General features: G+C 28.1%; 33 protein-coding genes (2 of these 33 cut by a window edge). 24 read left to right on the forward strand and 9 right to left on the reverse strand.

The features are described from left to right. From era to U3G01_RS00590, 5 genes are all read left to right on the forward strand, one after another. Positions 1 to 859: the 3' portion of a GTPase Era gene (gene era / locus U3G01_RS00570; protein WP_010321283.1), read on the forward strand. The gene continues 26 nt to the left of window position 1, outside the view; 859 of the gene's 885 nt are visible here — the last part of the coding sequence; its start codon lies off the left edge, out of view; the stop codon is at positions 857 to 859. A 253-nt stretch (positions 860 to 1,112) separates the two neighbouring features. Further along, on the forward strand, positions 1,113 to 2,474 hold the full coding sequence (locus U3G01_RS00575) for a dihydrolipoyl dehydrogenase (RefSeq protein WP_255030896.1): 1,362 nt from the start codon (positions 1,113 to 1,115) through the stop codon (positions 2,472 to 2,474). Positions 2,475 to 3,579: 1,105 nt separating this feature from the next. Continuing rightward, a complete protein-coding gene (locus U3G01_RS00580) occupies positions 3,580 to 5,379 on the forward strand; it encodes a GDSL-type esterase/lipase family protein (protein WP_255030898.1) in 1,800 nt (599 codons plus the stop codon). A 281-nt stretch (positions 5,380 to 5,660) separates the two neighbouring features. Next, positions 5,661 to 7,097: an MFS transporter gene (locus U3G01_RS00585; RefSeq protein WP_318034400.1), complete on the forward strand. Its 1,437-nt coding sequence runs from the start codon at positions 5,661 to 5,663 to the stop codon at positions 7,095 to 7,097. Further along, positions 7,090 to 7,824: a glycerophosphodiester phosphodiesterase family protein gene (locus U3G01_RS00590; RefSeq protein ID WP_069097627.1), complete on the forward strand. Its 735-nt coding sequence runs from the start codon at positions 7,090 to 7,092 to the stop codon at positions 7,822 to 7,824. The genes U3G01_RS00585 and U3G01_RS00590 overlap by 8 nt, the downstream gene beginning before the upstream one ends. A gap of 724 nt (positions 7,825 to 8,548) precedes the next feature. On the opposite strand, the gene glyA is transcribed toward U3G01_RS00590, so the two are convergent. After that, positions 8,549 to 9,805, reverse strand: coding sequence for a serine hydroxymethyltransferase (glyA, locus tag U3G01_RS00595; RefSeq protein ID WP_255030900.1), 1,257 nt, complete (start codon positions 9,803 to 9,805; stop codon positions 8,549 to 8,551). Positions 9,806 to 9,938: 133 nt separating this feature from the next. Between glyA and secDF the strand changes: the two genes are divergently transcribed. The 3 genes from secDF to aspS all read left to right on the forward strand — a co-directional run bounded on the left by secDF (position 9,939) and on the right by aspS (position 15,620). Continuing rightward, entirely contained in the window at positions 9,939 to 12,533 is a 2,595-nt protein-coding gene (secDF, locus tag U3G01_RS00600) for a protein translocase subunit SecDF (protein ID WP_255030901.1), read from the forward strand. A 95-nt stretch (positions 12,534 to 12,628) separates the two neighbouring features. After that, positions 12,629 to 13,915, forward strand: coding sequence for a histidine--tRNA ligase (gene hisS, locus U3G01_RS00605; protein WP_255030903.1), 1,287 nt, complete (start codon positions 12,629 to 12,631; stop codon positions 13,913 to 13,915). Further along, entirely contained in the window at positions 13,908 to 15,620 is a 1,713-nt protein-coding gene (aspS, locus tag U3G01_RS00610; protein WP_255030905.1) for an aspartate--tRNA ligase, read from the forward strand. Before hisS ends, aspS begins: the two co-directional genes overlap by 8 nt. A gap of 158 nt (positions 15,621 to 15,778) precedes the next feature. Here the strand turns inward: aspS and U3G01_RS00615 are convergent, their stop codons facing one another. Next, a complete protein-coding gene (locus U3G01_RS00615; RefSeq protein WP_326564828.1) occupies positions 15,779 to 16,960 on the reverse strand; it encodes an IS3 family transposase in 1,182 nt (393 codons plus the stop codon). Between the two features lie 1,043 nt (positions 16,961 to 18,003). Then, positions 18,004 to 19,956, reverse strand: coding sequence for an ABC transporter ATP-binding protein (locus U3G01_RS00620; protein WP_255031318.1), 1,953 nt, complete (start codon positions 19,954 to 19,956; stop codon positions 18,004 to 18,006). Positions 19,957 to 20,652: 696 nt separating this feature from the next. Between U3G01_RS00620 and U3G01_RS00625 the strand changes: the two genes are divergently transcribed. Then, positions 20,653 to 26,580 carry an MGA_1079 family surface serine endopeptidase gene (locus U3G01_RS00625; RefSeq protein WP_255031319.1) on the forward strand — a complete coding sequence of 1,976 codons (5,928 nt, stop codon included), beginning with the start codon at positions 20,653 to 20,655 and terminating at the stop codon, positions 26,578 to 26,580. A gap of 416 nt (positions 26,581 to 26,996) precedes the next feature. Here the strand turns inward: U3G01_RS00625 and U3G01_RS00630 are convergent, their stop codons facing one another. Beyond that, the gene (locus U3G01_RS00630) at positions 26,997 to 28,655 is read right to left on the reverse strand and encodes an IS1634 family transposase (protein WP_326564847.1); all 1,659 of its coding nucleotides are present in this window, start codon (positions 28,653 to 28,655) and stop codon (positions 26,997 to 26,999) included. A gap of 1,094 nt (positions 28,656 to 29,749) precedes the next feature. On the opposite strand from U3G01_RS00630, the gene U3G01_RS00635 reads away from it, so the two are divergent. The 6 genes from U3G01_RS00635 to nrdE all read left to right on the forward strand — a co-directional run bounded on the left by U3G01_RS00635 (position 29,750) and on the right by nrdE (position 41,188). Further along, positions 29,750 to 33,283 carry a P97 family adhesin gene (locus U3G01_RS00635; protein WP_255030734.1) on the forward strand — a complete coding sequence of 1,178 codons (3,534 nt, stop codon included), beginning with the start codon at positions 29,750 to 29,752 and terminating at the stop codon, positions 33,281 to 33,283. A gap of 27 nt (positions 33,284 to 33,310) precedes the next feature. Further along, positions 33,311 to 36,799: a P110/LppT family adhesin N-terminal domain gene (locus U3G01_RS00640; RefSeq protein WP_255030736.1), complete on the forward strand. Its 3,489-nt coding sequence runs from the start codon at positions 33,311 to 33,313 to the stop codon at positions 36,797 to 36,799. A gap of 122 nt (positions 36,800 to 36,921) precedes the next feature. Beyond that, positions 36,922 to 37,251, forward strand: a complete 330-nt coding sequence (locus tag U3G01_RS00645; RefSeq protein WP_010321297.1) for a hypothetical protein — start codon at positions 36,922 to 36,924, stop codon at positions 37,249 to 37,251. 265 nt (positions 37,252 to 37,516) lie between these two features. Continuing rightward, on the forward strand, positions 37,517 to 38,569 hold the full coding sequence (nrdF, locus tag U3G01_RS00650) for a class 1b ribonucleoside-diphosphate reductase subunit beta (protein WP_010321298.1): 1,053 nt from the start codon (positions 37,517 to 37,519) through the stop codon (positions 38,567 to 38,569). A 1-nt stretch (position 38,570) separates the two neighbouring features. Beyond that, a complete protein-coding gene (gene nrdI / locus U3G01_RS00655) occupies positions 38,571 to 39,026 on the forward strand; it encodes a class Ib ribonucleoside-diphosphate reductase assembly flavoprotein NrdI (protein WP_069096934.1) in 456 nt (151 codons plus the stop codon). Continuing rightward, positions 39,026 to 41,188 carry a class 1b ribonucleoside-diphosphate reductase subunit alpha gene (gene nrdE, locus U3G01_RS00660; protein ID WP_255030738.1) on the forward strand — a complete coding sequence of 721 codons (2,163 nt, stop codon included), beginning with the start codon at positions 39,026 to 39,028 and terminating at the stop codon, positions 41,186 to 41,188. Before nrdI ends, nrdE begins: the two co-directional genes overlap by 1 nt. Positions 41,189 to 41,222: 34 nt before the next feature. Here nrdE and U3G01_RS00665 read toward each other — a convergent pair whose 3' ends face one another. From U3G01_RS00665 to U3G01_RS00685, 5 genes are all read right to left on the reverse strand, one after another. Continuing rightward, positions 41,223 to 41,732 (reverse strand): dUTP diphosphatase, encoded by a 510-nt coding sequence (locus tag U3G01_RS00665; protein WP_240535858.1) that lies wholly within the window; start codon positions 41,730 to 41,732, stop codon positions 41,223 to 41,225. Between the two features lie 676 nt (positions 41,733 to 42,408). Beyond that, positions 42,409 to 43,581, reverse strand: coding sequence for an NADH-dependent flavin oxidoreductase (locus tag U3G01_RS00670; protein WP_255030740.1), 1,173 nt, complete (start codon positions 43,579 to 43,581; stop codon positions 42,409 to 42,411). A 2-nt stretch (positions 43,582 to 43,583) separates the two neighbouring features. Next, entirely contained in the window at positions 43,584 to 44,615 is a 1,032-nt protein-coding gene (locus U3G01_RS00675) for a lipoate--protein ligase (protein WP_255030742.1), read from the reverse strand. Between the two features lie 2 nt (positions 44,616 to 44,617). Next, entirely contained in the window at positions 44,618 to 45,481 is an 864-nt protein-coding gene (locus tag U3G01_RS00680; RefSeq protein ID WP_255030744.1) for a deacetylase SIR2, read from the reverse strand. After that, positions 45,462 to 45,794, reverse strand: coding sequence for a glycine cleavage system protein H (locus tag U3G01_RS00685; RefSeq protein ID WP_255030745.1), 333 nt, complete (start codon positions 45,792 to 45,794; stop codon positions 45,462 to 45,464). Before U3G01_RS00685 ends, U3G01_RS00680 begins: the two co-directional genes overlap by 20 nt. 423 nt (positions 45,795 to 46,217) lie before the next feature. Here U3G01_RS00685 and U3G01_RS00690 point away from each other — a divergent pair, with 423 nt between their 5' ends. From U3G01_RS00690 to U3G01_RS00730, 9 genes are all read left to right on the forward strand, one after another. Continuing rightward, positions 46,218 to 47,045 (forward strand): hypothetical protein, encoded by an 828-nt coding sequence (locus tag U3G01_RS00690; protein ID WP_255030752.1) that lies wholly within the window; start codon positions 46,218 to 46,220, stop codon positions 47,043 to 47,045. Positions 47,046 to 47,047: 2 nt separating this feature from the next. Next, on the forward strand, positions 47,048 to 49,369 hold the full coding sequence (locus U3G01_RS00695) for an ATP-binding cassette domain-containing protein (protein ID WP_255030754.1): 2,322 nt from the start codon (positions 47,048 to 47,050) through the stop codon (positions 49,367 to 49,369). An 88-nt stretch (positions 49,370 to 49,457) separates the two neighbouring features. After that, the gene (locus tag U3G01_RS00700) at positions 49,458 to 51,410 is read left to right on the forward strand and encodes an ATP-binding cassette domain-containing protein (protein WP_255030756.1); all 1,953 of its coding nucleotides are present in this window, start codon (positions 49,458 to 49,460) and stop codon (positions 51,408 to 51,410) included. Between the two features lie 280 nt (positions 51,411 to 51,690). Continuing rightward, positions 51,691 to 52,071 (forward strand): type III restriction endonuclease subunit M, encoded by a 381-nt coding sequence (locus tag U3G01_RS00705; RefSeq protein ID WP_255030758.1) that lies wholly within the window; start codon positions 51,691 to 51,693, stop codon positions 52,069 to 52,071. A gap of 53 nt (positions 52,072 to 52,124) precedes the next feature. Next, complete coding sequence (locus U3G01_RS00710) at positions 52,125 to 53,411, forward strand: site-specific DNA-methyltransferase (RefSeq protein ID WP_255030821.1); 1,287 nt, start codon at positions 52,125 to 52,127, stop codon at positions 53,409 to 53,411. A 315-nt stretch (positions 53,412 to 53,726) separates the two neighbouring features. Continuing rightward, positions 53,727 to 55,403 carry a site-specific DNA-methyltransferase gene (locus U3G01_RS00715; RefSeq protein WP_326564848.1) on the forward strand — a complete coding sequence of 559 codons (1,677 nt, stop codon included), beginning with the start codon at positions 53,727 to 53,729 and terminating at the stop codon, positions 55,401 to 55,403. A gap of 273 nt (positions 55,404 to 55,676) precedes the next feature. Next, complete coding sequence (locus U3G01_RS00720; protein ID WP_326564849.1) at positions 55,677 to 56,069, forward strand: type III restriction endonuclease subunit M; 393 nt, start codon at positions 55,677 to 55,679, stop codon at positions 56,067 to 56,069. A gap of 53 nt (positions 56,070 to 56,122) precedes the next feature. Beyond that, positions 56,123 to 57,460 (forward strand): site-specific DNA-methyltransferase, encoded by a 1,338-nt coding sequence (locus U3G01_RS00725; RefSeq protein WP_255030824.1) that lies wholly within the window; start codon positions 56,123 to 56,125, stop codon positions 57,458 to 57,460. A gap of 4 nt (positions 57,461 to 57,464) precedes the next feature. Beyond that, positions 57,465 to 57,671 carry the beginning of a DEAD/DEAH box helicase family protein gene (locus U3G01_RS00730; protein WP_255030761.1) on the forward strand. Its footprint extends 2,208 nt past the window's final position, so 207 of the gene's 2,415 nt are visible here — the first part of the coding sequence; it begins with the start codon at positions 57,465 to 57,467; its stop codon lies beyond the right edge, outside the window.

The following is a 57,671-nucleotide window of genomic DNA, read 5'->3' on the forward strand; positions in this document are numbered from 1 at the left end:
AGTTATTGGCCGACCTAATTCAGGTAAATCTTCATTAATAAACTCGATTGTTCAATTTCCGGTTTCAATCGTTAGTCTAAAAGCCCAAACTACCAGAGATGCTATTAACGCAATTTATAATAAAGATAATCTTCAAATAGTTTTTGTTGACACTCCCGGTTTTCATAATAAAATTAATAATTTAAGTAATTCCCTAAATTTGGCGATAAATTCGACACTTGAGGGAATAGATCTTGTTCTTTTTTTGCACCCAGTCAACGAACCAATTGATGAAAACACACAAGCATTTGCTAAAAAACTTTCAGATATTAAAAATAAAATCGCAATAATTACTAAAACTGATATTGAAGATGATGAATTTAATTTCGAAAGTCAGTCACAAAAAATGAAGGAATTTGAATTTGAATTCGATAGCATTTTACCTTTTTCAACTAATTTTGATGATTTAAGAACCAATTTATTAGCCCAAATTGAAAAATATGCCTATCCCTCAAATCATTTTTTCAATAATTTAGATGTTACCGATCAAAGTTCACGTTTTTTTGCAAAAGAAATAATAAGAAAACAAATACTTTTGAATGTTGATGATGAAATTCCACACCAAACCGCTGTTGTCATTGACAATTTTGACGAATCAGAAAAAAATTGTATTCGAATTGATGCAACAATTTATGTTGGTAGAAAATCACACTTACCAATAATTATTGGTAAAGCTGGCGCGGTTCTTGGACAAATTGGCACTAACGCTCGCAAAGAACTCGAAGAGATTTTTGGCAAAAAAGTTGTTTTAAAAAACAGAGTAGCTGTTGCCAAAAAATGGTTTAACGACCCTAAAATGATTAAGAAATTTGGCTATTAAAAATTTAAATTTAGTATAAATTTTCTTTTAAATAATTAATTTGGCGACTATGCTAAAAAAGTATTTTTTGTTGCCTAAAATTACTAAAAAAAATTAAAAAATTTATTAAAAATAGACTTTAATTTGAATAAATTAAATATTTTACAATTTTGCTGTAAAATATTTAAATAAGCAAGCATGCTTTTTGAAAAAATATTTAAAAAGTTTGCTACTCATAATTTATTAATTTTAATTTGAAAAAAAGGAGTAATATATGGAAAAATTTGATATTGCAATAATTGGGGGTGGCCCAGGTGGATACTCTTTGGCAGTTATTTTAGCTAAAAACGGCAAAAATGTTGCACTTTTTGAATCAAATTCTTTAGGTGGAACTTGTGTAAATAGGGGCTGCATCCCAACTAAAACAATTTTAAAATCTGCAAAAATAAGACAATTAATGTCTAATTCACATAAATACGGTTTTGAATCTAGTCACACATTTAATTTAGAAAAAGTCTTTGAAAATGCACGCAATAATAGTAAAAAATTGCAACAAGCAATTAAAGGTGCGCTAGAAGGAGCTGGTGTTTCTATTTTTCACCAAGAAGCAAAATTACTTTCTAAAAACATAATTAAAGCTGAGAACAACGAAATTTATGCTGATAAAATAGTTCTTGCAACCGGAAGTAGACCAAGAAAAATACAAATTGAAGGCATTGAAAATGCAAATGTTTATACTTCTGATGATTTAATTTTAGATTATCACGATTTTGATGAATTAACAATAATTGGTGGCGGAGTTATTGCTCTTGAGTTTGCTAGTTTCTATGCCAACTTTGACAAAAAAATAACTATAATTGAATCAAATAAACAATTATTTGGCAATTTTGATGAGTCAATAAAAGACGCTGTTAATTCAATTATCCAAAGAGATAAAATAAATATCATAACAAATGCAAAAGTTTTAAAATACGAAACTGATGGTCTACTTATTCAGCAAGGTGAAACTATTTCTAAACATAAAACTCAAAATATTTTACTTGCAGTTGGTAGAATTGTTAATAATGATTCATTTTCTGAGTTAAATTTAGAAAAATATGACAATGGTGTTTTAAAAGTAAACGAATTTTTTCAAACTTCTGAAGAAAACATTTATGGAATTGGTGATTTAAACGCAATTATGATGTTATCAACGAGTGCATATAAACAAGGAGATGTTGTCGCAAAACATATTTTGCACCAAAAATCTGATGAAAAATTTGTAAAATCCAATGTTCCGTTTGCAATTTATACAAATCCAGAAATTTCATTTGTTGGAAAAAGTGAAAAAGAGTTAGAAAGTGCAAAAATTGAATTTGAATCAGCGCAAATTTTTGCAAAAAATTTGCCAAGAGCGCATGCTAACTTAGATTTTGAAATTGGTTTTGTCAAAATTAATTACGAAAAAAACACTTATAAAATTCTATCAGCAACTATTTTCCTTGAAGATTCAGCGACCTTGATTAACCAAATTGCATTAGCAATAAGCAAAAATATGACAATTTTTGACCTTCAAAATTCAGCTTTTACCCACCCTACACTTGCTGAATCTGTTTATTATATTTCAAGAAATATCGCTTTTAGTAAAAAATCCTAATAATTACTGTTTTTCAGACTAAAATTTCAGTTGAAATTTTAGGAAATTAGTTTCTTTTTTAAATTGGTTAATTCTAAAACCGTTGTTTTTTGCTAAAATCAATTATAATTTAGTTTCCTTTAATTAAAGATCTAGCAAAATAAGGTAAATTAGCATATTCCCGAGTTTCCCAGTTTGATGAGATAGTCTTAAACAAGTGCCCTGGTTTAGTTTTGGGCACTTTTTTAACTTTTTTGGCAAACTCAAGAAAAATAACTATCAAGGCAAAAACTCTAAATTTTAAATCTAACACTCATGAATGCAAAATCTACTTATTAATTAAATAAAGCAAACTAAAAAAGCTAAAATTTTAACTTAAAAAGCAAAATTATAAAATATTTAAACTACTTTTTTTAGTTTAAAATACTGGCAAAATCAATTTAAATCAATTTATGATGAAACAACAAAAATCATAAAAAAATACAACTACTATTTAAACTCAATGCAAATAGAAAACTCGTTTTTATTTAAATTGAGCCTAAAAAAACATATGAAGTTTTGAAAGAACAATAATTAAAAGCCATAAATTTATAGATTTCTAAACGGTCAAATTTAAGGCACTCCATCATATTTAAAAATATAATGGGAAATTCGCATTTTCTGATTTTTTTATGACAAAAACATAACTAATTCCTCCTTAATTCAATATAAAATTCATTAATTCATTCTTAGTGAGGTTTATTATAACATAATTTTATTTTAGACCAAACATTTTTTTTTTTTTTTTTACAAAAGGTTAGTTTAAAATAATAAAAATTAAGATTTTAGCGGTCAAAAAACACAGATTTACGGCTATTTTTGCGTATTTATATTTACTAGAAAGTGAATTTTTGCCATCAAACTGGCAAACTCAGGAAAAACTTATTTTTGGGCAACCTTTGCTAGAAATTAAGTTTGGTATTCTAATAAAGCTAAGAATAATTTTGACTATAAAAATTACATGCAAAAATAAAAAATAATCTTCTTTTTGATAAGTTAATATACTAATTTACATTTTTTTGTTTCTTATCTTTTCTTTTTTTTAGTATAATTTTAAATTTATTAAACTAAAATCGAAAGGAACAGTATGAAATACAAAAATCTTCAAAACTATCCCGTTAGAAAAAGATTAAAATTTATATCATTAGGTTTATTACCAATAGCTACTACAGTAACGTTTGTTGCATGTATCTCATCACAAGAATCAACACAACTTTCAAGATTTAACTATTTAGCAATTGGTGATTCTGTTACCGCCGGATTTAATCAAGATACATATCGCGATTTTCAAGGTAAACTTAGCTCAGGCAACGTAAGTGGTCTTTCGTATCCTTCCTTTTTTGCACACTTTTTGCAAAAATTAAACAAAGATTCGCTTGTTTCATACGATAATTTGGCCTTTTCTGGTGCAACAGTAAAAAATTGACTTAATTTAATTAATCCTACAAAATACCCAACTGGAAAAGTCGCTGATAATCCTTTTGTGCCTAAAAATAACGATCAAAATACAAAATACAATGATTTATCTACCGTTTTTGGCAATTTTAATAAATCAAGTTACCCTGAACTAACTCAAAAAATTAAAAGCGCTAATCTTTTAACAATGACTCTTGGCGCTAATGATATTTTCTTAGCCGCAACTAAATTTGGCCCACTTTTATCACCTGAAACATCTGGAATTAAAGAGGAATTGGATAAAATTACTGTAGAAACTGCTCAAGAAACAACTTCCCCTGATCCTAAGAAAAAACCCGATTTAAAACCAAAAATAGCCAAATATATTCAAAACGAAATTTCAGCCAAAATAACAGAATTAAAATCAGATTTAGAAAATCTTTTAAAAGAATTAAAGACAATTAATCCTAATTTACATATAAATCTACTTCCATATAAATTGCCAAACTCACTTTTAGTGCAAATTTTAAGCAACCTTTTTGCTAATGATTTTGGTTTAGAAAAAGATTATTTCCAAAAAGTTACAACAGAAATTAATACCGCAATTCGTGAAACAGCCCAAAAAGTTAATGTAAATTATGTTGATCCATTTGATGCAGAAGTTTGAAATGATTCTGATACACAATTAGGAGCGACAAAATATGATATTCACCCTCAAATTAAGGGATACAAAAAAATAGCTGAACAATTATTGCTAAAATTAGCAACCGATCAATCTCAAGCTGGCGCTGTTGTTGATAATATTAAAAAATCTACGAAATTCAGCGATAATGCTTCAGGAAATTTAACATATAAACGTGTTATTGATCTATCAAGTGTTGCAAAAACTAATGAAGAATTATTGAAAAAAATAAACGATAATAAATCCGAAACTGATTTCATTAGTGAAGAATCTGAATTTGAAAAAACCCAAAGTACACTAATGAATGCCGATAAAATAGATTTGACTGATTCAATGTTATCAATTTTGAGTTCAAATATTTTTGGAAAATTAGATTTTAAAGACTTAGTTAAAAAATCACGAAACCTTCTAGCTGGTTCTTTTGTTAGTTTTATTCCTGAATCAGTATCAGAAAAACCTCTAGCAGAAATTTTAACATCACTTGGAGAGTTTGCTAAACCTTATCTAAATAAGCCAGATACTGATATAGTTAAGGTTGCTCTTAATAAAGTAATAGCTGATCTAGAAAAAAATGTAAAAAATCCTAAAAACCATTCAAGAATCACATTTCCTTCAATAATTAATAGCATTATTTCTAGCTTTGTTTCAAATCTTAATCTTGCAAAAGTTTTAGAGGATTTACCGAAGTTAACAGGTAGACAATCATCATCCTCATCATCAACAACACCTTCTCCATCATCTCCATCTTCAACATCATCATCTTCAACTCCATCAACCTCAGCTTCAGCAGGTTCAACCTCCAGTTCTTAATCACACCCCTTAAAAGCGTTATTAAAAATTAATACTTAAAAAACATGGCATTTTTTAATGTCATGTTCCTAAACCGAAAATAAAAATGCAACAAATAGTAAAACAATATTATCGTTGCATTTTTTTATTTCCATTTATGAAATAATTTAGTAAATTTGTGTTTTTTGAATAAAAATTACGAATATATTTCATATTTGCTTTTTTGGCCGGAATTTTAAAACTTTCTTGCAAATTTATTATATGATTATTAATATAGTAAATTTAATTTTTTGAAAGGAGAAATCATAGTTAAAACAAGATTTTTTAGTAAATTTAAAGATTTTACTTGATCACAAATTTTTGCCTTAATAATATTAGCGGCTGCTGATGTTTTTGTTATCGCTGCCCCTTATTATTTAAAAAATATTGTGCCGAATTTGCATACATATTTAGGAATTCGTGAAGACCAAGTAGCTTCTTTGACAGCCATTATTGGTTGAGTTACACTTGCAACTCAACTACCGGGCGGATTTTTATCTAACAGGATTAGTTCGCGTTGACTCTTATTTATTGCTGTTTTATCAACAGGAATTATTACATTTTGATTTGGTATAACCATCAAAAATGCTCAACAATTAGGTGAAGAAAGTGCTTTGACTCAATATAAAATTATTTGAGGTCTTTGAGGAATCACATCAACCCTAATCTTTTGAACCCCGCTTTGAAAACTGGTTTCACAGCAAACCGACCAAAAAAATCAAGGTCTTGCTTACGGAATTCAAGGTAGTGCAAATGGTATAGTTGGATTTTTCCTAGTTTTTGTTATTGGTTTAATTATTACTTCAATTTATTATCCAGACAATCAAAATACTAGAGAAATCAATTCTACACCTTTTGCTGCTTATACTTTTACAATTGGTAGTTTTTTAGTAATTACTTCATTTTTGGTTCTCTTTTTTGTTAAAGAGAAAAAAATTGAACGTTATACTAACAAAATTAGTCTTGAATCTATCAAGAAAAATATTAACCAAATTTTTGTCTCACTTAAAAATTGAAAACTATGAATGCTTTCAATTTTTGTAATGGGAATGTATACTTTCCAATCAGTTTTTGCCTATTATTTAGTTCAAGTGTTAAATAATGTCTTTTTAGCACCTACAATTTTAGTTACAATTCTTGGTGGAATTAGAACTTATGGACTTCGAGGTTTAATTAGCTCTTATGTTGGTTACTATGCTGACAAATTTAGAAGCTACATTCTCATTTTAGTCTTAACAGCAGTGACAGGAATGTTTGTTATTTTAACTATTTTACTTCTTACCTTAGCAGGAATTCAAGAGCCTGGAACTCCACTGTTTATCTTCTTTATAATATTGGTTACAATTTTATTCTTAATTGCAGGTTCTCTATCATGAGTAATGGTAACTCTTAGATTTACTCAAGTTGCTGAAATTGAAATTGGTAAAAATAACTATGCAAGTTCAGTTGGAATTCTTTCATTTATTGCATTTTCGCCAGATGCTTGATTTTATGAATTATCAGGATATGTTGGAAAAGTCTATACAATTGAAGGACAAACAAATACTTCGCCTTTAGGTTACCAATTAATTTTAACAATCGCATTAGGTGTTGCCTTATTTGGAACAATTTGTGGTCTAATAGTCTTTTTACACAATCGCGCTGAACTTAAAAAGCTAGGCAAAACAAATTATCGCTGAAGGGAATTAGATAATGCCTAAAAAACAATTGTTAATAGCGCACCGTGGTTATTCAGGAATCGCACCTGAAAATACCAAACTAGCTTTTGATTTAGCATATGAATTTAATTTTGATGGAATCGAATTAGATGTTCATTTAACTAAAGATAATAGAATAGTTGTCATTCATGACGAGGATACTAAAAGAACAGCTGGTGTTGATAAAATAATTGCAAATAGCACTTTATCTGAATTATATAATGATGACCATAGTTTACATTTTCAACTTGAGACTCGTAAGCAAAGGATTTTAACACTTGAGGACTTTTTAGATCTTTATCTTGATAAGTTTGAAGTAATTAATGTTGAACTTAAAACTGACCAAACTGAATACATTGGAATTGAAAGAGTTATTGATGACTTATCAGTTAGATATGGGGAGGACTTTTTTGACAAAATAATTTTTTCTTCCTTTAATTTTTCTACACTTGAACGTATGTTTAAATTAAATTCTAAATATCAACTTGGTTTTTTATTTTGAACTAAAACCCAACTAACAAGTGTAAGTCAGAAAGAAATCAAACAAATTTGCAAGTACCTCCATCCTTGAATAGATTTATATGACGAAGAACCAGCGATGATTGAAGCTTTTGGTCTACCACTAAACTTATGAACTCTCAAATCAAAAGCCCGCTACCAAAAATATTTAAATAACAAACATGTATATAGCCAAATAAGTAATTACAAATATAGCAAAGATATTAATTAAAACTCAAGCCAATAAAAAATCATCTTCTTAAAAATGGAGATGATTTTTGCTAAATAGGAAAAATAACTATCAAGGCAAAAACACTGAATTTTAAATCTAACACTCACGAATGCAAAATCTACTTATTAATCAAATAAAGCAAACTAAAAAAGCTAAAATTTTAACTAAAAACCAAAATATGAAATATTTAAACTACTTTTTTAGTTTAAAACACTGTCAAAAATCATAAAAAAATACAACTACTATTTAAACTCAATGTAAATATAAAACTCGTTTTTACTTACATTGAGCCTAAAAAAATATATGAAGTTTTGAAAGAACAATAATTAAAAGCCATAAATTTGTAGATTTCTAAACGGTCAAATTTAAGACATTCCATCATATTTAAAAATATAATGGATAATTCGCATTTTCTGATTTTTTTTATGACAAAAACATAACTAATTCCTCCTTAATTCAATATCAAAAATTTATTAATTCATTCTTAGTGAGGTTATTATAGCATAATTTTATTTTAGACCAAACATTTTTTTTTTTTTTTGCAAAATGTTAATTTTAAAATAATAAAAATTAAGACTTTAGCACCAAAAAAGACGGATTTACCGGTATTTTTGCATATTTCTATTTACTAAAAAGTAAATTTTGGCCATCAAACTGCCAAACTCAAGAAAAATATGACATTTTTTAACGTCATGTTTTTTATTAAAAAAATAATTTATTCTTTTTAAATTCAATAGCTAGACTTAACTGGAAATTTTTTTGTTAATTCCTGAATTTTTAGCTTAATTTCCTCAATTTCACTAGGATTTAAATTTTTCTTTCTTAAGACAAAATCAATAATTTCAGCAAGAATAGCAAATTCTTTTTCCTTAAAACCGCGCGAAGTCATTGCTGGAGTGCCAAAACGAATTCCTGAAGTTACAAAAGGACTTAGAGTATCATTTGGAATTGTATTTTTATTTGTAATAATATTTACTGATTCAAGTAAAATTTGTGCTTGTTTACCTGTTAGATCATAGGTTTTTTTAACATCAACAATAAAAAGGTGATTTTGGGTTTTTCCTGAGACAATTCTTGCGCCTTTTTTTGCAAATTCGTTTGCAAAAAAAGCGGCATTTTTAACAATTTGCTCACAATAATCTTTAAATCAAGGTTGCAGTGCTTCGTTAAATGCAACAGCTTTTGCGGCAATTGTATTAAAAAGTGGGCCACCTTGAATTCCAGGAAAAACAATTTTGTCGATTTTATTTGCAATTTCCTCAATATCTGTTAAAATCAAACCACCTCGAGGTCCGCGCAGTGTTTTTTGGGTTGTTGATGTTATTATATGAGCAATTCCAACTGGCGAAGGATGGACGCCTGTTGCAACAAGACCGGCAATATGAGCAATGTCAGCCAGCAAATAGGCTCCGACTTTGTCGGCAATTTGTCGAAAACGGGCAAAATCAATCAAACCTGAATAAGCTGAATAGCCACAAATTATTAAATTTGGTCTTGTCTCAAGAGCTATTTTTTCAATCTCATCATAATCCAGCATTTCATTTTTGTCAAGAAAATAGCTAATTCCCGTGTAAAAAATTCCTGAAAAATTAACTTTATATCCGTGAGTTAAATGTCCGCCTGAGCTTAAATCAAGACCGAGAATTTTGTCTCCAGGTTTTAAAAGCGCAGCAAAAACGGCTGAATTTGCACTTGAACCAGAATAGGGTTGAACATTTGCAAATTTTGTCCCAAAAAGTTGCTTTGCACGTTCAATTGCAATTAATTCAATTTTGTCAATGAACTCACAGCCACCATAATAGCGTTTTCCGGGATAGCCTTCGCCATATTTATTGCTCAAACTTGTTCCATTTGCGCTTAGAACATCTTGAGAAGCATAATTTTCACTGGCAATTAGCTCAATTTGGTCATTTTGCCTTTGACTTTCTAAATTAATTAGCTCAGAAATTTGTTGATCTTTAATATTAATTTTCTTGTACATTTTTCAAAAAACATAAAAATTATACAATAAAAATAAAGAAAACTCTAAAAACGAGCTGATTTTTTGCAAAAAATTTTTTTGCTTTTGCTAAGCAAAACATGGTATAATTTTTAATTTATTAGAAGGGAAAGCCATGAAAATACGCAATTTTTTTGTTAGGTTGTTTTCGCTTAATAGTTGAAAGCGTTTTTTTCTTGCTTTTTTAACATTTTCTTTTCTTGGAAGTGGTGTTTTTCTCGTTTCAAATTACTATATTTCTCAGAACATTAATCGCTCAATTGAATATGGTGGTGGCGCTGAGGTTTTAGTTCAAGTTAAAACTTTAGACGGGAAAATTCCATCTTCAAAAGTTGTTCAGGAGGCAGATTCGGCTATTTTTCAGCGCTTAACCGGCGGGGCTAATTTGAATGGTACCAACGTTTTTACCGAAGGTGAAGGTAGAATAAGAATTTCACGTAATAAAATTTCTAATAACCGTGAATTAGATCAATTTATTGAAGAAATAGTCAATAAACCAACGCTTACAATTACAGATATTAACACAAATCCCCTTTTTTTTGACGGTAAATTCGAAACAAACCTTAGTCTTGAAAATGGTGATGAGTCAAATTGGCTAGTTCCATTTGCTCCTGGTTCTGCCCTTTCACAACCAAATCCCCAAAATCCATCAAGTAATCAAGTATTAATCGAATTAAAAGACAACAATGCTCAATTAGAGTGAACTAAAGCCACTGAATATATTTCAAAATTACCTCAGGGTCAAAACAGAATTTTAATTTGATCTAATATTTCTGAACTTAAAAAAATTGCCCAAGAAAAATTCCCGCTTCAGTGGGAAAATGCTAATAAAAATATATATAATTTTTTGCATGTTGGTGAAAAAACTACCCCTGATTTTTTGCCAGACCAAAAAATTTTGCAACCTTCACTTAAAAAATTTCAGATTGATGCAAAAAGGTATTTAATTTCCGATGCAACAGTTAGTCAAGCTTTAAACGGGCAATCCTTTGTAATTACAGGTAATTTTTCTCCTCAAGAGGCAAAACAATTAGCACTGGATATTAATTATGGTACTGCTGATTATAAATTAGATTTTTTGTCAGCTTCGTTTGTTAGCAAAACTAAATCTGATTCGGCCTTTATTGCTGGATGAATCGCAATTGGGCTAGCCATTGGGATCATTTCGTTATTTTTGATTATAAATTACGGTATTTTAGGAATTGTTGCAACAATTTCACTTTCACTTTATGTCTTTTTGACATTACTTTTTTTCACAATTGTTCGAGGTGAATATTCTCCAATAACCATTTCAGCGCTTGTTGTTGGAATTGGGATGAATATTGATGCAAATGTGATTAGTTTTGAATTATTTAAGTCGAGAATTTATGCTGGTAATTCAGTAATAAAAGCAAATTCGCAGGCTAATCGCACCTCTTTTAATGCAATTATTGACTCAAATGTTACAACACTGATAGCTGCACTTGTTTTGTTCTTTTTTGGAACCAAAAATGTAAAAAGTTTCTCAATTACTCTTATTTTTTCAATTGTCTTTACACTAATAGTGACAATTGGATTTACAAAATTTTTCACAAGCTTTATTCTTAAAGCTGATTTTTTACAAAAAAAGAATAGATTTTGACTCTTAGGTATAAAAAACTTTTACTTCAAAAAATATGAACGTGGTTACCAATCGGTTTATTCACGAATTAATTATGAAAAAATTTATAAATATTCTAGATGAACCCCGCTTGTTTTGTTTTTAGGTTCCTTAGTAGTTTTTGCAACGTTTGCCGGAATTTACAAATCTTTTGGCTCAGGCTTTAATTTAGCTATTGACTTTAGTGGTGGGACAAACTTGCTAATTGAAACATCAAATTCAAGTTTTGATTTGATAAACCAAGAAAAAGCCAATAAAATAATTGATTTTTTAAATTCACATAATATTAATAGCGCAAATTCACTAATAACTTTAAATCCTTTAAACGAATCATCTTCTGTTTTTAATATTGAAGTTAAAACCCAACTAGACTTAGCTTCCAAACTTTCGAGTCTTAATTCGGAAATTCAAAGCAATTTCTCAAATATTCGAATGACAAACTATTCAATTTCAAATGAAGAAGCACAAAAATTAATTTTTAATGCAATACTCTCAGTTGGTTTAGCGCTTGTTTTTGTAAGTATTTTTACACTGATTAGATTTAAATGAACTTTTTCATTTGCAATTATTCTTTCTCAATTATTTAATGTTTTAATGGTCTTTTGTGCGATTATTATTACTCGAATTCAAATATCTCAAAATTTGGTTGTTGCAATTTTAACTCTAATTGGTTATACTGTAAATGATACAATTGTTGTCTTTGATCGTATTAAGACAAAATTTAGCGAAACAAATCACGTTGATGTTTACAAAAGTGAAAAAATTAACCAAATTTCATTAGAAGCAATTAAAGATACAGCTAAAAGATCTATTTTTACATCTCTAACAACAATTTTTACAATCATAGTTTTGATGATTTTCTATGAATCAATTGACGTAGTTTTCAGTTTAACAATGCTTATAGGTGTTATAATCGGAACATATTCTTCATTATTTGTCGCAACTAGAATATGAAATAAATTAGAAGCATATCGAAACTATAAAAAACAAAAAAGAATTAACGCTAAATATTGAAATGTTCAGAAGGTTCATGAACAAACATTTGCAAGCATTAATGACTATGAGAAATAAATAACCAAAAATTAAAATAATTACTAAAAAATATCTATTTTAATTTTTGGTTTTTATTTTGTTAAAATTTTCTATGTTTAAAATTAAAGGTAAAAATGAAAACATTCTTAAATTCAAGTCCTAAGGGTACTTATGATATTGTCGAGCAAGAAAGTGAAATATTCCTAAAAATCCGTAATATTTTTTTTGAATATGCTAGAAAATTTAATTTCTCATATATTGAAACACCAATTTTTGAACATGCAGAAATTTTCGAAAAAACTAGTCAAATTTCAGATATTGTAACCAAGGAACTCTATAAATTTTTAGATAAATCAAATCGACAATTAGCTTTGAGACCCGAGGGAACTGCGCCAATCATGCGGGCAATTTGACAGCATAAATTACACCAAGTTGAAAAAAAATTTTTTTATTTTGGTCCAATGTTTCGCTATGAAAAACCACAAAAAGGACGTTTTCGTCAGTTTTACCAAGCCGGATTTGAAATTACTAATTATAAACCAGATTCATTTTTTCTACAGATTTTAGAAGTTATTCTTTTAGTTACTAAAATTCTTGAAAATCTTAAAATTCAAAACTACCAACTTAAAATTAATTACCTTTCAAACTCACAAACAAGACAAGAATATTGCAAAGCTTTAACTCAATATTTTGAAAAATATATTGATAAACTTGAACCTATTTCTAAATCACGTCTTAAAAATAACCCTTTGAGAATTCTTGATGACAAAGTAGAATCCTCTAAAGATTTTGTTAAATCATCCCCAAAAATAAACGATTTTTGATCAGTTGAAGACAAAAAAAATTTCAATTCAATAATTTCAATTTTTGAAAAATTTAAAATTAATTACGTGATTGATTATTCTTTAGTTCGAGGACTTGATTATTATGATGAATTTGTTTTTGAATTTATTGATAATGGCAAAATTCTAGGTTCAAAATTAACTTTTGCTGGTGGAGGTTGTTATAATAATTTACCACAAAAATTTGGTATGCCTAATTTTAAAAGTATCGGGGTTGCCTTTGGAATTGAGCGTCTAATAGAAATTTTCAAATCTAATTGCCCCATTAAATTAACAAATTTAGATTTTTATTTAATCGGGTTTAGTCAAGATGAAATCCTTAAAAACTTTGAACTCGCAATTTTACTTCGCGAGCAAAATTTTCAAGTTGATTTAAATAAATCGCCCCTATCAATTAAAGATGGATTCCAAAAAGCAAAAAAATCAGGCGCAAAATTTGCTTTTTTCTTTGAAAAAGATGAACAACCTGGCCAAATATCAATTAAAAATCTGCAAACATCTATTAATAAAGTCATTTCACTTTTAAATATTGATTTTAAATTTTTAAGAACAATTATAGACGGAGAAACTCATGTATAATTCAAAAAATTTATCCAAAGATCAAATTGGTAATATAGTTTCAATTCAAGGTTGAGTCCAAAATATTCGTAAAATTAAAAATAAAACCTTTGTGGTAATCCGTGACTATCACGGAATTTTTCAAGTAATTATTGACCAAAATACCAAAAAAACTGATAAATACTCAAAAGAATCTGTTGTTCGTGTTGAGGGTATTTTATCCTTAAGAAGCAATCCAAATACAAAAATTCATAATGGTGATCTTGAAATAAATGCAATAAATTTTGAAACACTTTCATTTTCACAGCCAATTCCGTTTGAAATTCATAACGAGGCTCATGCTAATGAAGATTTACGTTTGGAATACCGATTTTTAGATTTACGCCGAGAAGTAATGCAGAAAAATTTGACTTTTCGTTATAGAGTTTTTCACTATATTCGCTCTTTCCTTTTTGAGAATAATTTTATCGAAATTGAAACCCCGATTTTGTCAAAATCAACACCTGAAGGAGCGAGATCTTTTTTAGTTCCTACTCGACAAAAAGGAAAATTCTTTGCCTTACCGCAGTCACCTCAAATTTATAAGCAACTTTTAATGGTTTCTGGATTTGAAAAATACTTCCAATTTGCCCGTGTTTTTCGTGATGAGGATTTAAGAAAAGACCGCCAATTTGAATTTTGTCAACTAGATCTAGAATTTGGCTTTAGTAATTTTGAGCAAATCTCCAATCAAATTGAAAACCTTATAAAATATTTGTGAGAAAAAATTTACTCTAATTCAGAAATTGAATTTCCACAGCTTGATTATGATTTTGTAATTGACAAATATGGAACCGATAAGCCTGATTTGCGATTTGAAAATAAATTATTTTCTCTTGATTTTCTTGATGGTCAAGACCCACTTTTCCAAGGCAAAACGCGCGGTATTTTTCTTGAAAATGTTTTAATTTCAAAAGTAGATTACCGAATTTTTTCTGAAAAAATAAGACAACATAACGCAAACAGACTTTTGTATATTCACATTGAATCTGGAAAAATTTCGTATTTTTCTTTTAAAACTGATGAATCCGCCTTGAAATCTAAGCTTGAAAGTTGACTATTAGACAATAATTATCAAAATGGAACTTTATTTTTAATTTCTGATAATTATCAAGAAACATCATTAGCTCTTGGGGCTCTACGAAATTTATTAGCACAAAAATACAACCTTATTATTAATAAAAATGAATTTAAATTTGCCTGAATTATTAACTGACCGCTTTTTGAGCTTGATTCAAATCAGCAAATAACTTCCGCTCACCACCCATTTACGGCACCTGTTGCTGAAAATATTGAATTTTTAGATATTGATCCTATAAAAGTTCGTGCTCAATCTTATGATCTTGTGCTTAATGGTTTTGAACTTGGCTCAGGTTCAATAAGAATTAATAATTCTGAATTACAAAGCAAAATTTTTAGAATTTTAGGTCTTAATCAAGATCAAATCAACCTTCAATTTGGCAGTCTTTTAAAAGCTTTTAATTTTGGAGTTCCACCTCATGGAGGCTTTGCTTTTGGTCTTGACCGTCTAATTATGATTTTATTACAAACGAACTCAATTCGTGATGTTATTGCTTTCCCAGTAAATTCAAAAGGTTTGGACTTATTACTAAATTCACCTTCATCAATAAATCCTGAATTATTATCTGAATACAATATCAAAATTAGCGACACAGATAAAGAATAATTTCTAAAAAGTTGACAAATTTTGAATAAATAGTACAAATTAGAATATTAATTTAAGCAAAAAGAAACTAATTTTTGCGGAGTTTCCCAGTTTGATGAGGTAATTTAAAAAAGTATCGGGTTTAAACTAGGACAAAAAAAATTAACAGTTTAATATTATTATAACATCATAGCATATTGCTGTGGTGTTTTTCAATTTAAAATCGATTGAATTCTATCGTTGTTGTATCAAAATATATAATCTGCAATTATTTTTTTCAGATCTTCAAAAGTTATTTTACTGTAGTTTAACTCGTTTAAGCATTCACTTTTTATAATCGAAAATCAGTATTCAGCCTCCCTATTATCCAAAGAATTTCCTATGCGAGACAATGAAACAGTTCCTCCCATTTTATTTATTTTGTCAATATAGGTTTTTGAAGTGTATTGAAATCCATGGTCTGAATGAATAACAAAATTTTTATCAATAGACCTAAATGTCTTTATATTATCCATAACTAAATTAAGATCATTGCTTACAGATAATTTAAAATCTCTGATTTTTTTAGTTTTATGCTCAATTATTACAGACAAAAATACATGGTTTTCCTTAACATCTCTGGGAGCTTTTATATATGTAATATCAGTAGCAAAAATATTTCTATTTAATTTATCATTGTAATCGCGTTTAACAATATCCGGCAGTGCGAATTTGGTGTTCTTAATTTCGCTCTTTCTTCTTTTTTTCCTAATTTTGCATACTAAATTCAATCTTTTTAAATGTCTTCCAAGACTTCGAGCGTTAATGTCAATATTATATTTCATAGAAATATAAGCACTCAACCTTATGCGACCATATCTACCTTTGTTATCAAGAAAGGATTTTTTAATTATTGCATCATTTTTGTGTTCCCTTACTTTTATAACTTTAGTTTTAGATTTTGCCACTGATTGTCTGCATACATTAAAAATTTTTGCAGATTTGCTATAGGGAATACTTAGCGTTTTGGCTTCACTAATTTTTCCTGATTTTAATTTATTTTTATTGATTTCGTAATATCTCTTAGCTATTACTATTAATTCTTCTTTTGTAAATTCGTTTCAATCAGGTTCAATTGGTTTTTTAGGTTTTTTGCCACTCCCTGGCTTTCTGTTCGCACCTTTTTTATCTAATAATTGATCTTGCATACCATTATTATAATACCGAATAATTTTTTTGATTCTTCGAAGTAGTTGTGTTCTGGTTATAAAATTTGTTTCTGGCGAAATATCATTTATATAATTTATTGTTTTTTTTAATCCAAATTCATTGTAAATTTTATAAATCATATCAAACTCGTCTTTTTTAAAGTGTCTTGACATTAGTATTCTCCTTTTTATCGCATTTGAAAATTTAAAAAAAGCTAACACTTTGGGTGTTAGCTTTCTCCTTAAACTCGAACAAAAAAGCCAACACCTTAGTGTTAATTTTTTTTGTCCTAGTTTAGTTTTCCGTGCTTTTTTAACTTTTTTGGCAAAAGTTAATTACAATTTTTATTAGTGATTTATTAAGATATCAAAGTAAAAATCATACCTATTTCAAATATTCGGGTCACTAGGAATACCATCAAAGTGCCAAACTCAAGAAAAATAACAATCAAAGCAAAAACACTAAATTTTAAATCTAACACTCAGAAAAGAGAAATCTACTTATTAATCAAATAAAACAAACTAAAAAAGCTAAAATTTTGACTTAAAAAGCAAAATTATGAAATTTTTAAACTACTTTTTTAGTTTAAAACACTAACAAAAATCATAAAAAAATAAAACTACTATTTAAACTCAATGCAAATAGAAAACTCATTTTTATTTAAATTGAGCCTAAAAAAACATGTGAAGTTTTGAAAGAACAATAATCAAAAGCCATAAATTTGTAGATTTCTAAACCGGTAAATTTAAGGCATTCCATCATATTTAAAAATATAATGGATAATTCGCACTATCTTATTTTAGTATGACAAAAAACATAACTAATTCCTCCTTAATTCAATATCAAAATTTATTAATTATTCTTAAGTGAGGTTTATTATAACATAATTTTTTCTTGGACCAAGCATTTTTTTTTTTTTTTTTTGGAGAAGGTTAATTTTAAAATAATAAAAATTAAGATTTTAGTCGAAAAAACCCGGATTTCCGGGTATTTTTTTAATATTTAGATTCACTAAAAAGTGAATTTTTGGCATCAAACTGGGAAACTCAGGATTTAAGCAAAAAGTAACTAATTTTTACCTTTAAAATAGCACAAAAATTCCTAAAAAATTAAGCCTTGAACAGCTTTAAATCTTTAGGAATTTATAATAAATAACAAAGAGATTTTGCAAATTTAGATAAAATTTAGTCTTAACTATAAAGGTAAAATCCAAAAATTAGAATTGCTCAAATTTTAGCAATTTAATTACCGGTTTACGATAGCTTAGTCAAGAAATTATTAGGTAAATTACCGAAATAGACGCGAACATTATCAGTCATATTATTATAAGTAAAGTCCCAACTTGGTTTAGTGAGGGCAGCAAAATATCTTGACCAATTATTGCGGTATAAATTTTTCCCATTGACGGAAGAAAAACAACTGAATTAATAAACAAAATAAAGAGTGAAATTATAATAATATTTAGCCAATGGTAAAAGAAAATTTGTCAGGTTTTAGCGCTTAATGCCTTAAGAATTCCAATTAATTTCATTTTTGAATCGCTCAGATTTTTAGCATAAAAGACTGTCTGAATTAGCAAAATTATAATAAATAAAACTAAAATAGCACCAATAACTATATTTGTAAATGATTGTGTATTTAATATTGATTTTGATATACCACCTAGAGACGATTGGATTTCAAATTCTTTGTTGTTTTTAGTAAAGTTTTCAATATTATTAGCTAAATCATCATCAATATTAAAATACAGTTTCAATATTCATGGGTCAATTTTTTCTGGCTTATTGTTGTCAAGATTTTCATTTGGCCCGTTGTTTTTTTGCATAGGTTTTGCTAGTTCAAAAAATTTATGATGTAAAAAGCTAAAATTTAATCTATCTAAAGTAGCCAAACTACTTATACCAACTACTTTTAGATCTACGGCTGTGTTTCGAAAAATAGGAACACTAATTTTTTGATTGTTTGGTTCTTCTATATTAAATTTTGTTGCCAGCGATTTTGAAATTATTATTTCATCTTTGTTTTGAATATTTCTGCCTACTAAATTTTTGTTGTCAAAAATAAATCTGTTTTTAAAAAAATCACTTTCATCAATATAGTCAACAGAAGAATCAAACTCTGTCTTATCGCCATAAGTGAAAGTAACCTTAGGAAAACTAAAAAAAGGAACAATTTTTACAATTTTTGGGTTATCTTCTTGAAGTTTTGTGATTTCATCAGTAGAAAATGTGCTTATTTCTCCATTTGGTTTTTTGGTTATTACAACCGAATCTAATTGATATTCAATCGTGTTTTGCAAATTAGTGCTGCTAATATTTAAATTTAAGACGCCAAATAATAATGTCCCAAAAAAACTGGTTAAAAAAAGCAATATAAATAAAATACTTGAAGTAAGTTTTGATTTAAAATCTGTAATTGTTAATAAAAAACCTGTTTTAAATTCCTGTTTAATTTTCGAAAGTTTTGAATTTTTAGCAGTTTTTTGATATTTTAAATCACTGTTTTTAGCAATTAAGGACTGATTTTGGCTATTTTTGTCAAAAATTTCCTCAGTAATTTTGTTTTTTTCAATATAAACAATTTTGTCGGCATATTTTTTTGCTAAATCAAGGTTATGACTAACTACTAAAATAGTTTTATTCTTGGAAATATTAGCTAAATTTTCAAATACAATTTTTGCATTTTCAATATCTAAATTTCTTGTTGGTTCATCAAGTAATATAAAACTACTATCGCGTGAAAGTGAGCGTAAAATTGCAATTCTTTGCCTTTCGCCGCCAGATAAATTATTTACTTTTTGTTCAAGTTGTTCAGTTTTTATCGACATTAAATTTGCATTTTGATTTAATGCATTTTTGTCTAAAAGTTTATTTATTACATTATTTCCTATCAAAATATTGTCATTAGATGTAATTTTTTCAATTAAATTAAAATCTTGAAAAACAACATCAACTAACGGTTTTTTAATTTCAGAACCATTTTCATCAAAAAAAGAAATGTTTCCACTATCTTTTTTTGTAAAACCGGCAATTAAATTAATAAGAGTTGTTTTACCGATTCCTGATTCACCAACTACAAAAGTTACTTTGTTCGAAGGAATTTCAAGATTTAGTGAACTAAAAATAAATCTGTCATCAATTTTTTTTGTTAAATTTTGAATTTTTATCATCTAAATAAACCTCTTGTTCGGAATTAAATAATTTAATAAGAAGCAGTTCATATTTTTAGGTCATGTTCATTAAATTCAAAAGAAGGACTAGCATAACCACTAATTCAAGAATTAATAAATAGTTTTATTTTATCTGCAGTATTATCTGTATTGTTTTCTCATCAATATGAATCTCTTTTAAACCAGATTTTAGCTTTTCCTTTTCACTACTTATTGTTTTTTAGTAATGAAATTATAGCAAATTTTTAGTTTTTTAAATAGATTTATTTATTAAATGAAAAAAAATTTAAAAAAATAAAAAAATCAATTATCTCTAAAATAAATTAGTATAAAAAATTTAGCAATTAGCTTTTTTTGAGTGATTTTGATTGCTTCTTTTGTTTATATTTTCTGACATTTAATCTTAAAAAATGTGAAAATAATTTAGCTCATATAAAAACTCGGACTTTTATATGAAAAGTGACTTTAACGTCTTTAATTGTTATACAAATCAATAAATGAACTTATTTTTTATAATATCACATTTTCAAAATTTTGCCGTTCAACATTGATTAATTCTACATGCAAAGTACTATGAGAATTTAATAGGATTGTTCAAAAATAAATTAATATACTTATTAAAATTGAAACATATACGTTTTTTAATTATTTGTTATATAATTACATAATTAAAACTCTCACGAAATAGGAAAAATTATGAACAGAAAAAAAGTAAAAACCAATCCAATATTTTTATTTGGGGTTGGTATTGTTTCGCTTGTTGTTGCCTCTTGCTCAACCTCAAACCCGAATTCATTTCAAAATTATATCGACCCAAATCAAAGTCTTCAAAAAAATCAGGTAGATAATTTTTTTCTTCAGTATCCTAATTTTCCTGAAGCTATTAAAAATAAAATAAAAGATAGTTTAAACATTTCCTCACAAAATTTTTCAAATTCAGAATATTTGCCCAAAGTTTCTCAATTTGTAGAACAATACTTATCAACATTAGATTTGTTTCAAAAATTCGAGTCGAATTTTAAATCTAAGACAATTGATAAGTCTTTTAGTGTTAACGAGGAGAAATACAATAATTTAAAAAGTGAAATTGAATCATTTAATCAAAAAATTCTAAGTTCATCTAATTTTGAAACTAAATTTGATGAGTTTTTAACCAAAATAAGTGAATTAAGTGAGAAAATTACTAAAACCAATGACACTTTTAGTCAGGAATTTTCAACTTTTAGTTGATTTAATACGGTTTTAAAACACGCAAACCTTGTTAATCTTAAAGCCTTAAGTGCACAAATTAACGACAAAATTACCACTTTATATAAAAATGATAATAAAGAAGAAATTGAAAATTTCACCTCAAATTTACTCATATTGGAAAATATTATTGCTCAAATTAAATCAATAAAAAATGAATATTCAACTGAGAGCAATGAAGCTTTCAATAGTTTAATCACAAATTTTAATTCAAATATAAATTCTAGTAGCTTAATCAACAATGTTACTGATTCAATTCAAAATCTTAAAAATATCCAAACTAATTTAGAAAAAATTGTTAATAAGTCAGCAGAAAAAAACGAAAAACTACAAGAATTAAAGAAATCTGCTATTTCAGATGTTGAGAATGCCGCAAATTTATCCCAAACAGTTCAAAATAATTTTAAAGAAAAAATAAATAACTCAATTACTGAATCACAAATTAGTCAAATTAAGACATTTATTTCAGAATTAGAACATGTTGCATCGCTTCTATCTTCATTGAAAACAGAAAAAATAAAACTAGAAAATAATCCTAATTATTTAAATTCTGAAAATAAAACAGAATTAGATAATTTAATGAGTTCCTTAAATTTATTAGATGAACAAAATAAGCTTGTATTAAACGATGAGATTTCCACTAATACAAAATATTTTTTATCTAATGTTTTAACAGTCCATGAAAATGTAAAAAAAGAAACAGCACGCCTTAATGGTGAAGCAAAGCTAAATGAAGCTAAAAAAAGTTTGGAAAATCAATTATTATCAAGCAAATTTAGTCCAAATTTTGTTTCTAATATTAAAACACTGGCAGATTCAAAAAAATTAGTGTCTGATATCAAACTTATAGGTTCCTATATTTTAAAATTAGCAGATTCGCTTGATTTGTATAGTGTTGAAGTTAAAAATTTTCAATTATTATTGAAAAACTCAAATACATCTACAACAAATAAGCAAGAACTTGAAGAAAAAAATAACAAAATTAAACAAAAATTAGACCAAAATCTCCGACTCAATGAAATTACTAATGAAAATTTACCAGCATTTGTTGATGAATTTGCTAATTTAGTTGCTTCATTTTCTCAAACAATTTTAGATTCAAAAGCGCAAAATGACCAAATTGTGCAAGAAAAACCACCAGCAAAAATTGTACAAAATTTATCAGATTTTAAACAACAAGCTCAAAATGCCCTAAAAATTAGTCTTGATGACCGAGGGCTTGACCATCATAGTATAAGAAAATATCTTACTTCTGCTTCTTTTAACCTTCAAAATGCGAATCTTTGGTTAAAAAAACCACAAAATGATGAAATAAATTTCAAATTATTAGACTTATCATTAGATAGTAACAACAGAAATATTTTAATCCTTAATTATGAGGCGACTTCAATAAAAAATCCCTCAGATTCAACAATTTTATCCACCCAACTTTTAATTCCTAATGATAATGTTGACTTAAATGCGATAGTCTCTTCATTAAATATAGATTTTCTTGATGACTATTTTGATATTAACTATAATTCGTTCCTTGATTTTGAAAAAAAAAGTTTCCACAATCAGGGCGTAAAAAAGTTTATTTCAGAAAATTTTTCCCAATCAAAACAAAGAATCGAAAAATTTTTTCATGTTACATTATCAGACCAACCTGAATTAACCTTTTCCGATGATAATAAAATATCTTTAAATTTAGATATTAAATTTAATAACCAAGTTATTAAAACAGTCACTGTTAAATCCAAAAAACAAGTTAATTTCAAAGAAAAAGACAACTTGCCAGTAAAAATTGGATATACTCAAAACTTTAAAAACACAAGTTTTTATAAGCAAACTTACCTTAGTGATCCTGAGTATGTTGATTATGATTTTACTAGATCAAAAGACCCATTAGTTTATTTTTGGCAATTCGAAGAACCTTCAGGTGCCGGCGGGGTTGGTAGTTATTGATTTTATAAATATTTATTAAAACCAGCTTTAGAATCATTGCAAAAAACAGGGGAAATCCCTAAAAATAAAAAATTTAAAACTTTTGAACAAGCCCCAAAAGTTGTAAAAGTTTCCGAAATTGGTCAAGAAAACCCAACGCAACAAGATGAATTAAGCAAGGCTGAACTTGATAAAATTTTTGATAAAATTTTAAAAGATCAACAATTTTTTAGCTACGAAATTCCTGAAAATGCCACAATTTCATTTTCAACTTTTGATGTTGAAAATGAAAAAAGAAGAGTTTTAACCTCAAGTACCACACAAAGTATTTACCTAAAATTATTAATAAAAAATGACAGACACACTAGAGAAGAAATTCTACAACTCGCACCTAAAGATTTCTTAAAACCATTTTTATCACAGCGTGATAAAGCTGATTTAGCGCTAATTGAAGAAATTTTAAGCGATTCTACTGGTCAAAAATTATTTAAAAACACAAAAATTAAGGATATTGATTATACTCACGGTCAAATTTCACTAGCCGGAAAAACGAATTCAGAAATAATTGACTCACTTAACAATCTTTATACATTTGCTAAAATCGGTAAGTTCGAAATTTTTGCAAAAGATGTTATTTCTACAGACATTTTAAAAGGTCAAGCAAAAATTTTCTTTTGATACAAATTTAACGGCCTAGAATTTCCGCTAATTGTTGAAGGAATCAAAACTTCTGAAGCGGTCAAAGCTGAAAAAGCCATTAGTTTTTCCAATTGACTCCCAGCCACTTATAGCGATATTAAGCCTAAAAATGGTTCTAATTTCACCAGTGAAGATTTTTCGCCTATTCCAGAACAAACAGGTTATACACAAAATGGCAGCCCAATTGTAAAATCTAATCAGATTGGAAATGACGATAAAGCAATAATTGATAAAATTAATAGTCGCCACTTTGATTATCGTAGAGTAAGCGGGGAATTTTATAAAAAAGAGCAGAAACACGTAAAATATAGACTAATTGACCCGGCTGATATTGTTGAACAAAAAGCTGAATCAAAGTTAAACTATTTACTTCAAATTAAAGCTAAGAATGAAACTGTTAAAGATAATAATTTAAATAAGTTTATAAATAAAGAAGTCAAACTTGAAGGTGAAGACAAAAAAACTGTACAAAATAGTGAAAAATTACCAATAATTGTTGAAAAGCAAATATTTTTTAATACTGACCCTGAAGTTTCACTTGATACTTCAAAAATTTTAAAGAATTATTTTGTCTATTATTATGATGTTAAAACCACCGATAAACCAGGGGAAATGACTTTTAAACTTGGTTTTATTAACAAAAATAATACAAATATCCGTTATAGTTCTAAGAAAGACATAAAATTACAAAACTTAGAAAATGATTATAAAAACAAACTTTATCCTGAAATAATTCTAAATAGAATCAAATATTCTGATTTTGTTGTCAAAAATAATAGATCACTTACAAGAAAGGTGCTAAATAACAACGATTTTTGAGATCTCTTTGACATCAAAGAAGAAGCTCTTAAGTATAATAATTTTAAAATATCAAAGGAAAATTTACAATTTCTTGAGACAAAAAAACATAATAATAAATTATATTTCCGTCTAAAATATGTTAAAGGACCACATATTGTTGAAGGATCGACTTGATATTTTTTGACAAATATAAATAGCCAAAATATTCAGACCAATATAGATTTAGACACACAAAAGCCATTAGTTACTTTATTTGATTCTGGAAATGAAGTAACTAGAAGTCGTGAAATTGAACCTTATTATAAAGATTTATATTGAAATTACGATGATTCTACAAAAACAGCTAAATGAACATTAAAAGAAAAGTATTTTTCTGAAACATTTTTAAAGAATAATTCTAAAAACCGGAAAATAAAACTACAATTATTTGCAAATGCTTTAGTTCAAAATACCCAAAGACTTACCCGAATTAGTGGAGGAACTGACTTAATCACAAAAAAACTAATTAAAGGGGGTTATGATTTTAGTTTTGACTTTGAAAAATTAGCAAGTAGCCAAATAATAGTAATTACTGAAAAAACCAAAAATGTATTTTTTGAAGATTCAAGGAAAAAATTTGAAGATTTTAGTTTCAATTTAAGTGCTCAATATATCAAAAATAAAGGGATTGAATTTAAATTATGACTAAATAATTCAGATCTTGGTTTAATAGTTGATAATGTTCTTAATCATGTTGAAAAAGGTCTTGACTTTTATAATAGCCCAAAATTTGACACTTTTGATCCAAAAAAAGCCTTTATTATACATAAAGCCGGAGCAAGAGTTCATATTGAATACACAAACTCGCTTGAAAATGAAGATTTTGGCTCTAAAACAAATCAATTTGATTATAAAAATATTGACTACACTAATGAAGAACAGCCAATTTCATTTTTCACAAATTCAGAGTCTTACAATTTAGAAAAATATAACCCAAACCAAAATGTTTCTTATAAATTACATGAAGGATATTTACAAGATTTAGATTTTTTACATAAATCTTGGGATACTAAAAATTTCCCACTGGCAAAAAATTTATTATCTAGAACGTTTGGTTTTACTTTTGGAAGTGCAACTATGCTTGCAAAAGTAAATGATGATCCAAATGATGGCAAATTTTACATAATCACAAATAATCATGTCGAAGGTGGCGGAAGTTTTGATTTAAATTCTCTTCTTGGTCAAGATTTAACTAAATTTTTATCAAAAAGTCGTTACATGGCTATTGGAAGTAAATATTATTCTAATTCAATTGATGGCGGTTATAGTTATTGAGGTGGACAAAATAGAGTCAAAGATGTTCCTGCTTGACTAGTTTGAACCGGCACTAGACAACCCGATGTAAATGGAAAAAATTCAAAATTTGTTGACATAACTGTTTTAATAGTTGATATTAAACCTTTAATTCAAGCAGCTTATGAAAAAGGTGAGTTCCAAAAAGCGGCCTGATTATTGAATTGATATAAATTACCTAACTTAAAATTAAATACAAATGGTCAATCAGATTTAACATTTTTTGGTCAAAATGTTAAACATTTTGGAATGAACGGATTTCCTTATGCAAAACAAAGTGGTTACATAATTAATAGGGCCAATTCAAATGAACAAAATATTTCTATTTCAAACCAAAAAGGCTATACTCCTACATATTTTAATGCTGGTAATTCCGGAACTGGAGTATTAGGACTAAATGATGAGTATATATCAACAATTAATGCAGGTTCACCACTTACATTTTTACAAAGTTGGAATTATTCAACAGCAAGTCATAATTATTTTGGAATAAATTGACAAAATGAAAAACCGCTTGAATTAAAAAATAAATTTAGTTTGTCTGCTATGATAATGAGACTTAATGCTCAAAATCCACTTGAATACAGTCTTCCTTGATTTTTCAAGGATTTTGACAAGTAAACTAATTTTAAAGTCACAAAAAATAGTTTATTAATTTAGTTTATTAGCTTAAATTTTTCTATTTTTGATGATTTTATTGACATTAAAACTAAAAAGTTCAAAATTCCGAGTTTCCCAGTTTGATGAGGTAAATTTAAAAAAATATCCAGTTTTAGCGGCTTTTTTAAATTTTTTGGCAAAAGTTAATTACAATTTTATTAGTGATTTATTAAGATATCAAAGTAGAAATCATACCTAGTTCAAATATTCGGGCCACTAGGACACCATCAAACTGCCAAACTCAAGAAAAATTAATATCAAAGCAAAAACACTAAATTTTAAATCCCGAGTTTCCCAGTTTCATAAGGTAATTTTAAAAAAGCATCTGGTTTTAGGCAGTTTTTTAAGTTTTTTGGCAAAAGTTAGTTACAATTTTTTTACCGATTTATTAAGATATCAAAGTAAAAATCATACCTATTTCAAATATTCGGATCACTAGGAACACCATCTCGATTTTTAAATGTTATTTGCTGATCTAAAGTGTTAAATTCAACCCTTTGCCTTAATTTTTGCAACATCGTTACTAAACCAACTTCAGTTAATTGATTGTTTTCAAATAACTTGTTATCACTAATATGTTTGTTGATTTTAAATATTATAGTTTTTAAAATAACTAGTGAGATAAAACACAAAAGTGTATGAGCTAGAATGTGCTCGTCAATTCTTAAAAATACGGGCCGAATATTCAACAAACCTTTTAGACTTCTAAAATTAGCTTCAATATTCCACTGTTTTTGGTATTTTTCAACTATATCTAAGACATTCGAATTCAGTATATTTGTTTCATAAACATAGTAGCCATCAAATTGTTTGTCTTTGTCAATTTTACTTTGATCTAATTCAAATTTCATGTTTGAAATTTCCTTAAAATATTTAGGTTTTTTACCAAACAATTTGTTTACCTCGATAAAACCGTCTTTATTTTGTTTTTTAATAAAACTTTCGATTTGCTCTTCACGAGCTTTTCTGTCTTTTATCGCTCTTTTTGTACTGTAAGTAATAATTCTTCTTCTAATATTTTCAGTGTATCTTTTATTTTTATATGATGAATAAAATTCTTCTTTTTTATACTTAAAATCCGCACTTACATTAACATAATCGCTTGGATCTAGTAAATAATTTTTAAATTTTTGAGTCCCTACCTTTGCACGATAAGAAATAATGAAATTATAGTTTCTTGATTCAAGAAATCGAATATTTGCGGCTGTTGACATGCCGCGATCAGCGATTATTGTCATATTTTTGATATTATATTTGGATTCAACATCTAAAATAAAAGGGATTAATGTACTAGAATCGCCGGTATTTCCTTTAAAAACTTTAATATGAAAAGGAATACCATTTTTATCACACGCTAAGCCAATGACAATTTGGTCTTCTTTGAATTTAGTATCTTTAGAATAACCAGGAATTCTTAATCCATTTCTTTCAAATGTCTCAAAATAGACTGTTGATGAGTCAAAATAAAATTCACTGTCCCTTTTTCCAAGTTCACTTGTTACCATTTTGTTGACACTATTTAAAAGTTGATTTTGTGACTCAAAGACAAGATCTAGGAGTCTATAAAAGCTATTTTTGGAAGCATTTATTTGATTTGAGTAGTCATCCTTTTTATCAAAAGCATTAATAATACTGCCAGGATCAGTGATCCGTTTTGAAATTAAGTAGTTAAAAATTTCTTTCATATTTTTATGTCTACTTTTAGGGAGTGATTCAAAAATATTGTGCTTTTCAATAAGTTTTTCAATTAATTCCCCACCAACAAAAACCGAACCTTCGATTATGGTGGAATTTTTAATAGAATCAAGTAAAATAGCCTTGACTTTATCTTTGTCATCTAAATTTGAAAACAATTTCAATTTTTCTTTTATAATTTGAACAGCATTTGGATTAATTTTTTCCAAATTCCGCTCATTTCCTAAACTAAATCAACGTTTTGCACCTTTGCCATAACCTTGTGTTCAGCCAACATATTTATATGGTTTATCTTTTGAAGATCCTCAAACATTAAATAAAAACAAATTTTGTTTTTTCATAATGTATAATTATACCATAAAATTACTTAAAATGCTAGTAAATGCTAGTAATAAAAATTAAGGTTTTAAAATCAAAAAACACCGATTTACCGGTGTTTTTTGATTTTTAGATTCACTAAAAAGCGAATTTTTGCCTTAAAACTGGGAAACTCGGGAATATCAAAGCAAAAACACTAAATTTTAAATCTAACACTCAGAAAAGAGAAATCTACTTATTAATCAAATAAAGCAAACTAAAAAAGCTAAAATTTTGACTTAAAAAGCAAAATTATGAAATTTTTAAACTACTTTTTTAGTTTAAAACACTAACAAAAATCATAAAAAAATACAACTACTATTTAAACTCAATGTAAATAGAAAACTCGTTTTTACTTACATTGAGCCTAAAAAAATATGTGAAGTTTTGAAAGAGCCATAACTAAATCCCTTAAATTTGTAGATTTTTAAACGGGCAAATTTAAGACATTCCATTAAATTTAAAGCCATAATGGAAAAATGGCATTATCTGAGTTTATTGTGCAAAAAACATAATTAATTCCTCCCTAATTCAATATCAAAATTTATTAATTTATTCTTAGCGAGGCTTATTATAACATAGTTTTATTTTTTGACCAAACATTTTTTTTTTTTTTTACAAAAGGATAATTTTAAAATAATAAAAACTAAGATTTAAGGTCAAAAAACACGGATTTACGGGAATTTTTTCATATTTAGATTCACCAAAAAGTGAATTTTTGCATCAAACTGCTAAACTCAGGAAAATCCGCGTGGATATAATCTTCCTTGGTTTTTCAAAGATTTTGAAAAATAAAATAATTTTAAGGTCTACAAATTAGTTTATTAATTTAGTCAATCGCTCAAATTTTCCTATTTTTGCTGATTTTATTGACATTAAAACTAAAAAGTTCAAAATCAATTTAGCCTAAAAAGTCGCAAAAATTTGCCAAAAATAACTAAAAAAAGAGTAAAATTTGCTTTATAAACATAAAATAAAGTAAATTTTACTATTTTATTGAAATAAAATCATAAAAAACACCTTTGTAGTGCTATAATTTTAAATATTTGATTAAAAACCATATAGAGGAAAAATATATATGCCTAAAAATACTAATAGATTAGCAATAGCACTAACCGCTGTTGGCGGTATTGCTATTTTTGCAACAACTATTGGGCTTGTAACTCGAATTCGCTATACAGGAGAAAATCCCCGAGCTGAGTTAGAAAATTTAGTTTCTCGAGTCCAAAATGTTGCCTTTAAATCTGATGTCTTTGATGATTCTACCACATATAGTCAAATAAAAGCACAACTTTTTGACAACAGTGGAAAATTAATAGCTGGTACAGATTTAAATAAATTTATATCCTTTTACACACAGGTTAACTCCAAACTACGTAAATTTGAGCCAACTTTTGCACCAAATAAACCATTTTTAGAATTTATTGACTTAATTCCAAATGATAATGATCAAAGTTTTGAGCTTCGTTTTCGTGCAAAGCACCAAATTGATAACAATCGCACAGCATTTTCAACAATTATTTCTAAAAAAGTTTCATTTGCGCAACGTTCACAATTTGCTCTTGCCGAATTTAATTCAAATCTGGAAAAAATAACCAAAAGTTTCAAAGAAAACATCCAAAATTTAAGAAGAACAGATTTTAGCTCTAATTTTTCAAGTTCAAATTTAACTAATCAAAAAATTGCATCTTTAACTCGTGTTGAGGATTTTGCCGCTGATATTAATAGAGCCGGAACTCAACTTGAAGCAGTTGAAAAAATAAGTCAATATTTCCCTGATTTTCAAAAAATAATTAACGAATTAAACTTTGATCAAAATAATTCTTTCCCTTTTAAACAAGGAACGATTTACAATTTTAGTTTAGAAAAACACCCTGGAACAAACAGTTTTATTTTAGTTGGTCCAAATTCAGTTCCAAGTTTTTTAGTTAAAGCTGAATTAAGTGATGAGGCAAAATTTGAGCTTAAAAATTTCAATATTGAAGATGCCCAATTGCTTGAAAAAATTGACTTAGTTCCGCAAACTAGTTCAACTTCTGAATCAAGCCAAAATCAAAATCAAGAAACAAAAACTGATCAGACTGCTGAAAAACAAGCTAAACAGCCAACTTATTTTGCTGATTTAGACGATATTTTGTCTAAAATTTCAATCAGAAAATTAGATTTTCTTGATTTTAAAGTTGGAAGTCAGCCAGTTGGAACTCAAGTTAGTTCAATAACTTCTGACAATCCAGAAATTAGACAATTAGTTCAAGTTGCCGCCGAGCTTACCCAAACTCAAACTCAACCTCAAGCTGGGCAAGATGGGCAAACTGGACAACAAGGAAGCACAGGGGGAACTTCAGGATCAAGCGGAACAGGAACAGCTGAAACAGGTACAGGATCAACTGGAACAACCACAGAACAATCTACCCAACAAACTGATACAGAACAACCAACCGAAACTTCTCCAACTCAGCCTAAAGACGAAAAAGCGGAATTAGTCAAATATCTCGAAATTTCAAATCACACTATAAATAGCTTTTTAGGTAGTTTTAATAACAAAATATATTCTTCTATTAGAGAAAAATCTAATGATGTAATAAATAAAATAAATTCTGAATTATTAATTAAGCCAATTTCCCTTGATTTTGGTGATTTTAATCCGTATTTTGCCCAAAGACAACCTCAAGGTGTTGAATATTATTTTGACCTTTCTAAAGCGCAAGAAAAAGAAGGGGTTAGTCAATCAAATCTTGAAATTCCGGTTGTTATTAATCTTTATTCCAGTTTTTTCGGCGACTCAGAAAATAAACTTTTAAGATCTAAAACTTCAATTTTTGAAATTCCTAATTTCAAAAAAGTTGTTCCACAAACTGGACAAACAGGCACAGATATTGCTTCTAATTTAGATCCAGAGCGAAAAACATACTATAATCTTGACGGTCTACCTACAACATCTTCTCAAGCAACTCCAGTTACTGTTTCAACTGCTGCAACAACAACTACTCAAAATAAACAAATTAGAATTGGTTCAACAACAGCTTATATTTCTAAAACTGAATTAGAAAATTTAATCGGTGGAACTGGTCAAACTACTGAAGGTACCGAGCAAAATACTGAATCAAATGCTCCTAAATTTGAAGAAATTAAGAAAATTATTGGAAATCCTTTCCAATATGCCTATGATTTTGATGCAAATGAATCAATGTTAAAAGCTTGAGTTGGACAGCAAAAATTCCCTACACTCGAAGATTTTGCTAGTTTTATGCAAAATAATTTAATTGCATCAAAATTCAATATAAAATCATTAAGATCTGATAAATTTTTCAAAAATGAATATGATGTTGCTTCCTTTTATGCGTATTTAATCCAAATGGAACCTGCTGCGGTTTTAAATTATCTATTTGAAATTGCTAAAGCAAATGGGTTAGTTGATAGAAATGATTCAATTAATTTAAGTGATATAAGAAATAACAATATTTTCAGTATTGCTGCAGATGTTAAATTTAAAACAACCAAAGATAATCCGGTTTATTCGCTTGATTTTAACAACCATTTTTTAGGTTTTGATTCCCGTGGTTGAATTTCTAATCTATTTTTACCAAAAACTGTTTGGGAAAAAGTAAAAGATTTTACCAATGACAGTGATATTTTTAACCAGTTAAATCAATATTCAGCTGTAACAGTTGGCTCAAGTTCAACATCTGACTCAACAACAACTGCTAGTTCAGGAACCGAAGATCTTTATAAATCATTGCAAGATGCTGCTAAAAAAATTAAAGATGAACTGAAAAAACAAAGTTCTTCAATTTTAAAAGCCGGTGTTGGTGGGTCTAGTTCTACTGGTGGCGGCGGCGGAGGTGGCGCTGGTGGTTCGGGTTCAGCCGGAACTTCAACTACTCCTTCTTCAATTGAAGAAGAAATTCAAAAATTCTTCAAAGAAAAAACACAACCACTTAGCACTTTAAAAGATTTATTGCTAGCATTTTACTTCAAAGCTAAAGAATTAACTAAGTTTAGCGCTTGATCAAAATTAGGCAATGATCTAGACTATAAAATTGTTTTTGAAAAACAACCCGTACCAGCTACAACTGTTTCAGTTTCGACTACTTCATCAACTGAAACCGAAAGTTTACATATACCTTTTGGACTTGAGGACTATAAATTAACTTATTATTACAAAGTTTTTGATAAAAATACTGGTGTTGATAAATATCAAAGTCCAAAAATTGACTTAAATTTATGAGTTAATAAACAAGATACTCAAAAAGCTGAAAGAGATGAATTAAATAAAGCTGTTTTGAGTATTCCACCATCATTTTCGCTATTTTTCCTCAAAAAAGAGGAATTTGACAAGCTCAAAAAAGATGGATCTATTCAACCTAAAAGTTTTGAAGAAAGTGCAGTTTTCAAAGAAATTCAAGCAAAAATTCAAGAAAACAATAAAGATCTCAAAATTTCAGTTGTTTCAATAGATGAAGATAAAATTAATCCTCAAAAATATAAAGTTGTGAATTTGCAAATCGAAAAAAATGCTACAACCACCGAAGGTTCTTCAACCGCTAATTCAGTTAAATCAAGTCTAAGTTTCCAAGTTAGAATTGCACTAGACGATTTTAATCAACAATAAAAATTTCTACCATTTTAAAGGAGAAAAATGCTTAATAAAGAAAATAAAGTAAAAAGTATAAAAACAATAGTTTCAACAGGTTTTTCGATCACCGCAATTCTTACAACAATCGTTGCAGTTCCAATTGGTCTTACAATTTTTGAGCGTTCATATAGTTCACAAATTTTTGGTAATGTTGATAAAAATCAGGTTGTGGATCTAAAAACTCAATCAACTTTTAGCGAAGAAGATTTCATTAATGCACTTAATAATCTAAAGTTGCATGATCAATATAAAAATTTATCAGCAAAAACAGCTCTAGCCTTAGCCAACAATCCTTCATATGCTTTCAATTTTTTAAAAGCATATGACTTTAGTCCAATTACTAAACACAATTTTCGGGTAGTTTTAGATATTGAAAAAGCAAGCGCCTCTGGAAGTGAAGTAAAAAACGTTGTAGTTTATGCTCATTCAGATCAATTTAAACTTACTTATTCAAAACAAACTGACCTTAAAGGTTTTGCTCAAAGTGATAAAGCTGATGGAGATTTAGTTGGTTTCCAAATTGACCTTGAAAAGTCAAAATTAGAACTTTTTGGAACAAAAAGTTCTAATTTAACAGCTTCTGAAGTTGCTTTTAAACTTGATAATGATTTTCAAGCTTCTTATAAAAGAACACGTTCAAAATCACAAGCTTTTTCTGATGCTTTATTCGAAAATGGATTAGGTTATAATTTGGTTAACACCTTAGGATTGCCTTCAATTTTGGAAAAAGGTTATGTTTTAGCACCAAAAACTGTTGAAAATCAAAAAGCTAAACAAGAAAAAATGGTTATAATAGGTGAGTCAGACACCAAAAGAGTTGACAGTCTAATGAAAGTTGAAAACTTAGTTTTCAAAAATCTTGATGACAAAGCCGGAACTCTTTCAATTTCTTTTGAACTAATGGATCCAACTGGCAAAGTTATCAAAGAATTTGACTTTCCAATTTTAGGAATTAAAAAATTAAGTGTTGATGTCAAAACTGTCGAGCAACAAATTCTTTCACAATTTAGCGATTTTGTTCAATTAAAACCTTTTGTGCAACTTGCGCTTGTCAAAGATAATCTAAGTTTGGCCCAAAGTATTTACAAAACCGATAATAACCCCGTTAATCTCGCCAAAGTCTTGAGCAGAATTGCGCAAAACTCGCAACAAAATGGACAACAGAGCCAAGTTTCAACCCAACTTTTCCAAGACTCAGGCCAAAATTCACAAGCTAATAATGCCAAAGTTGAAATAAACCGTCAAGATTTTGGTGCTTTTTTCAATTTAAAGTCTGAGACAATCCAAGTTCCTGGACTTGAAGGTTATTTTGTTGATATTAATTCAATTGATTTAGCAAAAAATTTATCCCAAGCGCAAAAAGATAAACTTTTAAAAGAAAATAAAGTTTCTTTTGATGTTGATTTTCAAATAAAAAAACAACTAAATATTCAAGCTCCTTACCTTGAAAGTGAATTTGTTAAGTCAAATTATCCGCCAGTTCTTGAATCTTCGCTTGCCAGATTAGGAAAAGGAAATAATTCTAAATTTGTTTTAGTTGATCTTGGTTCTTCAAAATCTAGTTTTGAAGTTCAACTTGATTATGATGAAAATCAGCGAAAAGTTATAAATGCTGTTTTAAAACAAAATTCTCAAATTGACTTTTCAAATTTAGACAAGATTAATTTTGAAGATCCAAAAATTCAAAACTTTAATCCTCTAGCTAAAACTTTTGAATTCAGAAAAAATCCTAATGGTCCAAAATTAACTTTAGAATATGTTAAATCTCTTGTTTCAGAAGTTGTTGATGATGCTAAAAAACAAAAAACTTTTGATCAAGTTGCTAGAAAACTTTTCTTTTTAGATTTTGGATTTGAGGCAGATAGTACCAGATCTCTCCAAGATTATATAGCTAGAAACAAACCAAGATTTGAATCATCTACTCCTACAGATAAAGGCAGTGAAAAACCAGCAGAAGCTGAGAAAAAACCAGAAGGAGAAGTCGCGCCTGAGACCCAACCAGCAGATTCTCAACCACCGGCTGCAGCTACACCGGCAACACCTCCTGCCCCTGCTCCCGCCGCTGCTCCTGCTCCTGCTCCAGCAGCTCCCGCCGCTGCCGCACCCGCCCCTGCTCCAGCTGCTACTACCGCAACAACTTCAACAACCGCAAGTCAAACAACTTCATCAACAACAGCATTCCAAGATGATCAAACTACTGATGAACAAACCCCTAAAACTGAAGCTGAAACTGAACCAATTCAAATTTCAACTTTCAAAGGTTTAGGTGTTGAACTTTGAGGATTTTTACAAAAATCTAATTATTCTGAACTTGGTCAAACTGATTATCAAACAGAAGTAGTTAAAAAATCTGATAGTCAAATTGATGTAATTCTTAGTTTTGGTCCAACAACTGAAACAGAGCAAAAAGATGCAAATCCTAAAGCTATTTTCTCAATTACAAAATTAGTAGATGATACTGATTATGATGTTTTAAGAAGTTTTAATCCAACTGTATTTTTTGATTTTCGTGAAAATCAAAAAATAGATAGAACTGGTGAAGTTACAAAAATACAACCACTTAACCGTGGTGATGTAAAAATTGATCTTGAAAAAGGTAAAGATCATGTTGCTAGTCAAGATGGATTATTAGTAAGTAAAGCTGCTGAAATTAGTAGGGTTCCCGAAAATGCTGGTCAGACTTCAACTACTAATTCTAAAGAGCAAATTCTTGAATCTGGAGTAATATTTTTAGCTTTCCAACCTAATAAAATTAATGACAATAACAAACATTATTTAATTGGATCTAAAGATAGCAAAGGTATTTTCATTAAAAAAACTAAGCTTGGCGATGGAAAAACTGAGAAATTTGTTTTAGGTCTTGATGAAAATCCGGGAGATACTTCCTCTGGTGGTGGTTCAGGCACAAAAGTCGACTCAATTGTTGCTTTAGTTTCCGGAATTGATGGCGAAGCTGATACTAGACTCCAATTTAATGAATCAGAGTCAAGCACAGGTGGTTCTGGCGCTGGGGCCGGCAGTTCTTCTACTGCTGAGGCAACTAATATAATTCAATTAATTTTTGGCGTAACTCCTCCAGATCCTTTTAGACAAACTAATGTAAACAAAGGCGAAGCAGATGATTTTGACTTTATTAAAGATGGAGATTTAATGTTCTTAACTTTATTAAAGAATCAAAATAAGTGAACAATTTGGCTAACTTCAGCAAAAGCAAAAAACCCTTATACTCAAAGAATTTCTAGTGTTTTAGACTTAAGTTTTTCATCTTTTGATCATACCAAAAATCTAACTTGAACTCATTTAGGTCCTAAAGTTGAAGCAAGTTCTACGACTACATCCGGAACTGAAACCCAAACCGCCACAACCCAAACCGGGTCTTCAGCACAAATCTTGCTCAAAGGTTTTGCCGTTTATGACTCACCTACTTTAGCAACAAATGTTGAGGCAGTTTCAAGTTTAAATAATCATTTCATTAAAAAATTCATTAATTAATTTTTTAATGAAATAAATGAGAAATCAAAAAAGTAAACTTTTAAAGACAAAAGTTTACTTTTTTGTATTAATAATAATACTTTATATTAAAATACAAAATAAATCATTATAATTATTATATTATGCAAACAAACCCTTTTTATTCTGGAATTAGACTAATAGATCTTCCTCAACCAGTTTTAATTAGTCTTTCTGTTATTTTTTTTGTTCTTGCGATAGTTTCAATTTCATTTCACAAATACACAAGAAAAAAAATTCAACAATACAAAGAACTTCAAATGGAAGATTGGAAAAGAGAAAATCCGGGCAAAAAACATTTCACTTATGAGCAGACAAAAATGTTTTTACCCGCTTGACAAAGAGCAAAATACAATGCCCACATTTTTTTGTCTGTAATTTTTGTTGTTGGCGGTTTTGTTTTTGCATTTGGCAACACACTAACAACTTTATAAGTCTAATTTTTACTGTTTTTGTCTTTAAAATTATTTTTTCTTAGTTTTTTCCAAAAGTTTAAAAATTGACAATAAAATTTTTAATCCTTTTAGCTACCAAATACAAAAAAATCCTATAAATTCATAGGGTTTTTTTATTTTTTAAGCCATGTAAAAAAAAAAAAAAAAATTAATTTAAAAAAATTTTTTTATTTGCCTTTTCTTTTTGGTAAAATTATAGTCCATTTAATTTTAATTACTTAAAGAGCTATTTAGAGGTGAAAAAATGAGTCAAGAAAACAACAACTTAAACTTAAAAATTAAACAAAAAAATGATTACTATAACCTTTCAGTTTCGCCTCTAGAGTATGCCTATAATAATTTTTCGGGCAAAATGCGGGCAGTAAACTGAAATGTCATCAATGATCCTAAAGATTTAGAAGTTTGAACACGTGTAGTTCAAAATTTCTGGATTCCAGAAAAAATTCCGCTTTCAAATGATTTAGAATCATGAAGAACTTTATCACCAGAATGGCAACAACTTGTAACCCGAACTTTTACTGGTCTAACTCTGCTTGATACAATTCAAGCAACAATTGGAGATGTAGCCCAAATTGGTCATTCTTTGACCGATCACGAGCAAGTTATATATGCTAATTTTGCTTTCATGGTAGGAGTTCATGCTCGTTCTTATGGTTCGATTTTTTCAACTTTTTGTTCAAGTGAGGAAATCGAAGAGGCACACAATTGAGTAATAAATAATGAAAAACTACAAAAAAGAGCAAGAATCTTAATACCTTTTTATGTTGGAAAAGATCCATTAAAATCAAAAGTTGCTGCCGCACTAATGCCTGGTTTTCTACTTTATGGCGGTTTTTACCTTCCTTTTTACCTTTCCTCAAGATCAAAACTACCAAATACTTCTGATATAATTCGTTTAATTTTACGCGACAAAGTGATACACAATTATTATTCAGGCTATAAATATCAAAGAAAAGTTGAAAAACTAAGTCCTGAAAAACAAAAAGAAATGAAAGACTTTGTTTTTGATTTACTTTATAAATTAATCGACTTAGAAAAAGATTATTTATATGACTTATATTCTGAAGTTGGACTTGCTGAATCTGCAATAAAATTTAGTCTTTATAATGCTGGCAAATTTTTACAAAACTTAGGATATGACTCACCTTTTACAAAAGAAGAAACTGAAATTGAACCTGAAGTTTTTAGCCAATTATCAGCCCGTGCAGACGAGAATCATGATTTTTTCTCAGGAAATGGTTCTTCTTATGTAATGGCGCTTGCCGAAGAAACCGAAGATGAAGACTGGGAGTTCTAAAATGGAAGACATCAAAAAAACCTACGAATTAAGCGATTATCCTAAACCTAAAGGTGAAATTTTTCTTGTTTATTTCTCTTCAATTTCTAATAATACTCACCGTTTTATTGAAAAACTTGGATTGAAAAATCAAAGAATTCCAATTGATATGGATTCTCAAATCGAAGTTAATCAAGATTATGTACTTTTTTGTCCTACTTACAGCGGCGGAAAAGGTGAAACAAGCGGTTCAGTACCAAAACCGGTAATAAAATTTTTAAATAATGAACAAAACCGTAAATTTTGTAAAGGAGTTATTGCCTCTGGAAACACTAATTTTGGCGACACATACGCTCTTGCTGGCCCGGTTTTGTCAAAAAAATTGAATGTCCCTTTTTTATATCACTTTGAGCTCTTAGGGACTTCTGAAGATGTTATTAATGTTAAGACAATATTAAATAATTTTTGGGAAAAATAATGAAAACACACGATAAAAATCACGCTTTTAGTTCTAGTAGTTCTGAAAGTTATATTAGCCTAAATGCAAAAGCCAAATTATTTTCAAAAAATCCAGATTCATATAAATTTGATATTTTAGCTGGGCAAAAATATATTAGTGAACATATTGAGCCTAGATTTAAAGTATTTAATTCGTTCAAAGACCGAATTAATTTTTTGCTTAGCCAAAATTATTATGACCCTAAAGTCATAAATCAATATTCATTTGACCAACTTGAAGAATTAAATCAAAAAGCTTGAAGTTATAATCATTTTTTCCCTTCATTTATGGGTGCTTTTAAATTTTATTCTTCATATGCCCTAAAATCTGATGATAATTTGACATATTTAGAACATTTTCCTGATCGGGCTTTGTTAAATAGTTTATTTTTGGCTAATGGAAATTTTGAAGATGCTAAACAAATTCTTGAGCAAATAATGTTAGGCAGATTCCAACCAGCTACCCCAACTTTTTTAAATGCAGGAAAACTAAGAAGAGGAGAATTTGTTTCTTGCTATTTAATTAGAGTTGAGGACAATATGGAATCAATTTCGCGCGCAATTACAACTTCTTTGCAACTTTCAAAGCGTGGTGGCGGAGTTAGTGTTTTGCTGACAAATCTACGTGAATTAGGGGCACCAATTAAAAACATTGAAAATCAAGCAACAGGTGTAATTCCTGTCATGAAAATACTTGAAGACTCATTTTCGTATGCAAACCAACTTGGACAACGTCAAGGAGCCGGTGCTGTTTATTTAAATGTTCATCATCCAGATATCTTGTCTTTCCTTGATACAAAAAGGGAAAATGCTGATGAAAAAATAAGAATAAAATCGCTGTCTCTAGGAGTTATAATCCCAAATATAACACTAACTTTGGCCAAAAACAACGAGCAAATGGCACTTTTTTCTGTTTATGATACAGAAAAATTTTACCAAAAACCTTTTAGTGACATTTCAATTACCGAAGAATACTATAAAATGTTAGATAATCCCCAAATTAAAAAAACCTTTATTTCAGCAAGAAAATTATTTCAAACAATTGCTGAATTACAATTTGAAAGCGGTTATCCTTACATTTTATTTGAAGACACTGTTAATGATGCAAATGCTCATCCAAATCGTGTTGTAATGTCAAATTTATGTTCAGAAATTACTCAACCTTCAACTCCAAGTTCTTATTTTGCTGATTTAACATTTAAAGAAATTGGTCAAGATATCTGTTGTAATTTAGGTTCACTAAATATTGATAAAGCCATGGAATCAGGTAAAGATTTTCAAAAAATGGTTCACTATTCAGTCATTGGTCTTGATAGTGTCTCAAGAAATTCTGATCTTTCAGTTGCCCCTTCAATTCAAAAAGGGAATAATTTAAACCATGCAATCGGACTTGGAGCTATGAATTTACACGGTTTTTTGGCCAAAAACCAAATAATGTATGACTCAGAAGAAGCCCTTGATTTTACAAATATTTTCTTTTATTGTCTAGCTTTTGCCGCCTTTAAGTCTTCTTTAGAATTGGCAAAAAAATTTGGTCCTTTTGCTGGTTTTGAAAAAACCACATTTGCCAGCGGCAAATATTTTGAAAAATACACAAAAGTTGATGACTCAACTTTTGTGCCAAAAACAGCTAAAATTCAGCAACTTTTTGAAGACTATCAAGTTGAGATTCCGTCTCAACAAGACTGGATTGAACTTGCCGAGCAAATTAAAATTCATGGAATTGCAAATTCACATTTAATGGCAGTAGCTCCAACTGGGTCAATTTCTTATCTTAGTTCTTGTACCCCTTCATTGCAGCCGGTTGTTGCTCCTGTTGAAGTTAGAAAAGAAGGAAAATTAGGGCGAATTTATGTTCCTTCATATCAATTAGGTCCAAAAACATACGATTTTTATCAAAAAGGTGCATACGAACTTGGACCAATTCCAATTATTAACATCGTTGCCGAAGCTCAAAAACATGTGGATCAGTCAATTTCAATGACATTATTTTTAACTGACAAAGCAACAACTCGCGATTTAAATAAAGCATATATTCATGCCTTTAAAAAAGGTTGCAAGTCAATTTATTATGTAAGAATTCGCCAAGATGTCCTTGAAGATTCAGAAAATTATGAATTTTGCGAGTCTTGTGCCGTTTAATTTTTCAAAATAAAATTATTTTGAAAAATTAAATTTAATATTGATTTTTAATTCTTTCAAGATTTTTATTGTATTTTTCCAAATAAGCTTGAGTCACTTGATCAATACTTCAGTTCAAAATTTCAATAAAGCCAAGGAAATATTCAAACAAATTAACAAGAGTTTCTTTTTCCTTTTTATGCAGAAAATCAGAGGCTAAAATAAAGACTTTTTTAAATTGTTCGTTAATATCTTTGTTTTTGACAAATTTTGTTTCAAAAACTTGTTGGCTTTCAAAATGAATTCCGGCTGAAACAAGAAAATGAATTGCATCAACAAATTCTTCGATAGTTTTATCAAAATTAGACTTTTTGTTAATTTTTCAATATTTAAAGCTTTCAATTTCATTTGCAAATTCAGCAATTTCGACTATGGCAGCAATTATTACCTTATCTTGCCATTGGTGATCAACCTTTGTAATTAAATCATTACCATAACTATATTCAGCAAAAAGTTTATCTAGAATTTTTTGTTTTTCAAAAATTAGTTTTAAATCAACAATCATATTACTTCACACAAATAAATATATAATTAATAAATGTATAATTATATATTTTTTTGTTAATTTTTCAAAGAAAAAAATTATTCTGATTTTCCGATTTTGGCAGTTTGATGGCAAAAATTCGCTTTTTAGTGAATATAAATATGAAAAAATAGCGGTAAATCCGTGTTTTTTGACCTAAAGTCTTAATTTTTATTATTTTGAAATTAACCTTTTGCAAAAAATTTTTAAAAAAATGTTTGGCTTAAACAAATTTTAAGCTATAATTAAACACACTAAGAATAAATTAATAAATTTTGATATTGAATTAAGGAGGAATAAGCTATGTTTTTGGCACAATAAATTCAGATAATGCCATTTTTTCCATTATGGCTTTAAATATAATGGAATGCCTTAAATTTAACCGTTTAGAAATCTGCAAATTTAAGGCTTTTAATTATTGCTCTTTCAAAACTTCATATATTTTTTTAGGCTCAATGTAAGTAAAAACGAGTTTTCTATTTACATTGAGTTTAAATAGTAGTTGTATTTTTTATGGTTTTTGTTATTTTGTCCATAAATTGATTTTTGCTAGTGTTTTAAAATTGTAATTAACTTTTGCCAAAAAAATTAAAAAGCGCCCAAAACACGGACACTTTTTTAAGATTATCTCATCAAACTGGGAAAGTCGGAAAAAAAATTATTCCACTTTTTTTGAATTATTTAAAATAGTTTTTCGAGCATTTTCAGGTAAAGATTTGCCATATTCAAAATAATGGCCAATTTCTTTAAAGGCATTTTTACTTATTTTTAATTTTTCAAATTCTTCCGGTTCGAGATTTAATTTTATTGGTTGATTTTTCTCAATTTTTTCAACAAAATCAGGATCAGGCACAAATGCTGAAGAAATTCCGACAAAATCAGAAAATTGAATAGCTTCGACTGATTTTTCTAAGGAATTTATTGAACCACTAGCGATAACCGGGATTTTCCCTTGCAATTTTTCATAAACTACATCGGAAATTAAGCGGTTAAAATTATTTGATTTTGACCGAACTTTGTCGCGAAAAACGTCAAAGCCCCAACCGGCAATTGCAAGGTAAGAAATTTTTATTCCTCTTTTTTCAATTAGATCTAAGAAATCTAGGAAATTTTCGACTGTGTAACCTAAATTATCGCCTCTTCGTTCTTCAGGTGTTACCCGGTAACCTAACAAAAAATTAGGATTTTTTGATTTTAAAATAGTTTTTTGCACTTTTTCTAATATTTCTATTAAAAATCGAGATCTATTTTCAATATTTTGACAGCCATATTTATCATTTCGCTTGTTAGTATAATGTGAGAAAAACTCTTGAGGTAATAATTTTTGCGCTGAAGAGATTTCAACTCCATCAAAACCAGCCTTAATTGCCCTTAGACAAGCATCTGCATATTGGCTAACAATTTTTTGAATTTGCTTTTGTGTAAGACGAAAAACCTTGTATTTTACGGGATAATTTCGTTTTTCAGCACTAGGCCCATAGCAAAAACCGTCTTTTTCAATTTTTGAAACCGAGTGAGAACCAGCGTGAATTAATTGCAAAATTGCGATACTTCCCTTTGATTTTATTGCCTTTGCAAGTTTTGCTAGACCTTCGATATCGCTGTCATTTTCGATACTATGACCATATTTGAACAAACTACCTGACTTACAAACGTAAACTCCACCTGTAATTGTCATTGGTGCGCTATGGGCTCTAGCGCTAAAAAAATCTAAATCTGCTTGGCAAACCTGACCCTTTTCAGAAAGATTAAGATTAATTGGGCTAAAAACAAATCGGTTTTTTAATGTAAAATTACCAATTTGATACGGTTTAAAAAGTTTGTTTTTCATGTTTAGTTTAAAAGTAAGTTACAAATTTCTTCTTCATCAATTTTTTGACTAAAATAATCATCCAATTTTGCATCTTTTAGCCGATTTAATAGTTGATCTTGAGTTAATTTTGTCCCAATTAAGAAATTTTCTAACTCTAAAAGTGATTTTTTCGGGAAAAAATCACCTGAAATTTTAATTTTGCTAATTTTTCCTTCATTAATTTCTAAAGAAAATGTTATTGTTCCAGCTTTTGTTCTAATTGACCTGTTGAACGAATAATTTGGACTAAGCCCTCAAACAAAATCCCAATTTTTGTATTTTTCAGCGACCATTTTGTCAATTTGGACTCAATCATTATCAGTAAGATCGTATTTTTTAAACTTTTCTTCTGAATTTACTTTCAAAAATTCAGTCAAAAATAAGTCTTTCATTTCAAAAATTGAAAAATTTTGGTATTCTTCTGAAAGTTTATTTTTTAAATTAGTTACCCGTTGAGAAACAGATTTTATCCCTTTTGCTTCAATTTTTTTCTGATTTGGAGTTAGAATTTTGCCAATAAAATCAAAATCTACATCATATAAAAGTGAAAAACCAGCATAAATTCTATCATTTACAAGCGACATTGCCGCACCAGAAACTTTTTTTCCTTCAATTTGAAGGTCATTTTTTCCACTGAATTGCACATTTTTTATCCCTAAGTTTTGCAAAACTTTAATAACAGGATCGTAAAATTGTGCGTAATTTCCGAGTAAATTTTTATTTTTTTCATATGGGAATGAAAAACAAAAATTTACTCCATTTCTATCTAAATAAATTGCGCCACCACCGGTGTCGCGTCTAACAACTTCAATATTTTTTTGCTTTAAAAGTTCAAGGTTAACTTCAACACTTGGATTTTGGAAATAACCAATTTGTACGTGCGGATCACAAATATAAGGAAAAACAATTGTTTCATCTAGTTTTAAGTTTTTGATTGCTCAATATTGAATTGCGAGCAAAATTGCGCCGTCAAAAACTCATTTTCCATTGCGTTTTGGTTCGATTAAGTACATTCTTATTCCTGTTCTGTTATTTTTTGTAGCAGTAATTTAATATCCTCATGAAAAAAATAGGATTTTTCAAGAATATCTTTGTTAGTACGGTATTTTTTCTGATTTATAACTAGATATTTTGCATTTTTAAATTTTTTTGTCATCTCTTGAAATGGCAATTTAATTAATTGCGGGGTCGTAAATCCAACCCCTATTTCAAGAAAAACTAACTTTTTATCTTTATTTTGTTCAATAAAATTATTGTAATTTGCTTTTTGGTTGTGGAAGTTTTGATCTTCAACCATTCCTTTAAACGAAATTCTTTTGTTTATTTCTAAAAAGGCATTACATTCTGGGCATTTTGGCAATAAATTATAGTCAACCTTCATATTTTTTTGATTTTGAACCATTTTTAGAATCAATTCATCATCTTGGTATAAAAAATTTTTACACATTTTTGAGCACTGCATTAAATTATATTTACCCTGGATGTAAAAAATTTTTTGATTGTCAAATCCTGATTTTTCAAAAAAACTATCAGAATTTGTGGTTATTATAAAAAAATTTTTATTTTCTAAAATTTTTTTCAAATTCAAAAAACTTTCTGATTCTTTTAGATCTAAAAAATTAACTTTTGCAAATCTACTATGAAAAGCTCAGTATGTTTCTCATGATCCAAAATCATAAAGCGAAGCTTGAAGCATATCTAAAAAATGATATTTTTCGATAAAATCTTTAAAATTATCACTGAATTTTGACCCATAATAATTATTTCCATCTGCACTTGTTAGTCCTGAACCAACTCCAACAACAATTGCATCAGCTGAATCAAGGATTTTCTTGATTTTTATCGCTTGATCTAGAATACTAAAAGTCCTCAAGTTCATCAAATTCACTTTGGTCTATATCTTTTGCTTTAAAAAGTCAATTTTTGTCTGATTCATGCGAATTCAAAATTTTTGGATCCTTTTCAGCTAATTGATTTAGTTCAATAATTCTACATTTTAATGGTGTTTTTATTGAAAAAACGGTTTTTGATGCTTCAATTTTAGCGACAACATCATTTTTTTCTAGTTGTTTTTTATTGGTAAATTTTAAAAATCCGATTGTTCCAAGATCATCTTGTAATTCGGCCGTTAAATAGATAGTAAAAATTTCATTTTTTTGTTCAATTATCAAGAAATTAGCAATTTTTTTCATAGCAATCCTCTTAAATTTTTTGTTAATATCTAAAATGATATTACCACAAAAAAGCAACTTATGGCAAAAAATCTATAAATATAAATAAATCAGTACAAAAATTCAATAAATTAGTATATTAATTTCAAAAAAATCATGAATACAGTGTCAAATTAAAAGAATGGAGAATCAGATTTAAAAACAAAATTATAAACACTCACTACTTTTTTATAAAATTATAAAAAATTATTGTGGATAAAATTAAAAATCAGCATGGCTATAATTAAATAATTTTTACTTTCTTAGCGAATTATAGACTTTAATTAAAAAAATAATTTGGATTGCAAAAAATTTTGCAAAGATGGTATAATAGTAAAAGCATTTTAAAAAAAAAAAAAAAAATACTGATAATTATCATCATTATTTTTTTAGAAAGGCATATTTATGTTTATTTCAAAATTAAAAAAAATTTTAGGCTTCGCATTTATTGGCCTTATTCCTGTAACATTTTTTTCCTATAGTAGCGTCCATAACAATATAAATTTAACAAACAAAAACTCACAACCTCAATCATTTTCATATTATCATTATTATCAAAACAAAGCATTAAGAGCAAAAAAAGCGTGGGGTATTTTAAAAGAAATTTATAGATCAAATCACAAGGGGCAATATATAATTCCGTCTTCCATATTTAATCCAAATGGTATTGATTTTGAAGAAAATCACAAATTCCGAATAACCAATCAAGGAGAATTAGAAATTCTTATTAAAGGTATTAAACAAGTTGTATATTGGGGCGGATTATTTTGGCAAGATAAAGCTGCATGAATAGGAACAACTGAAATTAAGTACAAAAAAACTAGCAACTTTTCTAATTATTATAATTCTAAACCTGAACGAATTCAATTGAATGCGCATGCTTGAATTTCTGGACTAGCTACCCCGTCTTTTGAAATAAATGGTAAGGTAGCTTATGCTACTGAAAAAAGGCAAGTAACTGCTGAAATTGGCGCATCAGCAAAATTGGAATTTAATTCCTATGAATTAATAGAAACTTTTGAAAAAAGCAATGCTGATAGATTAGTAATCAATTATCAAGGTACTGGATGGAATTATAGCATATCAGATTTTGGTCAATATGCAACCGGATTAGTGATAGACGACTATGAATATACTTCAATCTCGACAAATAACCCGCTAATTCCCGAGAAAAATTCAAATTACGGGTCCACCATATTCCCACATTATATGGATGAAAAAAGTAAATTTTAATAATGATAAAAATAGAAAATTTAACTAAAAAAATTAATAACAAATTTATTTTTAATAATTTAAATCTGGAAATTCCTTTAAATAAAATTACATTTGTAATTGGAAAATCTGGAATTGGTAAATCTACTCTAATTAATTTAATTGCCGGATTTACAAAAAAAGACAGTGGAAAAATCTCCTTTTTTGATGAAAATGGTTCTGAAATTAAAAAACCATTAGTTGATGTTGTTTTTCAAGACTTTAATTTAATTGAGTCATTAAGTATAAAAAATAATATTTTAATAGCAAATCACATTTTGAATCGCGAATCAGATGATTTAGAAATACAACAAGCCGCGAATTCTATTGGCATTGAAACCAACAAATTAGATCAAGTAGCGAAAAATTTATCTGGTGGTGAAAAACAACGTGCAGCATTTTTAAGAAGTTTATCAAGAAAAAGTGATTTTATTTTGCTTGACGAACCAACTGGTAATTTGGACCATGAAAATTCCATTGCCTTACTCGATTTGTTAGTTAAAGCTTCTGAAAATAAAACAATTTTAATTGTTAGTCATGATTTAGAATTAGCCAACCAATATGCTGATCAAATTATTAATTTAGAAAATTTGTCCGTTAATGTTATAGAAAATAGTAAACAAATTAATGTTGAATCAAAAAATAAGCACTCAAACCTAATATCAAATCAAGTCTATAAAAAACCAGGTTTCTTACAAAAATTCAAAGTAGCTTTATTGCTTGTACTGGCAGATTTTAAGTCAAAAATTACGAGTTTTATTTTAGTTCTAGTAACATTTTTTGCTTTAATTTTTAGCATGGTTATTTTCATGAACTTACATGTTTCGGCAAAAAATATAGTCATTGACACGGTTGCCCAATCAAATTTTGACGCTATTGCAATTCGCGAAAAGGATATTATTTCTTTAGCCCCCGAAGAAATCGCCCAACTTAAAAAGGATAATCCCAAAATAAAACATACTACTTTATTATATAGCAGCCTTAAAGATTATACATTTATCTATAATGATAACGTTTCTCTTGAGAATCGTTCTATTTGACCAACTGATGAATCTGATTTTTTTAAAAACAGATTCAGTTCATTTAGTAAAGATAAAAATTTTGGTAACAGGTTTATTACCAATCCAAATGAAGTTATCCTCTCACAAAAATTAATTGAAGAATTAGAAATTGATAATCCAATTGGAAAAACAATTAAAATTGTTCACCTTAATTCATTAAATTTAGGGGAAAACCTTAAAGATTTAGAACCCTTTTCTGAATCAGCAACAATTGTGGGAATTTTAGATAAGTCTCTTGATGATGGTAACAATTTTTCGCTTGTTCACATAGATAAATTAAAGTCAGTTTATCAAAAATCAAAACCAATTGAAAAAGAAAGTAAATTTGATCGATTTGAGTTTTTACCTGATGATTATTTTTCATTAGACTTTTCAGGGTATGTTTCTAGTAGACAATCCATCGTAGCAACTGACGAAACACTTTTAGAACCCAAAAAAATACATAAGTCTTTCTATGAGAATTCAAATCAAGCCAATTCAATAAACTTGAAAAAAGGTACATTACCTAAAAATTTTAATGAAATAGCAGTTAGCTCGAATATAACTGACAAAACAGGAAAACTTTTAAAAATTACTAATAATAATGAAAACACTTTAATTTTTAAAGTTGTTGGAGTGTTTGATCCTGAAAAAAATGATGAAAATATCGCTATTTTTAACAATAATATTGAAAAATATTCTAGTGAATTACTTCCAACAGGTGCTGTGGTTTATTTTGATCATGATAATTTATATAATAATATTAATGAATTTTTAAATAAATATAGCAAACCGGGCGTTAGTCGTTATTATTCAACATCTGGCGGTCCGGATCAAATTCTAAATCGAGTAATTAACACTCAATATGTTTTGTTATTAATTATTTTTGTGTCAATAATAATTTTTGGAATAAGTTTGTTAATTTTTGTGTCATTATATGCAACAAATCTTTCTAAATTCAAGAAAAAATCAATTGGTATTCTAAAGTCTCTTGGTGGAAAAACATCACAAATTTTCTTGTATCATTGATTAAATTTGGTAATACTTTCTGCTTTTGTTTTCATTTTGGGTATTGTATTTTCAATTTCTTTTGTGCCTTTAATTTATGGTGCAATTTCACATCAAAATTCAGTTTTTCCTGATTATCAGCAAATTAGCGTTATTTTTATAATTACCTGGGTTGCAAGTTTCTTTATTTTATCAACCATATATTCATTAATTTCTTATATAACTTATAAAAAAGATATTGTGACATTATTAAAATAATTTTTAAAAATTATTAAAACTATATTTTTTTACCAAAGTCTTAATTTTATAATGTTAAATAAGACGAATGTACCAAACTTGGAGTAAAATGATAAAAATTGAGAATTTAACGAAAAAGATTGATAAAAAAATCATCTTTGATAATCTAAATCTTGATATTCCTTCAAAAAAAATAACGTTTATAATTGGTAAATCAGGAATTGGGAAAACCACGCTAATTAATTTAATTGCCGGTTTTACTAAAAAAGATAGTGGAAAAATTTCTTTTTTGGATGAAAGTGGTTCTGAAATTAAAAAACCATTAGTTGATGTTGTTTTTCAGGACTTCAATTTAATCACTAATATTTCATCAGAAAATAATGTTTTAATTGCAAATAATGTAATAAATAGAGTTTTAGATCCAAAAGAATTGGAACAACAAGCTAAATATGTGTCAATAGAAACTCAGCAATTAAAGCAAAAAGTAAATAATTTATCTGGTGGTGAAAAACAAAGAATAGCAATTCTCCGTTCGCTTTCAAGAGATAGTGATTTTATTTTGCTTGATGAACCAACTGGAAATTTAGATTTTGAAAACGGTGTTTCTGTATTTGAAAATTTAAAAAATATTGTAAAAAATAAAACAATATTAGTGGTTAGTCACAATTTAGAATTTGCAAAAAAATATGCCGACAAGATCATTCGTATTGAAAAAGGAAAAATTTCCGAAGAAAACATTGACAAAAGTGAACAAAATTTAGCAATTAACAATGAAAAAAGTAGTCAATTAGTTTCTTTTAAGACTTCCTCCTATTCAAAAATTGCAAAAATTAAGCAAGAATTAAAAACAGGTTTATTGCTTACTCTGGCGGATTATAAATCAAAAATAGTTTCAACCATTTTATTTGTAATACTTTTTCTAACAAGTTTTTTTGGGACATTATTATTTGGTGTTTTAAATTTAAATATTTCAGCCTCTAATTCTCTTAAAGTTAATGAACTTCAACTTGATTCTGTTTTAATTAGCAAAAAATCTGAAAGAGATGTGGCGACCTTCACAGATAATGACATTAATAATCTCAGAGAAAAAAATAAAACAATAAAAAAAATTATTCCTTTCTTTACCTTCCCAACATTAGCTTTTGAATATAATGACAAAAGAAAGTTAGGAGTACATATTGATTACATTGATGAAAGTGAATTTTTTAAAAATAGGTTCAATTTTGATCAAAAAAATTTAATAGGAAGAAACATTGAAAACATAGATGAAATTATAATTTCAAAAGAAGTGGCTACAGAACTAGATATCAAGGAACCAAGAAAACAAGAAATTGCTGTTTTGGCTGGCGACAAAGATATAAAAAGATTAAAAGTTGTTGGAATAAATAATTTACTTAATGCAAAAAAATTAAACCTAAGTTTTTTGCATTATAAATTCGGTGAAGAAATCGAATTACAAAAAAGCAAAAACAACAAACCAGACAATTCACAAGCTAGTCAAACCAACAAAATAGAACCAATTATTTTAAGGTTGTATTTTGAAAATGATAATTTGGAAAATAATATTGACAACTTTATTGAGAATAATAAAGAGTATAATGTTGACTCCTCATTAAAAGGCATATCAAAACTCACTTATAATTTACAAAATTTTATAAATATAATTGTTGGAGCAATTTTAATTGTTTTTATAGCAATTCTATTGATACAAACGATTTTTTATACAAAAAACCTAACTGATTCAAAAGTAAAATTAATTGGAATCCTAAAGGCGCTTCGCGCTAAGACATGGCAGATTTTTCTTTATCATTGATTAAATATAATTATAATTTCTTTTCTAATTTTAGTCATTAACTTATCAGTGTCTCTCCCGTTAATTCCAAAAATTTACATTCGAATACTCGGTGAAGAAGCCATATATCCTTCGACTTCACAAATAGTAATGTTAATTTTCATAATATGAATAGCAATGTTTGTTATAATTTCGTTTATTTACTTATTGATTTCATGGATTAATTATAGAAAACCTGTCACAAAATTGCTAAAATTCGATCAATTTTAACGATCACTTTTTAAAAAAAGATAATTTACTACCAAATATTTTTTTCAAAATATTTGGTATTTTATTTTTTAGAGCGCCAATAAACATCACCCAAAAATGGAATATTTTAACATAATGCTTAATTTTGCTGAGATAGAACAAAAAAGTTCTGAATTTTTTAAATCAATATACTAATTTAAACCAAAATTTGTACTATTTTTTTAGTTTTATCCTGTTTAGATTCGCTTAATAGCCGGACAATGGTAAAATATTGAAAAACAAAATTAAAAAGGCCTAAAATATGAATCAAAAAACTCTTTTAGAAAAATATAAAAAGCAAATTGAGGAAATCTCCTCAAAAGAACTAAATCCAGACCAAAAAAATTTAGCATTTCAAATTTTGGAAAAATTTGAACCAAGTAAATTGGAATACATTTTTCAGTTTATTTCTCAACGAATCAAAACTGGCTTTCGTTTTGATGCAGCTCCTGAATCTGATTCCGATCAAGTTGCAATTTTACAAAAAGACGAAGAAAAATCTTTTGTTTTAGACAAAAACCAGTCCGAAGAAAACACTTTAATAATTGGTGAAAATTACGATGCTCTTAAAAATCTTGTAGTTCTCGAGAGAGAGAGAGAGAGAGAGAGAGAGAGAGAGAGACCGCGGCCGGGTATGATGTAATTTATATTGATCCGCCCTATAATACGCAAGCTAGTTTTAATGAAGGTAACCAAATCGCAAACGATAAAGAAAATATTTTACCTTCAAAATTTATTTATCGAGATAAATATTCACGAAATGGTTGACTAAATTTATTAAATGAGCGATTAAATTTAGCCAAAAAACTCTTAAAAGAAGATGGGCTAATTTTTGTCTCAATTGATGATAATCAGCAAGCTTACCTAAAAATTTTAATTGACGAAATTTTTGGTGAGGAAAATTTTGTTGCTAATTTGGTTTGGCAAAAGAAAAATGAAGGATCAGGCGCCAATTCTAGATTCTTAAAAATTTTAACTGAATATATATTAGTCTATTCTGCAAATATTCAAAAACTTAACACAAATATTTATACTCAAAATGTTGATGATGGCGGGTACAAATATTCGGATGAATTTATTGAAGAAAGGGGTAAATATAAATTAAAACAACTTGATGGAGCTAGTCTAAAATGATCCGAAAATATGGATTACCCAATTAATTATAATGGCACAATTTACTATCCAGGCGGAAGCCAGGAAAAATGAAAATTAAGACAGCAAGGCAAACGAGCATTTACTGATTGAACATGAAGATGAAGTAGGGAAAAATTAAATTGAGGAATAGAAAATAAGTTTATCGTTTTTAAAAATGGAAAAGTTTACTCAAAACAGTATCAATTTGTCGATAATAATAATCAAAAATTAGAACGGGAATCAAAATTTTCTAATTTAATTTCATCAACACACGGGTCTAATGGTACCGAGGAACAAAAAGATATTTTTAATACAAAAGTATTTGACCACCCAAAACCTATTGAATTAATTCAGTATGTAATTAATCTCCATCCCAATAAAAATGCAAGAGTTCTTGATTTTTTTGCCGGCAGTGGAACAACCGGTCATGCAGTCTGAGAATTAAACCGCCAAGATGGTGGAAAACGAACTTTTACTTTAGTCACAAACGATCAAAATGATATCGCAACTAACATAACCTATGAACGACTTTTCCGAATTTCAAATGGAAAAGGAACCAAAAATGAAGAATTTAACTGAGCTAAGGACAACAAACCTTACTTGCAAAACCTGAAAGTTTTTCGCATTTGTTATTATAATACTCAAATTTTTTATTCAAAAAGTGAACTTGATTCAGAAAGTAAACTTGTTTCAAAAATCGGACTTAATGATTTAGTTGGTTTGCTTTCAAAACTTTTTAAAGATTTTGATATTAAAGTTGGCTCAAATCATAAAGATATTAAAAATACCAGGTATGTAGAACTTTTAAATCATCTTCTAGCATTAAAACCACAAGTAAAAAATGAGTAAAATTTGCTTGTATAAAAATGTTTTTCATAAAATTTGATTAGATAAGTAAAAAATTAAGGTAATTAGTGTAAAAAAATCTAGATTTTCATTTATTTTTTGAATATTTTTTTAAAAAATTAAGCAAAATTTTTGATCATATCACCATTATTAACGATGAAATACCCAAAAAGAAAAGCAAAGTGCTTTCATATGATCGTTTTTAACACAGCAAAAAACCAAAATTTACCCTATTTTTTCAGTTTTATTCTGTTTCCATTGCCTTAATAGACGGAAAATGGTAAAATATTACAAAATACAACTAAAAAGGCCTAAAATATGAATCAAAATAATCTCTTAGAAAAATACAAAAAACAAATTGAGGAAATTTCCTCAAAAGAATTAAATCCAGACCAAAAAAATTTAGCAATTCAAATTTTAGAAAAATTTGAACCAAGTAAACTTGAATATGTTTTTCAGTTTATTTCTCAACGAATCAAAACTGGCTTTCGTTTTGATGCAGCTCCTGAATCTGATTCCGATTTAGTTGCAATTTTACAAAAAAAGGAAGATTTATCTTTTGTTTTAGACAAAAACCAGTCTAAAGAAAACACTTTAATAATAGGTGAAAATTATGATGCTCTTAAAAATCTTGTAGTTCTCGAGAGAGAGAGAGAGAGAGAGAGAGAGACCGCGGCCGGGTATGATGTAATTTATATTGATCCACCCTATAATACCCAGGCTAGTTTTAATGAAGGTAATCAGGTTGCAAATGATAAAGAAAATATTTTACCTTCAAAATTTATTTATCGAGATAAATATTCACGAAATGGCTGATTAAATTTACTAAATGAACGACTAAATTTAGCCAAAAAACTCTTAAAAGAAGATGGAATAATTTTTATCTCAATTGATGATAACCAACACGCCTACTTAAAAGTTTTAATGGATGAAATTTTTGGCGAGGAAAATTTTGTTGCTAATTTTATTTGACAAAAAAAACATGAAGGATTAGCGGCAGATTCCAAATTTGTAAAAGTTCTAACAGAGCATGTGTTAGCTTATTCAAAAAACATTCAACATTTAACAACAAATATTTATGTCCAAAATATTAATGACGGTTCATATAAATTTTCTGATGAATATATTCAAGAAAGAGGAAAATATAAGTTGATCCAACTTGATTTTTCTTCATTAACATGATCTGAAGGACTTGATTATCCGATTGAATATAATGGCAAAATTTATTATGCTGGTGGGAGTCAAGAAAAGTGACAAGCCAGACATCAGGGAAACCATGCTACTAAAGATTGGACATGGCGTTGAGCTAGGCAAAAAGTAGACTGAGGAATAAAAAACGGCTTTATTGTTTTCAAAAATGATAGGGTTTATTCAAAACAGTATCAATTTGTTGACAACAATAACCAAAAAATTGAAAGAGTTTCAAAATTTTCTAATTTAATATTATTAGCCCAAGGAACTGAAGGCGCCCAGGAACAGAAAAATATTTTTCCAACAAAGGTCTTTGATCATCCCAAACCAATTGAATTAATTAAGTATTTAATTAATATTCACCCCAATAAAAATGCAAAAATTCTTGATTTTTTTGCCGGAAGTGGAACAACCGGTCATGCAATTTGAGATTTAAACCGTCAAGATGGTGGAAACAGAATTTTTACCTTAGTTACAAACAATCAAAATAATATCGCAACTAGCATAACCTATGAACGACTTTTCCGAGTTTCAAACGGAAAAGGAACCGAAAATCAAGAATTTAACTGAACCAAAAAAAATAAACCTTATTTGCAAAACCTGAAAGTTTTTGACATTTCTTATTATAATACTCAAATTTTTGATTCAGAAAGTGGGCTTAATGATTTGGTTAAATCACTTTTAAAACTTTTTAAAGATTTTGATATTAAAGTTGACTTCAGTCATATAGACACTAAAAATACCAGGTATATTGAACTTTTAAATTATCTTTTAGCACTAAAACCGCAAGTAAAAAATGAATAAAATTTGCTTGTGAAAAAAAGTTTTTCATTAAATTTGATTAGATAAGTAAAAATTTAGGGTGATTGGTGAAAAAAATTAACAAAATTTTTGATCATATAACCATTATTAACGATGAAATGTCCAAAAAGAAAAACAAATTGTTGTCATATGATCATTTTTAACACAGCAAAAAACAAAGTTTGTCCTATTTTTTTCAGTTTTATTCTGTTTCCATTGCCTTAATAGTTGAACAATGGTAAAATATTACAAAATACAACTAAAAAGGCCTAAAATATGAATCAAAATAATCTCCTAGAAAAATATAAACAACAAATTGAGGAAATTTCCTCAAAGGAACTAAATCCAGACCAAAAAAATTTAGCAATTCAAATTTTAGAAAAATTTGAACCAAGCAAACTTGAATACGTTTTTCAGTTTATTTCTCAACGAATCAAAACTGGCTTTCGTTTTGATGTAGCTCCCGAATCTGATTCGGATCGAGTTGCAATTTTACAAAAAAATGAAGATTTATCATTTGTTTTAGACAAAAACCAGTCTGAAGAAAATACCTTAATAATTGGCGAAAATTACGATGCTCTTAAAAATCTTTTAGTTCTCGAGAGAGAGAGAGAGAGAGAGAGAGAGAGAGAGAGAGAGAGAGAGAGACCGCCCCCGGGTATGATGTAATTTACATTGATCCACCTTATAATACCCAGGCTAGTTTTAATGAAGGCAACCAGATTGCAAATGATAAAGAAAATATTCTGCCTTCAAAATTTATTTATCGAGATAAATATTCACGAAACGGTTGACTAAATTTATTAAATGAACGGCTAAATTTAGCAAAAAAGCTTTTAAAAGAAGATGGCCTAATTTTTATCTCAATTGATGATAATCAGCAAGCTTACCTAAAAATTTTAATGGACGAAATTTTTGGTGAGGAAAATTTCGTTACAAATATTGTGTGAGTTAAAAAAAATAGTCCAGGTGGAAACACTAGTTTTGATTATAAAATAACACAAAACACAGAATATATTCTTACATATGCTAAAAATTTAAACAAATGTAAGTTCAATTACCAAAAATATGATGAAAAAGATTTTAAAAAATTAGGTTATACACTTAAAGATGAATATTTTGAACAAAGAGGTTATTATAAATTGATTGACCTTCATCATACATCCTCTACTGGTGCATTTCAATATATAAAATCTTTGGATTATCCTATTATGGCTCCTGATGGTACCAGTTTTACTTTGTATTTAAATAAAAACAATCCAGAATCGGCTCGTTATACTTGGGGAAAAGATACTTTTGTCGAAGGGGAAAAACAAGGATTTATAGAGATTGTTAAAAATTCTCACGGTGACTGGGTTGCTAAACGCAAACAGTACCAATATGTAAAATTTAATCCTAGAACCAAAAAAATTGAACAAATTGATGCTGGTGTACCGTTTAAAAATATTATTAGTGATTTTTATTCACTAAATGGCGGCCTAGAACTCAAAGAAATTTTTAATAGTAAAAATATCTTTGATTTTCCCAAGCCGGTTGAACTAATTAGCCATTTAATTAATATTCATCCCAATAAAAATGCAAGAGTTCTTGATTTTTTTGCCGGAAGTGGGACAACTGGTCATGCTGTTTGGAATTTAAACCGTCAAGATGGAGGAAAACGAAGCTTTACTTTGATAACTAATAATCAAAATAATATCGCAACAGATGTAACCTATGAACGACTTTTTAGAATTTCAAATGGAAAAGGAACCGAAGATCAAGAATTTGACTGAGCCAAAAAAAATAAACCTTATTTGCAAAACCTGAAAGTTTTTGACATTTGTTTTTATAATACTCAAATTTTTGATTCAAAAAGTGAACTTGATTCAAAAAGTGTACTTGATTCAAAATGTAAACTTGTTTCAGAAAGTGGGCTTAATGATTTGGTTAATTCACTTTTAAAACTTTTTAAAGATTTTGATATTAAAGTTGACTCAAATCATAAAGATACTAAAAATACTAGGTATATTGAACTTTTAAATCATCTTTTAGCACTTAAACCACAAGAAAAGGATTCATAAAATTATGGAATTAACCCAATCTCAACTTAAAGCCGTTGAACAATTAGTTGGAAAAACAACTTCATATCTCATTAGTAGTGAAGAAATTGAGCTAAAATTACAGAATGATGAAAACCAAACAAATCCAGCAAAACTAAAAAATGCAATTTATTTTAAAGCGCCGACAGGATCAGGAAAAACTTTCATGATTCTAAACTATATTGATAAATTA

It is taken from the genome of Mesomycoplasma ovipneumoniae (assembly GCF_035918255.1).
Lineage (GTDB): Bacteria > Bacillota_I > Bacilli_A > Mycoplasmatales > Metamycoplasmataceae > Mesomycoplasma > Mesomycoplasma ovipneumoniae_A.